We start from the raw sequence: 57671 nt of genomic DNA, 5'->3' as shown, positions 1-57671 counted from the left end.
CCTCTTTTTAACTTCTTCAAAATGCCTGGGTACAAGCTCAGTTATCGCATATTCGGCAGCCATATTCTCAATGTCATTTTTCAGCCAGCCGGCCTGTTCAGGTATTTTGCCGGCTTTCTCTTTTTCTTCCTCCTTAAGACTTCTATAGTCGAGATATGGAGCATAACCGGCATTTCTTTTATTGCCATTGCTGTCTATCTCAACAAAATGAACCTGCTTTGATACTATCCTCCTCTTTCCGTTTACATCTGTACAAGCATCCTGTATGGAGTTTTCAATATAGAACAACACTCTCAATTCATTACTGCTACCTGTCTCATCTACAAGTATAGCCCCTCGCTTCAATACATCCGCGTTTCTTTCTCTTATTAAATCTATTACTGACTCAAGCAATGGATGGCCGGGACAAATAAAAGCTGCAAGCGGTTTCCCCTGTACATTGATAAGCTCTTTTTCAAAACATACTCTCTCATACCTGGGTAACACCGGCTCTCCCAGACCTATAACCCTGTCACGGTTTCGAATCACGGCAGGCACATGAGTAATTTCATATCTTCTGGGTTCTCTTTCCCTGATAGTCCCGCCCAGATACCTAAATGCACTAATAAAGAACGATTCGATAAAATGAGGCTGCAGTCTTCTTGCTTCAATCCTCTCCATTTCCTCCCGGATTTCCATAACCTTTCTTGCATCCATACTGTTTTTTGCAAGAGCTCTTTCTTCAAAAAGCTTTTTTAACTGCTCCCTGTCAAAAGAATTGTCCAACACTTTATAAAGCCGTGCTTTTACATCCGGTCTGTCCCCATAGCGGATAGCTTCAATAAGAAGCTCCCTTAGCGGCTTGTTATCAAATGTTATCTTGCCAAGAATATCAAAAACCCGTCCGCCCAAGGCTCTTCGTTCTTCTTCCAATTTTTTTAGAAGACGCTGGAATACTTCTCCTTCACGGGTCTCATCTGCAACTAAATTCCAACAATGACAAACTTCTGTCTGCCCAATTCTGTGAATACGTCCAAATCGTTGTTCCAGTCTGTTAGGATTCCAGGGAAGATCATAATTAATCATCAGATGTGCACGCTGAAGATTTATACCCTCTCCGGCAGCATCGGTAGCCACCATGATGCGTACTTCTTTGTCCTGGGTAAACTTTTCCTGAGCTTTCCTCCGTTCTTCCCTCAACATCCCGCCCTGTATGGTCACTACCGCTTCCTGTTTGCCTAACAGTGCCCGGATTTTATCCGCAAGATAGTTAAGGGTATCCTTATGCTCTGTGAATATAATAAGCTTTTCCCGGTTTTTTTCTGCGTCAAACATTCTCCGGTCATCCTGCAAAAGTTTAGACAATTCATCCCATTTCCTGTCCCTGCCGCTATTTCTTACTTTATATGCCATAGCCTCAAGGACCTTTAATTTCTCAATTTCCGCCTCAAGTTCTGCAATAGTGCGTGCTGCTGTCGCCTGATCAATAACAGTTTCTTCTATTTCTTCAATTTCATTGCCAGGTGCGTCTTCAAGTTCCTCAATATCTTCATTTGACAGCACAGGATAATCAAAAATCCGATTTGCGGCATCCAGTCCCCTTTTTTTAAGTTTTTCCTCGTTAAGCCTTTTTTCCAGTCTCTCGCGCCTTCTTTTGAGAGATTGATAAATCGCTTCAGGAGAAGATGCCAGCCTTCTTTGCAGGATGGTTAATGCGAATCCGACAGTACCTTTTCGGCCTTCGTTTTCGAGATTGTCCGCCCTGTTAAACTCTTCACGCACATATTCCGTAACTTCTTTATAAAGCAATGCTTCCTCATCTGAGAGCTTGTAATTAACTGTATACGCAATCCTTTCGGGAAACAGGGGCGTTCCATCAAATTTTAGAAGCTCTTCCTTAACCATCCTGCGCATGATGTCCGATACATCTGTTACATGATAGCCCTCCCGGAACTTTCCTTCAAACCTGTCACCATCAATAAGGGACATAAAAAGCTGGAAATCTTCCTCTTTACCGTTATGCGGCGTCGCTGTAAGCAAGAGAAAGTGTCTTGTAATGCTTGATAAAAGCTGTCCGAGCCTATACCTCTTTGTGTATTTCACTTCTCCGCCAAAAAACGAAGCAGACATTTTATGGGCCTCATCGCATACAATCAAATCCCAATCAGTCATTCTAAGCTTCGCCTGTATATCCTCATTTCGTGCAAGTTTATCAAGCCTGGCTATGCATAGAGGTATTTCCATAAAAACATTACCTGTTCTTGCAGATTCAATTCTGTCATTAGTTATAATTACAAAAGGCAGTCCGAAACGCCTGTCCAGCTCGTCCTGCCACTGCTCCGAAAGGTTGCCGGGAGTCACAATTAAACACCGTTTAAGGTCGCCTCTTATAAGGAGTTCCTTTATTAATAAACCTGTCATAATTGTTTTACCGGCACCTGGATCATCGGCCAGCAGGAAACGCAGAGGCTGCCTTGTCAGCATTTCACCATATACAGCTGTAATCTGGTGCGGCAGGGGCTCTACCATTGAAGTATGTACAGCCAAGTATGGGTCAAATAAATGAGCCAACTTAATCCTGTATGCTTCAGAAGCAAGTCTAAGCATCTCCCCATCAGCCGTAAAGCTCCAGGGCAGACCGGCTTGAACAATCTCAATCATGGGTTCTTTATCTCTATATATCAATTCGTTGTTTACATTGCCTGAATTATCTTTATATGTCAGTTCAATTGCAACATTACCTATCCATTTCGCATCAATAACAGTAACATTACCATTAGGCAAAATACCTTTCACAACTGTTCCGGCCTTTAAATTCTCAAGCCGTACCATGTTTTCACCCCTTTATTCCTTTGAAAAGAATCATGTTCTTCTATTCATTTTCAACCTTGCATCACTGGGTTTTTGGGCATCCTTTGGAATCGCCCAAACATTTCCAAGCCGCATTGCCCCTTGAATCCTCCCCTGCGTACAAAGTACCTGCACGCGGCGGACGGTGATATTCCATTTTTGGGCAGCTTCTTTTGCGGTCATATACTCCATTATTTCACACCTCTATAGTGTATAATTACCCAAAAATATTATATTCGTAAATGCGAATAATTTCAAGTAATAATTGCCCTTTTATTTCCATTAATTCGGCAGAATGCCAGGCAGCAGAAGATAAATATTGCATATGTTTTCTCCCCTCGCCCACGGAAACATATCCATTTCCTCCCAAAAGCTCATAAAGCCTTGCACCGCAAGGCTTTATGGGTTGTGTTTTCTTTTGAGCGATACTATGCACTCCACGTGCTTGGGACTATAAAAAGCAAGCAAAAGAAAACACTTGATATGTTACCACAGTCAATTCCAGTGTATTCGGCATCTTGCATTATTTCAATCATTTCATTGCCAATCCTTTATTTATTGCTTCCTGAACCATCTTATGGCAGTAAACTCCCATTGGATTCTTTCTAGAACCTAAAAAATTAAAGGAAAAGTAAATGTAACAAAAGCTGCCCAAAGTCCGTAGACCGGCAAATACTTAGTAACAGCATCTTGGATCGTTGAAAGTCCGGTTTTATTTTTCAGAAAACGCATATAGGAGATCATAATCCAAATTAGATTGGCCCAGATAAGTATGTTTACGCCCAAAACAGCAAGTCTGTTGGGCGAAATCCCATAAGAAGAAAGCCTGAACACTATAGCTGATAAAGCCACACTGTCAATGGCAAGAGCAAGAACAATCAGGGCAAAATTTATATAATCAGAAATGTTCCTGGTCTCGTCTGCGCCGCTTTCGATAATGGAGAATATGATTATGGCCAATACACTAAGGAGTATGCCGTTGAAGGCTAGGAGGAAATTGCGGTCCAATAATGGATTTTTTCCGACCCAAATAACCGTTATAAGATAGACCAGCAATGTAGCCAGCACAAGAGGACTAAAAATTTTGGCTATATATGGTGCAATATTTTTAGCAAGTTTAAGGTTCCTTGATACCAGGTATGAAGCCACAACAGCGAGAGCCGCAGCACCAAATACAACGACATTTTTAAAATAGAATTGCTCTATATCCATGCCGACAAATCTAAATAACTGCATGGTTAATGCTGTCAGCAGCATCCCGCTGATTGCCATGCTGGCATACAGGATGCAAAATTCCCCATTAAATTTAAGATAGGCTAATCTTGTGCTGCCTTTTGGATATTCATTTCCTGTAAATGCAAGCCCTAATAATACCCATAAGAAAATGGGAAGGTGTAAATAAGCCAGGATAATACTGTCTTTATGCTCCAGGGGCAGCATATTAAGATAAAATCCGGAGATTAGGAATAACGATGCAAGGGCGTAAAGAATATTTTTTTTGGGGGTATTATTGTATAAAAAATAGGCAGCAATAAAGGGAATTATGCCAAAAACAAGGTTAATAGGGGCTATTGCCTGCTGTTCGGCAAAGTGCAAAAGTATTCTGGTGCTTACTCCGGCCAAAATCGCTAAAAGGCCCATGATTAAGAAATCTTTCCGGAGCCAGGGAGCTTTATTTGTACCTGCCGTCTCTTGGAAATACAATCTTTCATGCCAAACGGCAAGAACCTGCGAATCGGGGTTTTGTCTCCAAGCGTCTGAGAATGCCTTTTTAAAACCTTCGGGGTCCTTTCTAAACATTCGCTCCAGCTCACGGGGGTTAGCCATATTTTCAATAATCGGATTGCCGATATCCATGGTTATACCTCCCTTTCTTCCTGATTGTCTTCGTCACTTTTGTATTCCAAAATATCTCCGGGCTGACATTGCAGAGCCTTGCAAATCCCCTCCAGTGTGGAAAACCGAATCGCTCTTGCCTTGCCGTTTTTCAATATGGAAAGATTAGCCATCGTTATGCCAACCCTCTCCGAAAGTTCCGTGACGCTCATTTTCCTTTTGGCCAGCATCACATCAATATTGATAATAATCGCCATGTAATTCACCTCAGATCGTCAAATCGTTTTCTGACTTTATATCTATGGCATTTTTTAACAGCTTTTGAAGAACAGCGGCAAAAACTGCAATCACCATTGAAGCAAAGATAGGGACTATTCCGACTATTACGAGACCTGGTGCATCGTCTAGGTCTGCTAGAAGAAAAACAAATGGCATAATTACCACATACAAGCTACAGATTATCATTGCACAGTATTTTATATTCTTTAAAGCCTTCACAGATAATTCCGAGAATGCTTCGTTCCTGTCAATATAGCTTAAAAGTTTAAAAGCCTGATACAATGCAGCGAAAAACGGTATCGATGATACATACATACCCGCTACAATGGGATATAGCAAATGCGCATAGGCTGGATTTGCCGGGTTATCAGCTAACCAAGGCAGCCCAAATATACCCAAAGCAAGCACCGGGATTGCGATAACAATCACGGCTATCTTTAAAAAGAGTGTTTCTTGTTTCACAAACAGCACCTCGTTTATTAATTATTGATTTAATTTTAATATATATTTTATCGTTTATCAATAAATTATTATCAAATTTTAATTGTTTTTTATTGCCTATAAATATTTGGTCAAAAAAAAGAACCCTCCCGAAGAATTGCTTTCTCGAGTGGGTCAATTTTCAATCGGCCTTGACACGCAGTCAATCGTTAATCGCCTCGATGCCGAGCCGTTTAAGTTCGTCAAGGTGATCCCGCATTTTCTGGAGTTCCTCCGGAGAATGTCCCTCCCATTCCAAGACTTCGCCCACTACTCGCAGCGGGTGCTTGGTGCGGTAAGACCTTGTCGGATTTCCTGGGAATTTCTTATCAGTCAAATTAGGATCATTCTCGAAGTTACCGGTGGGCTCCACTTGATAGATCCGACCTTTTTTGTCACCTACCGCAAGCTCTGCTCCCCATATAGCCGCATCCATGGTTGCAGTAAAATAAACGAATTTGGCCTTCTTTCGCTCACCATAGTTAGAGCAAAAGCCAGGCACCAGCAAGTCTCCGGGCTTTAAGTCGGCTTTAGTGCCGTGATAGAAAGGCCCGGCGTCCAATGGTCTGGACGGCGTCTGTTCGTTCTTTATATGCACTTCCTATCCCTTCCTTTCATGAGGAATGCTGTTGCCATTATCTGTTCCTCGAGCATTAATAAATAGCTTGTTTAGCCTTTGAAGCAAGCCACTTCTGACCATTATTTATACAATATTTTAGTGGAAGGGTAAAAAAATAAACAGTCTATTTCTTCCATTAAATGCATGCTATAATTGAATTAGGGAGAGGGTTCTTCCCATAGGTAAAAATTGTTAATTTATTGCACGTTATATATAATTATACAAAACTGTCCATAACATCACACCAAATCATTTTAACATCAAATGTCACGGCCTCCGATGGCCCATACTCAGCATTTCCAGTCAATGGACCTATGTCAATATGGTAGACACAAAAACACGACTTTACTATGTTGATTTTTTAGCCATATCTTCACATTGCTGAGGGGTAATATACCCAATGCTGCTATGTATTCTCTTCCTGTTATACCATGATTCTATGTATTCAAATATTGACATAGGTCCACTATTGAGCTTGAAAAGAAATCCGGGTCTTGGGCTCCTACCAGCAAAAAAAGGCTGGTGGTACCACAGAAAAATTAAGTCCTCTTGATGAAATCGTTCAAAAAATCAATGAAGCCTACTTCGGTGATTTTACGGAGGCGGATAAGGTTATTGTAGATGATCTATATAAAAGAATGCGCAAGGACGAGAATGTGCGAAAGGCCGCACAGACAGATGATCGTCAGGTATATGAGCGGAACATTTTCCCTGGAATTTTCGACGAAACTGCCCAGAAGTCTTATATGGAGAATACGGAAGCTTATAGACAGTTATTCCTCGATGCCGATAAATATTGTTCCGTATGTATGGCGTTAGCTGATATGCTCTACAAAGAATTGCACGACAAGAAATCTGTCGAGTAAATTACTCTAGGGAGAAAGTAACATGCGGACGACATGTAGTTTTCGGAGATAGGTGTTTGTAGGTGTATGTAAGAAGTACTTGAATAAATTAATGGTGACGAATACATACCCACTTATCACATCTAATCTGTCAACTCAACCTCTATGAAAAAGCCCGTTATCCAACCTGTCAACTCAACCCTATCATTTTTAAGGCAGTTGATATGTTACCGCAAACAATAAAAATTAGGGTTCCCTGACATTATCTCTTCCGGCAAAGTAACCGTGAGAAAAACCTAATGTCTGGAAACCCTTTATTTATCAGTGTTTTGAATACTCCTATTTCTCAACCCTTGACATCAATACTACGCACTCGACGTGGCTCGTCCAAGGGAACATGTCAACCGGCTGCACTTGCAGGGTACGGTACCCCAAGTTATCCAGAATCCCCAGGTCTCGGGCCAGGGTGGCCGGGTCGCAGGAAACATAAATCACCCTGGGCACTCCGGCCCGGCTGACAGCCTCCAGCACTTCCCCGGCGCAACCTTTACGGGGCGGGTCAAGCACCACCAGGTCTGGCTGCAACCCACCGGCAACCATCTGGGGTAACAGTTTTTCTACCGCACCCAACTTAAATTCAGTGTTGTTCAAACCGTTTGCCAGTGCGTTGGCTTTTGCATCTGCCACCGCTGACGGTACAATTTCCATGCCCAGCACCCGGCGGGCATGGGGAGCCAGGCAGTTGGCAATGGTGCCGATCCCGCAATAGGCATCCACCACCGTTTCCTGCCCCTGCAGGTTGGCAAACTCTAAAACCTTATTATACAGCACTTCTGTTTGGCGGGGATTTACCTGATAAAAGGAGGTGGCAGAAATTTTAAACTGCAATCCCATGAGGTAATCGGTAATATACTCCCTGCCTGCCAGCAACAGGTTTTTTTCACCCAGGATAACCCGCTCAGGGCTGTTATTGATATTGCGAATAACGGATACCACAGCCGGGTGCCTGGCAGCAACGGCTTTGGCAAACTCTCCGGCAGCAGGCCAGGGTGCGCCGGATGTTACCAGTACCACCATAATTTCCCCGGTATGAAAACCCCGACGAAAGATCACATGGCGCAATAAACCGGTTTGTTTCTGCCAGTGATAGGGCGGCAGGCGATGCTGGTTGACCAGTTCCTCAAGAACAGCCGCCACCTGGTTAATTTGTTTATCCACCAGCAGGCAGGCTTGCTGGGCAGGCCCGGCTGCCAACCGGTAGCTTCCCTCAGCATAAAAACCCAGTTTTACCCGGCCTGCCTCCTGCATTACCTGCAGGTGAATTTTATTGCGATAATGCCAGGGGTCTGCCATACCCAGGGTAGGGTTAACTTCAACTCCGCCCAGTCCACCCAGCCTGGTCAAAGCTGCCTGAACCATCTCCCTTTTTTGTGCCAGTTGAGCCTGGTAGTTAAGGTGCTGCAGTTGACAGCCGCCACATTGGTGGGAAGCCGGACATTGAGGAACCACCCGGTAAGGTGCCGGATGTAAAATTTCTTTTACTTTGCCCCTGGCATAGGTTTTCTTAACCTGAGTAATGCTGATGCGGACCCTTTCGCCAGGCAAAACGTCCGGTACAAAAACGGCCAGGTTCTCATGCCTGCCCACTCCTTCCCCGGCGTGTCCCAAACCATGTATTGTCAATTCCAGAATTTCACCGACTTCAATATGCTTTGCCAATTCCTAACACCTCATCTTAATACTACATAACTGTTTATATGGATTATGTCACACCGACAGCACAGCCCACATATGGTGATAACAGGAAACTATTCCCTACGGAGTGGCTGATATGGCAAAGTATAAAGTAGTTAACAAAAAACGTCAACTTCAGACACCCGACCCCTGTCACTGTTATCAAAATGATCATGTGGATCTGGTGGTAGAAGGAGCCGGGATTCGCTTGTTCCGCTTGTCCAGCCTCAGCGTGCCTGCCGAGGTATCCGCCTTTATACCCAGGGTGGAGATTCGCCGGCGGCACTACGAAAACGGACAGCTGGTTTGTGAAGACGAACGGATTTATAACAGCATTACCGTGGTGCACGCTCCCCGGCACCCGCCGGAAAATCCGCCCTTTGCGCAGTTCCCGGCTCCGTTGCCGCCGGCCGCAGGCAGTACGCCGGAACCGCTTTCTGATGACCAATTATTTGTACCCCAGCCCACGCTGCCGGGTCAGCAGCCCTCGGCCCCCGCTGCGCCTCCCGGACCGGAACAGCCAGAGGCGCCGGCACCGCCCGTAATACCTTCAGAGCCGGAACCTCACCCTCCGCCGGTATCGCCCCTGGCCGGCAATCTTAACTTGCCAAAAAAATCGCTGCGTCAAACAAAACGGGACCATACCCCGCTGGTCACTATTAATAAACGTCCCATCGGATAAAAATTCCCTGGGATTTCTTTTTTGGGCAATTAGAGTTATAGTATATAAGTGATGCTAACGCTTACTCCCGGCGTTTCTCCTTAATCTACAAATAATCTCAGCAAAAAAGCGGTGATGGGTACAAATGAACAGAAAAAATCTGGTGCTGGCCGCTGTGGCCGCGGCAGTTTGTTTGGATACCTTAATTTACGGCATTATCATCCCCATACTGCCGGCTTATAGTGCATCACTGGGTGCTTCTCCCTGGCAAATCGGGGTTATTTTTGCCGCTTATTCTGCCGCTCTGCTGGCTGGCACAATCCCGCTGGGCATTTTGTCCGACCGCTACGGCAGAAAAAAAATTATGTTTTGCGGCCTGTTGTCGCTCTCCCTCAGTACGATTGGTTTTGCTCTGGCCAACTCAATCATGCTGCTGGTTGTTACCCGCCTGATGCAAGGGCTGGCGGCGGCTGCCACCTGGACAGCCGGGCCGGCCTTGGTGGCTGATCTTTTTTCGCCCGAAGAACGGGGGGCCAAAATGGGAGTGTTAAGCGCCGCCAACGGCTTTGGGTTTCTGGTGGGCCCGGCCGCCGGGGGAGTCCTCTATCAGTGGGGCGGCTACAGCTTGCCCTTCGTATTATGTACCGTGCTAGCTGTGTTGATCGGCCTGCTTGTGCTTATGGTCATACCCGGACACCCATCAGCCGTCGGCAGGGTTGCCAACGGCCAATCCCTGCGGCAGGTGCTGGGCAACAGGGGTGTTTTAACCGGCTCGGCCGTAATTTTGCTTGGTTCTATCGGTTTTGGTTTTATTGATCCTCTGCTGCCCGGCTATTTTACGCAAAAGTTTAACATTACTCCCAGCACCATTGGCTTTTTGTTTGCTGTTATTTCGCTCTGCCATATTGCAGCCGCTCCCCTGGTGGGCAGGCTGTCAGACCGGGTGGGCCGGCTGAAACTCATTCGTCTGGGACTGATAGCAACCGCCCTGGCTGTCCCCTTGCTGGCGCCGGCCGGCAACCTGCTTCTTACCGCTGCGGTTATGGGACTGCTGGGTATTACCTTTAGTTTGCTGCTAACCCCATCCATGCCGCTGATGGCCGATGCAGTTATGCCGACAGAAGATAACAGCCATGACGCCGGCTATGGGGCAGCCTTCGGCATTTACAATACCGCCTTTTCCCTGGGCTATCTGATCGGTCCCTTGGCGGGCGGCGGTTGGCTGGAGTTTTTTTCGCTGCCCAGCCTGTTGGTTGCTTATAGCGTATTCCTTTTGCTGGTGGGCCTGCCGGCGTTAACCGCTGGCAGTCGCAGTTTGCAAGCTGATTAGCAGCTTTGTGATATTATTCATAATAGTGTAACTATTTTTGCTAGTGTTTTTTTAAGGCAACTTCTTGCGGTACTCTCCTCTGTATGTTAGCCTTGATGCAACAGCTGTTGGCCAGCGAGAGGGTGGTATGGTATGTCTGATAACGTGAAAAATGGCACTAGCTTGTTTCGCTTATACGAACTGGTTGTGTTGCAAAAAATCCAAAGCGGTAAACCTAAGAAAAAACAGCCGGAGCAATCCTTTACTTGCCAACCGGAAATTATATGTGACGGCTTTGGCCAAATGATTTACAACGACACCGTAAAACCAGACAGAAAGTAGTTAATATGCAAAAACCCAGGCTAACCTGGGTTTTTTGTTCTTGCGGGCGATTTTCGGCAAAGCAGGGGAGAAAATTTATCTGTTTATATCTTAAATTGCACCACCAGGCCTTGCAGTTCCTCGGCCAGTTTGTTGAGGGTGGCGGCTGAACCGCTGACTTCTTCCATGGCAGCCGTTTGTTGTTCGGTGGAAGCCGCCACATTTTGCACACCCGCTGTCATCTGTTCGGCAGCAGCTGCTACGTCTTGAATTTGAGCGGAAAGACTCTGAACCGAATTAATAATTTGTTGGAACTTCTGACCCACTTCCTGAATCACAACACTGCCGGCTACCACTTCCTGGCTGCCCTCCTCCATCCGGTCCACCGCTTTCCTGGTTTCGGCTTGGATGGCATTAATCAGGTTGGCAATGTCTTTGGCCGCCAGGGCAGATTGCTCGGCCAGTTTTCTTACCTCCTCCGCCACCACCGCAAAGCCCCGTCCTTGTTCGCCGGCCCGGGCAGCCTCAATGGCAGCGTTAAGAGCCAGCAGGTTGGTTTGCTCGGCAATGCCAGTAATAACATCGGTGATTTGGCTGATGGCCCGGGACTTTTCGTTTAGTTCGTGGATAACCGCCGAAGTTTCTTGTGTCACCCGGGTGATGGTTTGTATTTGCCGGGTTACGTTTTGCAAGTCCTGGCTGCCTGCATCCGCATGCTGTGAGGTTGTTTCAGAAACATGAGAAATATCCTGCACATTGGCGCTTACCTGCTCAACCGTGGAGGCAATTTCATTCATGGTGGAAGCTGTTTCAGTGGCGCCGGCGGCGGTCTGCTGGGCCTGACCGGCCAGTTCGCCCGCTACCCTGGATAATTGTTGGGCGGTGACCGCCAGTTGCTGCAGCACCGTCTGAAAGTTTTTCTTCATGGTGTTAAAGGAGTCAGCCAGGCTGCCTATTTCATCACTGTTTTTTACCACAAGATCGTCAACAGAAAAGTCACCGCCGGCCAGCCGGTTGGCAGCTGCTTCTATCTCTTTAAGGGGTTTGGTAATACTGCGGCTGATGAAATAGGCCGCCGTTGCCGCCAGTAGGGCTGCTATAATGATGGCTACGGTCAGCAGCGAAGTGGATTTTTGGAAAAGATTGTTGGTTTCATTGCTTATTCTTTTAACATGATGTTGATTATATTTCACCAGTTGCTGCGAAGCTTCCCTGGCAGCATTATAAAGAGTTAAAGATTCTCCGTAAATTACCTGTAATGCCTCATCTTTTTGACCTGCCCGGCTGAGAGCAATGACTTTTTCGTTAACTTTTAGGTAATTTTGCCAGTCTGCTTTCAGCTTATTAAAAAGGTCTCTATCCTGCTGCTCTTCGATGGTTTTTTCATAACTGTCAAGATGTTCAGTTATCTTTTTCTGGTTGGCAACCATATCTGTTTCCATTTTGTCTTGATCCGCAGCAGAAATAACATGCCTGTATTCTCTTACTCGAAAATCTGCTATTAAACCGTTAATTTCTTCTACATCTTGAATGGCTGGCAACCAATCCCCTGTTATTTCACTGGTTATCCGATCCAACTTTTGCAACATTACACTGGCATACAAACCCAGGGCTATCACAATCCCAATCAATAGCCCAAAGGCTATAATCAGCCTCGCTCTTACCGTAAACTTCATGCTATTGCCTCCTATTCTGACTTTTTATGGCTTATATAGTTTTTTCGACTAATAGAAACTTTTTCCTCTAAAAATTACCTTAGAAAACACTGAAAAGATGCTTAAAAACAAAGTGCTAAAAGACAGCAAAACAGTCTTTTAGCACTTTGTTTTTTTCTTACTTCTTTTGCCAAACTAAAAAGGTTGCACCAAAATTAGGCTGTTGGCACAACCCCAGGGGAAATCGCACCAAATTAACCCAAGCAGCCACAGTCAGGACAAGCGGTATCCCGCTGTACCGCCACCTCTAAAAAGGTCATGGAAAGGGCATCCAGGGTCAGTAACCGACCCACCAGCAGATCACCCTGATTAAGCAGGTATTTAACCGCTTCAGTGGCTTGAATGGAACCAATTATGCCGGCCACCGCACCTAATATCCCCACCTCGGCAGTGGATTTGACCGCTTTGCCGGCGGGTGGTTGGCGGAAAATGCAGCGAAAGCAAGGCCCCCGGCCGGGCAATACCGTTAACACCTGACCCACCAGGGAAAGCACGCCGCCGTAAATAAAGGGTTTACCGGCCTCCAGGCAAGCGCGGTTTAATAAATAGCGGCTGTCCAGGTTGTCTGTGGCATCCACGACGATGTCGTACCGGTTAACCAGTGCTGCCACATTGTCCTGGCTGATCCGCTCCGGGTATATTTCCACCCGGATATCCGGGTTGACGGCTGTCAGTTTATCCCGGGCTGAGGCCACTTTTAACCGGCCTACATCCAGGTTGGTATGCAAAATCTGCCGTTGCAGGTTGGAAAAATCCACCGTGTCCGCATCTGCCAGGCCCAGGCGGCCAATGCCGGCTGCCGCCAGGTAATAGGCGATGGGCGAACCCAGGCCGCCCGCCCCCACCACCAGGGCGGAGGATTGCAGCAGCTTCAGTTGCCCCTGTTCTCCCACACCGGGCAGCATAATGTTGCGGTGGTAGCGTTTTTTCTGTTGCCGGCTCAGTGACCGGCTGACTGCTTCATGGGCTCCTTTGATAAATCTTGCCTCAATCATGTCTGCCACACCCGCAATATCTTCCAGGCCAAAACAAGGAATACCCAGTTGCAGCGGCAGGTCGCTGACCACCGCCAGCAATTCATCCGGTGTACAAACCGGCTGTTGGCTGATTTCGCTGCGCACCAGCTCAATCTTGGGCTGGGGGCCCTGTTTAAATCCTTCCAGCAAGACAATGTCCACGCCGCTCATATAATTTATTATCTCAGGCAGCGACAGTTCGGAAGCCAGCCGTCTTACCAAACCAAACCCCGTCGGCGTGGCCAGGGCCACCCGGTCGGCCCCGGCCCGGGCATGGCGCCAGGTATCCTTGCCGGCTATATCAAAGGCAAACTCCCCCCGGTGGTGTTTAACCGTACCCACCAGGTAGCCCCTGGTTTTGAGCAGCCTGACCAGTTTTTCCAAAAAGGTGGTTTTGCCGCTGTTGGAACAGCCCACCAGGGAAACAACAGGCGGCTGGGAAGGTTTAAGGCTGCAGGATGTCAATAGTATCCCCCACCTTTACCGGCCCCCCCTGCAGCACCCGGATAAAAATGCCTTCCCGGGGCATTACACAGTCGCCGGCCAAGTGATAAATGGCGCAACGGCTATGGCATTCTTTGCCAATTTGTGTTACTTCACCCAGGGCGCTTTCGCCTATCTTTAGTTTGGTGCCAACGGGCAGAGAAATCAGGTCGATACCCTCAGTGGTTAAATTCTCCGCAAAGTCGCCGGGCCCCACCTTTAATCCCATCTGGCGCATTTTTTCAATGCTTTCCAGGGCCAGCAAGCTTACCTGCCGATGCCAGTCACCCACGTGGGCATCTCCCTGCAGGCCATGCTCCACCACTAACGTGCCTTCGCCAACATTTTTTTTGCGCATGCCCTTTTTAGGGCTGGTGCATACAGCTACTATTTTTCCCATCTTGTTTCTCCCTCCCGTACATAATCACCGCTTTTGCCACCGCTTTTATGTACCAACCGGATGTTTTGAATAACCATCGATTTATCTACCGCTTTACACATGTCATAAATGGTTAACGCAGCTGCGCTGACGGCGGTCAGGGCTTCCATCTCAACACCGGTTTTCCCTTCAGTCTTTACAATGCCCCGGATCTCAACCAAATTGGGGGGCACCGGCCGGAAATCTATGTTTACCCCGGTAATCATAATGGGATGAGCCATGGGAATTAACGCCGGGGTTTGTTTGGCCGCCATAATGCCGGCCACCCGTGCCACCCCCAGCACATCGCCCTTGGCCAAACCACCCTGTTCAATTAACTGCAGGGTTGCCGGCGCCATTACCACCTCACCCCGCGCTTCCGCCACCCGGTGGGTTTCCTTTTTGGCAGTAATATCCACCATCCGGGCATTACCCCGGTCATCAAAATGTGTTAGCTGGGACAATAAATTTAACCTCCTATCTGGCTCATTACCCGGTGATCCCGCCAGCCATCATGCATATGGTGCCGGTCTGGCTTATGCCGGATAGCTTCCTCGATTAAAGCTGCCAGTTCCTGCCTGGTGGCTCCCTTTCTTAAGGGGGTCTTTAAATCAAATTCCTGGTTGCTGTATAAACATGGGCGCAGCCGGCCGTTGGCAGTCAGGCGCAGGCGATTGCAGCTGCTGCAAAAATGTTCGCTCATGGCGGTAATGAACCCAATGGTTCCCTTGGCGCCAGGCAACCGGTAATAGCGGGCCGGCCCGTTGCCGGTTACTTTAATCTGGGTTTCCAGCGGGCCAAACTCCTGCTGCAAGCGCTGGATAATTTCCTGGGCAGCAATGAAGTTGTCCACTGCCCAAGGGTTGCATTCCCCGATGGGCATTAATTCAATAAACCTAATGTGCAACGGCAGCTCTCTGCTTAAGCGGGCAAAATCTGCAAACTCATGGTCATTTACTCCCCGCACCGCCACCACATTCAGTTTAACCGGGTGCAGCTGCAGTTCCAAAGCTTTGTCAATACCACGCCAGACATCAGAAAATTTGCCTATCCGGGTAATATGCTTAAAGTTCTCCGGTTCCAGGCTGTCTAAACTGAAATTAACCCGTTTTAACCCGGCCTTTTTTAAATCATTGGCCATGTCGGCAAATAATATCCCATTGGTGGTAAGTGAAAGATCATCTATGGCGGGATTGTCAGCTATGGCCTGAAACAGCCGTAAGATATTCTTGCGCACCAGTGGCTCTCCGCCGGTGATGCGAATTTTGCGAATACCGATGTCTGAGGCAGCTTCCACTACCCGGTTGATTTCTTCCAGGCTTAGGATCTCCCGGTGCGGGGTGTGTTTTACCCCCGCCGGGGGCATGCAATAGACACAGCGCAAATTACACCGATCGGTCACGGAAATACGAAGGTAATTTATGTTTCTTTGAAAATCATCCTTCATAAAAAATGCCCCCTTTAGGGAGTGAATTGTTGACTTGTTAATTAGCCAACTCCATTATGTATGTATAAGCATAACGACCCTCTGTGCAAGGGCAGAGCAAATAGCCCCTGCCCTCATCAGATTATTTGGTTTAGCCGCCGCCCACCGGCGGAAAAAGGGCGACCCGGTCACCGTCCTGCAATATTGTGTCAAAGGGCTTGTGCAAACCGTTGATTAAGGCGCTGAAAACTTCCTCCTCCGGAATGTTATATTGCTTAATAACATCCCGCACGGTGGTTCCCTCGGCCAATTGCAGGTTTATTAATTCGCCGTAACGTGTTTTAGTATATTTTTCCAGGCCTGTATATACCCTTAACTCAATCAACATGTCCAGGTCACCTCAGGACTATTATACTACAAGCCGTTAATAATTTATCTAGAAATTGAATACAGAATCCAATTCTTCATCGGTAATATCGAAAACGGTGTTATGGGGTGCCAATTTATCGGTATAGAAGAACTCCGGCAGGCGGTCATCCGCATTGGTGAAGCCGGCCCGGGCGTTGAATTCACGCTCGTTCTTCAGAATGCTCTGGCCCAGCTCTACCACGTTGTCAACGGTCAGCTGCAGACCGTACTGGGCATTGAGCATCTCCACGATGGTGGGTAAGCCCTCGGGGTTATCCAGGACTGCAAAGGCCACAAACAGGCATAAACCGGTGGCATCCACTGCTGCGGTGGCAATTTGCAGGTTTCTGGACAGTTCTACCTGACCTTCCGGCTTGGTAGGATCGACATAACCGCCCACTTTCAGGATATTGGCCGTAACCGCATAACCGGCGGTGTGGTCGCCGCCCATGGGAGAGGTGGCGTAGGTAACACCGTTACCTTTGCAAGATCTGGGATCATAAGCCGGGATGCCCTGTCCTTTAACTGCCGGGATCCTGGTGACGCCATAGGCTTTACCGGCAAATACGGCACCGTTGCCCAGGATACGACCCGCCGGGGTGCCTTTGCCCACTTCTTCCAGTGCTTTAATGGCGGCTTCACCGTCGCCAAAGGGAATTACACCGGCTTCCATTAACACGCCCAGGGCCACACCCATTTCAATGGTGTCAAGACCAAGATCATTGCACAGGTAGTTCAGCTTGGCAACCACGTCCAGATCGCTGATTTCCAGGTTGGGTCCGAAGCACCAGGCGGTTTCATACTCGATAGGGGCGCATACTTTGCCGTCCGGCATGGGATACACGTTAGAGCAGCGCATGACGCAGCCGGGGTGGCAGGCGTGGGTAGCTTTACCGCCGCGGGCTTTGGCTGCTTCTGCCAGGGTTTCGCCGCCCACGTTATTGGCCTTATCAAAACGACCCACATTACTGAAGTTGCGTACAGGTAAGGTGCCGGCTTCGTTAATAATGTTCATCAGTACGTTGGTGCCGAAGTTGGGCAGGCCTTCGCCGGTAACCGGGTGATCCGTCAGCATCTTGGCAAATTTCTTGGCAGCTGCTGAGAAACGCTCTTTATCCTTTACGGGCACATCAAAGGTCTTGGGCGCATCCACCACAATGGCTTTAATGCCCTTGGAACCCATAACCGCACCCAAGCCGCCGCGGCCGGCATAACGGCTGGAATTGCCGTCGCTGTCGTTGTTGGTAACACCGGCGCCCAGCAGCATCATTTCGCCGGCCGGACCGATGCAAATAACACCAACTTTACTGCCGTAACGTTCCCGCAGAATGGCAGTAACTTCGTAGGTGCCCTTCATGGCCAGATCATCGGCCGGCAGCAGTTCTGCCCCGTCCGGAGATATTTTAACCATCCAGGTACCTTTTTCGGCCGGTTTGCCTTCAATAATCACAGCTTTTATATCCAGGTTGGCCAGTTTTTGCGAGCAAATTCCGCCGGCGTTGGCCTCCTTGATGCCGCCGGTCAGGGGACTTTTGCCACCCACCGACAGCCGGCCGGACGAAGGAGCATTGGTACCTGATAACAAACCGGGGGCAATGATTAATTTGTTAAACTCTCCCAGCGGGTGGCAGGTGGGAGGAACTTCATCCAACACCAGCTGCGAGGTCAGCGCCCTGCCGCCCAGCCCCAGATACTTTTCCGGGCAAGCTTCCCATTTAATTTGTTTTTGGCTCATATCAATGCGCAAAAATTTTGGCACAGCATTTCCCTCCTTAAAGATAATTAACTAGCTTTGCACTGCTGCTATAATTACAATTACTTCGATTCGTGTTCGATTTTTCCTTCTTTTGTTTAAATTCAAAATATTTATCAAAAACTCACCTCCCTTTCCGCTGGTGTTTCTGGATTCTATAGCTAATGCAAAGAATGTACCAGCCGTTTTATATTTCATAAATATTAAAAAAATTATCAAAATAGCGCAGTGTTCCGTTCCACAGTGAAACACCTGTGCCATAATATTACAACAATTTAAAACTTTTTTATTATATAATGGGAAAAGAACTTGCTAGTATCATTGAAAAAGACCGGAAACAGGAGGCGTTGTCTATGGGTACCATTGAGTTAAGGGGCTTTGCCAAACTGCAAGGGGTAATGAGGGAAAAGGGCTTGGGTTTTCCGGCCATCTATGAAGTGGGGGAAGGTTTAACGGGTTATCAGTTGCTGGCGCAACTGGCCATCCCGCCGGCTGACGTAGAGGCTATTATGATTAACGGTTCCGTTTGCAGCCTATCTGCCTATATCAAACCGGGTGACCGGGTTGCTGTGTTGCCGCCGGGAACCCCGGGGCCTTACAGGGTAATTTTAGGCATTGTGGGAAAAAAAGAACAGTAAGGGATGAAAGCGCCCGGGCCGGCACCCACCGCAATGTGTATGCCAGCCCGCTTTATCCTTTTATTAAAATATTTTGACCTAGCCCGTAATGGGAATGTTATATTCTTTAGCCTTACGGTATAAAGTGTTGCGGCCTATACCCAGGGCCCTGGCTGTCATGCTGACATTTCCGTTGAAAAACTCCAGTGTTTCTGCAATGGCCCGGGCTTCCATTTCCTGCATGGACACAGGAAAAACAGATGTCATGCCCCTTTTTCCCATGACCCGGTGTAAAGACCGGTAAAGGGTCTGTACTTTTTGGTATAAAGCCAGCAAGCTGTCTTCGTCCAACTTTTCCAGTTGCGCCGGTTCCACCGGCAAGACCGGCCAGCTGTCTGCAGCGGCCCCGGGCCGTTCCCTTGGTTCAATTTTAGCCACCTGCAACAGCTGGCCGTTGATTTTGCCGGACAGGTGTTCCGGCAGCACCAGGCCGCCGTCGCACAGGGCCAGGGCTTGCTCAACCGCATTGGCCAGTTCACGAATATTGCCAGGCCAGTGGTAATTTAGCAGGGCTTCCAAGCATGAGGGGGCAAAAGCAGGCGCCGGGCCGGCCTGTTTATCCCAGAATCGTTCGATAAAATGTTCCACAAACTGCGGGATGTCCTCTTTTCTTTCCCGCAAGGGCGGCAATTCTAACCGCACCACATCCAGCCGGTAAAACAAATCTTCCCGAAATTGTTTTTGGCTGACCGCTTCTTCTAAATCAACGTTAGTGGCAGCAATAATGCGCACGTTTGTTTTGACCGGCTTTTCCCCGCCAACCCGGAGAAATTCACCGGTTTCCAGCACCCGCAATAGCTTAACCTGGATAGCCAGACTGGCTTCCCCTATTTCATCCAAAAATAAGGTGCCGTTGTTAGCCAGTTCAAAAATACCTTTTCGTTGCACGCTGGCACCTGTAAAGGATCCTCTTTCGTGTCCGAATAACTCGCTTTCCAGCAGGTTTTCCGGCAGGGCACCGCAGTTAATGGCTAAAAAGGGTTTATCCCGCCGCTGGCTGGCAGCATGGATAAACCGGGCCAACACTTCCTTGCCGGTGCCGGTTTCGCCGTTAATCAATACGTTTATATCCTTAGCAGCAATGCGTTCTGCAATATTTACCAATTTAATCATCTGGGGGGTTTTCCCGACCTGAAAACCGATCTGCTCCGCCACCTGGCTCCAGCTGTAGTTGGTTCTCTCCGGGTGTCCGGCAGTTTTGCCAAACAGGATAGCCTTTTCAATCAACTGCTCAACCAGCGAAATATCATCAAAGGGTTTTTCTATATAATCAAAGGCACCAAACTGAATGGCTTTTACCGCCGTCCGGGTGGTGCTGTAGCCGGTCATGATAATTACTTCACACTGGGGCTGTACCGTTTTAATGTGTTGCAGCAGGTTTAACCCGTCGGCATCCGGCAATTTTAAGTCCACCAGGGCCACATCATAATTTTCACGGGCAATGAGTTCATGGGCCTGGGCGCCTGAAACAGCTACCCCGATGCGGTATCCTTTGCTGCGCAGCAGCCTGGTAAAAAACTTGCCCACCGGTTGTTCGTCATCAATTATCAGGATACCGGGTACGCTGACCATCAAATCTCACCCCCGCTTTCATTTTTTAAAGGAATTAAGAAACGAAAAGTACTGCCTTCACCCGGCCGGCTTTCCACTTTGATGGTACCGCCATGGGATTGGGCAATGCCCAAACTGACCGACAGGCCCAGGCCGGTGCCTTTGCTGGCCTCCTTGCTGGTATAAAAGGGGTTAAATATTTTATTCAGGTTGTCCGGCTCGATGCCGCAACCGTTATCACTAACGGCAATCACCGCCCAGGTTTTATTCTCTTCCGAGACAACCCCGGTGCTGATGGAAATGCGTTTTTCCCCGGTGGTTTCTTCCAGGGCATCCCTGGCATTCAGCAGCAGGTTAATCAACACCTGCTGCAATTGGTGCCCGTTGGCCAGTACATCGGGAATGCCGGGATCCAAGTCCTTAACAATTTCAATGTTGTTACGGTTAATCTGGTAATGAATAAGACTTAATACTTTTTCCACCTGTTCATTAATGTTCGTGGCAGTAAAGGAAAACTGCCCCTGGCGGGAGAACGACAGCAGGTTTTGAATAATTTTTTTGCACCGCATGCCACAGCTGATTATGTCATCCAGCCATTCTGCCCGGGGGTCATCGCTGCCCATGTCCCGCTGCATCATCTGGGCGGTGCCGATAATTACCGTCATGGGGCTGTTTAATTCGTGGGCCACACCGGCGGCCATTTCGCCAATGGCCACCATTTTAGCTGAGTGTACCAGCTGAGCCTCCATTTTTACTTTTTCAGTTACATCCTTAACATGTACAATAACTGCGTAGGTTTCACCGCTCGAATCCACCATGGGGTAATAAAAGGCATCAAAAATAGCCCCGTCATTTTGCAGTTGCCGGTAAACACCTTTACCGGTACGGTGGACTTCTTCCAGGCTGCAGTTTTCACAGGGAGCAGTTCTTTTCCACAGGACGCTGTAACACTTGGGTTTTTCTTCCTGGTCAGTCATCTCCGGTACATTATGACTGTTGCGGTGGTTATGGCGCAATACGTTATACTGTCTGTCAATTAAAAAGATGGGGTCGGGCACCGCCCGGAAGGTGGCCTCCCATTCTTGTTTGCCTTTAGATACCTCTTTATACAGCCGGGCGTTTTCAATACAAATGGCCAGTTGATCGGCCAGCTGTTCAATAAAGGCCAGTTCGGAGCAACCGTAGGTAAAGTCCTGGTAATCGCCCACCACAAAAACCCCGATAACCTGGTTTCTCACCTGCAGCGGCACGATGGCTGCCGATTTCAGGCCCCAGCTGGCCATGGGATCCTGCTCATCGCCCGCCGGGCAGGCAGGCTGCCCGTCCCGGTTCTGATTATAAAACAGCCGCCGGCGCGTGGTATAGCACTGCCAGAGCAGCGAGGTTTTCGGCACTGCTTGACCCGGCTGCCGATGGTCCGGCATGGCAGCCGTCACCACCAAGCGGTCTCCTTTGGCCAGCGCCAGACCTAAAAAACAACAGGGCACTGCCTGGGGAAGCTTGTTGTAAACCCTTTCCAGAATATCTGCCAGGGACATGTCGATATTAATGTCCTTAATTAACTGGTGCAACAGCTCCAAGCGGTTGATTTGGATTTTAATTTTTTCGTTGGAACGTTGCACTTCCAGGTAATAATTTAGTTTGGAAGAGTTGACCCCTGTTAAATTTTGAATGATTGATATTTTGTCGTCAAACATCAGGCACTCCTCCCCTTACAGGGCCCTCCTGTATAATTCTTCAATCTCTTTAGCACTGCAATCCCGGGGGTTGGTCACCAAACAAGCGTCTTTCAGAGCGTTTATACTCAACTGCCGGATGTGCTCCTCTTTCATACCCACCTGGGACAGCCTTTCCGGTATACCGATATCCTTAAACAACCGGCGTATCGCCGCAATGCCGCGGGCAGCCGCCTTCCACTTGCCCAGTCCTTCGGTTTGCACCCCCATGGCTGCTGCAATATTTACAAACTTCTCGCCGCAGGAAATCATGTTGAATTCCATAACATAGGGCAGCAATATGCCGTTGGTTTCACCGTGGTGCAGATCCAGCAGGCCGTCCACCTGGTGGGTCATGGCATGGGTGGCACCCAGAATAGCATTGGAAAAAGCCAAGCCCGCCTGCAGGCTGGCCATGGCCATGGCAGATTTAGCTGCCAGGTTGGTCCGGCAGGCAACAGACTCCCGCAAGTTAGCCGCAATGAGACGAATGGCCGCCAGGGCATGCACATCTGTTAAAGGTGTAGCGGCCAGAGAAACATAGGCCTCGATGGCATGGCTCAAAGCATCCACGCCGGTGGCGGCGGTTAGCCTGGCACTTTTGGTTTGCAGCAGCGAGGGATCCACTATGGCAATATCAGGAATCAGCGACTTGGAAATTATAGCCATCTTAACCTGTCTTTGTTTTTCCACAATCATGGAAAACTGGGATACTTCCGCTCCCGACCCGCCGGTGCTGGACACCATCACCATAGGCGGCAGCGGCGAGGATATTTTATTAACTCCTTCATAGTCTTTAATTTGACCGCCGTTGGTTGCCAGAATAGCAATGGCTTTAGCCACATCAATAGGGCTGCCGCCGCCCACCGCCACAATGCCGTCACAGCCGCTGGCCAGGTAATGTTCGGCGCCTGCCGCCACCTCATAATCCTTCGGGTTGGTGGTTAAACCGTGCCAGACATGGGCGGTGATGCCTGCTTCATTCAGAAAATACAAGGCTTTGTCTACCCAGCCGGCCTCCATGACCCCCTCATCGCTGACCAAAAAAGCCTTTTTAATACCCAACCGGACAGCACTTTCCCCCACCTGACTCAAAGCACCCAGACCGAAGATTACCTCGGGGGCAACAAATTTACTGATGTTAAGCAAATTATTACTTGGCATGGCTATCCCTCCGGAACATAACAACTTCCACGCCATCTCAAATCCCTGATTAACATATTCTCCAAAAATGCTTTCATCCCTGCCCTATAGAAAAAAACAGGTGGCAAACCACCCACCTGTTAAAAAATATATATGTTATAGGGTTTTATGATGGCAAAACTTACATAGCCGCTTTGAAAATACCGATAACGTCTTCCAGGGTAGCGGTTCTCGGGTTGGTAAAGCTGCAGGCATCCTTCATGGCATTTTCGGCCATAATCTTGAGGTCTTCTTCCTTAACGCCCAGTTCAGCTAAACCACCGGGAATACCAATATCGGCAGACAGTTTCTTGATGGCCGCCAGGGCTTTGTCGGCCGCTTCACGCACAGACAGTCCTTCAACATTTTCACCCATGGCCACAGCAATGTCTACAAAACGCTCGGGGCAGGCAATCAGGTTAAAGGCTTCTACATGGGGCAGCAGGATGGCGTTGCAAACGCCGTGGGGCAGGTTGTAAAAGCCGCCCAACTGGTGCGCCATGGCATGCACATAACCCAAAGAAGCATTGTTAAAGGCCATCCCGGCCAGAAACTCGGCGTAGGCCATTTTATCCCGGGCCTCCATATTCTTACCGTTGGCTACTGCCTGACGCAGGTTTTGTGAAATCAATTTAATGGCCATGAGGGCGGCTGAATCGGTTACCGGCGTGGCAATGGTGGATACATAGGCTTCGACGGCGTGGGTCAGGGCATCCATACCGGTGGCAGCGGTCAGCGCCGGCGGCATGCCTACCATCAGCAGCGGGTCGTTGATGGCCACGTTGGGTGTGCAGCGCCAGTCGACAATAGCCATTTTTACTTTGTTGCTGGTGTTGGTAATAATGCAGAAGCGGGTCATTTCAGAAGCGGTGCCGGCGGTAGTGTTGACAGCAATAAAGGGAGGCATCGGCTTGCTGCTCTTGTCAATGCCTTCAAAGTCACGGATGTGACCGCCGTTGCTGGCTACCAGGCCGATACCTTTGGCACAGTCGTGGGAGCTGCCGCCACCCAGCGAGAGAATCATATCAGCACCGCATTCCTGGTATACCTTTAAACCGTCGTGCACGTTAATATCGGTGGGGTTAGGTTCAGCGCCGGCGTAAACTGTAACCTTAATGCCGGCTGCTTCCAGCATAGCTTTAATATCATCAGCCATGCCGCCAGGACGCCCCAAAAATGCGTCCGTAACAATCAGTACGTTGCTGCCGCCCAGGGTTTTGACCTGGTTGGGGATCTCCTTGTGAGCCCCGATGCCCATCAGGTTGACGGTGGGAATGTAATAACCGTAAACTTGTTCGCCTAAAGCCATGAAAAAATTCCTCCTTATATTTTTTTAGGGGTACCGGCCCCTTTGTTTTAACTGACCAACTATTAAGCAAAGAGTGTGCCAAACTATTCATTATAGATTTAATTTTCAAACTTTACTGTATATGGCGCCGCTAAACCCTTGTCAAAAACAAACCTTTACCTTTGGCCGGCTGTTGTGCATATTCAGGACAAAACCCCCGTACCAAAACAGAACAGTGATCTATGCTTGAACATTTTTCCTGCGGCAGGACATTCACATGCGGTGGCGAATATGGCATTAAAATACAGGAAGTGACTTTTTCATGTTTAAAAAAACATTATTGTTAATTTTTATCTTTTGCTTAACCGGCTGCGGCACAGGCAGTAAGCAGCCTGAGCCGGCTGCCCCGCCGGCGCCCGCTGCCGCACAATCCCAGGTGGTTACCATTACCGCGGCAGGAGATTTCCTGATGCACATGCCGGTAGTGCAGTCTGCCAGGCAGCCGGACGGTTCATATGACTTTAAGCCTATTTTTTCAAACGTCAAAAACCTGTTGGCAGACCCGGATTTAACCATTGTCAACCTGGAAACCAGGCTGGCCGGGCCGGCTTATGGTTTTTCGGGCTATCCCGCATTTAATACTCCGACTGAGCTGGCCTATGACATGAAGGAGCTGGGTATAGATGTGGTGCTGACAGCCAATAATCATAGCCTCGATCGCGGCTGGCCAGGTATTGTTAATACCCTGCACAACCTGGAAGCGGCCGGTTTGCTTCCCGTCGGTACTTACCGCAGCCGGGAAGAGGCCGGCAAAGCTTTGATCATCGAAGTTAAAAACATAAAAATCGGCCTGCTCAATTATACTGAAAGCACCAATGGCCTTCCTTTACCCAGGGGTAAAGAATTTGCGGTCAATCTCATGCATAAAGACAAAATCTATGCGGACATTGAAAATTTAAAGGCAGCCGGGGCGGAAGTCATCGTGGCCTGCCTGCACTTTGGTGCTGAGTACACCCGTTACCCCAACCGGCAACAAGTTGCGCTGGTAGAAGAACTGCTGCAGCGCGGCGTTGACATTGTGCTGGGCAACCATGTGCATGTTATTCAACCAATGGATTGGCCCAAAATTAATGCCGGCAGCAGCACCAAGCAGTGCTTTGTAGCCTATTCGCTGGGTAATTTTATTTCTAATCAACAATGGCGCTACTCCGATTGCGGCGTGCTGGTAAATATAGAGATAGCAAAAGAGAATCATCAAGTGGCTGTCAAAGGTGTTGATTATGTACCGGTTTGGGTGGATACCTATGTACAAAACGGCCGCACAAAATACCGGGTTTTACCGGTAGAAAAAGCCATGGCGGATTATCTGGCCCACTCAGACCCTTTACTAACAGCGGAGGATTATAAAAAGCTGGTGCAAGTATGGCAGGACACAACCTCCCTCATTTCGGGCGCCTGCCCGGTGATCGCGCCCCGGCAGTTGACCGGGAGTAAAGTATAAACTGTTAAATATAAAGGAGTCCGGCAACTTTAGACCGGACTCCTTTGTTTTGCCTCACACTTGACAATAGTTTACATATTATGGATAAAAAGGTGAGGTGATTGTTGATGGGCATAACAGAAAATACTTTAGAAAAACTTCGTATGACCAACCTGGGGCTAAAGATTTTATTAATCACATTGATCTGCAGCTGCTTTTTTATGGCAGTGGCATGGCTTGGTTATAATACCGTTTACCAGGCGGAGGTTTTTTTGCCTATCCATACTAATATAGAATTTTTTTGTGTTTTCGTAGCTCTGAGTACCTTCACTGTGACCTGGTATTCTTACTTGAATAATTGTTCTTATTACAGTTATTTTATCGGTCTCGGCCTGCTGGCTGTGGGTTTAATTGATTTGTTTCATTTTTATTCCTACGAGGGAATGCCGCACATTTTTAGCCAGGCCTGTGCCAACAAGGCCATGTTGTTTCATCTGTGGGGCAGGCTGCTGCTTTCCGTTACCTTTCTGGCCAGTGTGTTTTTGTACCAAAAACAGCTTTGTTTTATCAAACGTTTTCGCATCAGCATGCTGGCTGTGGCCTTACTGGTTGTCGGAATAGTTTTTGCCACTGTAACCTGGTTTCCCCACCTCTACCCGCCAATGCTGAGCAGCGGACAAAACCACACTCACTACAAAACAATAGCCGAGTATTTAATTATTGTTGTATTGCTGGGGGCTGTCTGGGGTCACCTCCGGCTGTACAAAAAACACATGGACGGCTACCTGCAACTTATCATTGCCATTTTGGTTATTCTGGTCTTTAGTGAGTTGTGCTTTGCTGCCGAGTACAGTTCATATGATACCCTCAATTTATTGGGTCATATCTTCCGTTTTGCCTCGTATATCCTAATTTATGCGGCAATTTTCATAAATAATGTCAAACGACCTTATTTGCAACTGGTTGCTGCCAGAGAAGAATTGGCCCGATCTAACAGCCTGTTGGAAGAAAAGGTGCAGGAACGAACCAAAGATTTGCAGCAGGCCAATGAAAAATTAACCTGGGCAGCCAGCCACGATTTCCTCACCGGCGCCATAAACCGCCTGGAATTTTCCGGTCGCCTGAAAATTTTACTGGAGAATTCTCAACCGCAGGATGTTCACTGTGTAATTGCCATTGATTTTGACAGCTTTAAAAAGATCAATGACACTTACGGCCATGCAGTGGGAGATGAATGCCTGAAAACCTTTGTCAGGGCTGCCCGGGAAGTGCTGCGTCCGAGTGACTCGGTGGCCCGCTTCGGCGGGGATGAATTTGTGCTGCTGTTGCCTTACACTCCCAGGGCAGGCGCCCGGGTGGCCGGCGAAAAAGTGCGCGCCCACCTGGCTAAAATTGCCGCTCCGCCTTTTACCATCTCCATGGGCATTGCGGCATGGCCCGCTGACGGGCGCAAGGAAAAGGAATTGTTAAACAGTGCGGATCAGGCCCTCTACCTGGCTAAAGAAAAGGGTAAAAACCGAGTTGAGTAATGGACTTGACAAAACATTCTGTGTTATGCTGGTAAAAACCGCAGAGCGAGGTTATGGTATGACAACCTGTTTTAAATTAGCTCTCTGTCAATTGCAAGTAACTGCTGATAAAAAACTAAATCTCCGGCACGCCCGGGCTGCTGTGCAGGAGGCCGCCGGCCGGGGCTGCCGGCTGGCGGCTCTGCCGGAAATGTTTAACTGCCCTTACGGCAACCGGTATTTCCCTGCCTATGCGGAAGAATTTCCTGACGGCGAAACAATCCGCTGCCTTGCCGGCCTGGCCAAAGAATACGGCATTTATCTGGTGGGCGGGTCAATTCCGGAGAGGTCTGCCGGCCGCCTTTACAACACCTCCTTTGTATTTGGCCCGGACGGCAACCTGTTAGCCCGTCACCGAAAAATACATTTGTTTGATATTGATATACCGGGCGGCATTAGTTTTAAAGAATCAGCCACCCTTGCCGCCGGAAATTCTCTCACCCTATTCACCACCCCCTTCTGCCGGATTGGCGTAGCCATTTGTTATGACATCCGTTTTCCTGAGCTAACCCGTGCTATGGCCCTGCAGGGTATCCACCTCCTGGTTTTGCCCGCTGCCTTTAACATGACCACCGGCCCGGCTCACTGGGAACTGACCATGCGGGCCCGGGCCCTGGATAACCAGATTTTTGTGGCGGCTGTTTCCCCGGCCAGAGACAATCAAGCAGAATATGTGGCGTACGGCCATTCAATGGTAACTTCTCCCTGGGGGGAGGTTCTGGTGCAAGCGGCTGACGGCCCCGCTGTACTGACAGCAGACATCGACCTTGCTCAGCTGCACCGCATCAGGGAGCAATTGCCACTGCTCAAACATCGCCGGGAAGATGTGTATTTTAGCATAGGCAGTACCTCTTAGCAATATCATCACAGGGAAAGGGGGTATACAATGGCTAAAAAACTGGTTGTTTTAGATCCGGGGCACGGCGGCAAGGATCCGGGTGCCGTGGGTAACAGCTTGTTGGAAAAGGAAATTACTTTGATGCTGGCCCGCCGGGTGGCCAAAAGGTTGGGATTTTATGACGTAGCGGTAAAACTTACACGAGATGATGATACCTATCTTTCTTTAGAAGCACGGGCGCAAATTGCTAATAACCTAAAGGCAGATTATTTCCTTTCCATTCATGTGAACGCCGGCGGCGGTACGGGTTTTGAAAGTTACATCTACAACGGTCCGGTCAGCACCCTTTCTGTTTCCTATCGTTCTATTATACACAGCCGTATCGCAACCTTTTTAAAAAATTACGGAGTAACCGACCGGGGTGAAAAAACAGCCAATTTTCAAGTCCTCAGACAAACAACTATGCCCGCCGCCTTAATTGAAAATCTTTTTATTGACTCCGCCAAAGATGCGGCTTTATTAAAAGATGAGGAATTTGTTAAAGGGTTATGCGACAGCATTACCGCCGGCATCGTACAGGCGCTTAAACTATCGCCGCTGCCTGCTGAGCCCGCCCCGGGCCCACAGCCCACTGCGTCTCCGTCTCCGACTTGGGACCCCCAGCAGGAAGTGGAAAAATTAAAGCAGGCAGGCTTGCTGGCTAACGACCATCCGGCATCTGCTGCTGTCACCTGGGGGGAATTAGCCACTGTGCTTAACCGTTTACTGAAGCTAATACCAAAAAATTAACCATTGCCCGTAACAGCACTTATCTGCGTAATTGTGATGGTTTTGCAATTCTCTGAAATGCTATAATATACTTGGTGATTAATTATGAACTTAGCCACACTGCAAACCTTTATCATTGTTGCCGAAAAGAAAAATTTATCCCTGGCCGCCCAGGAAATTCATATTACCCAGCCTGCCATCAGCAAACAGTTAAGTGCCCTGGAGTCCCACTTTGGGGCTGCTTTGGTAGAGCGAAAGGGCAGAGGTATCAGCCTGACACCGGCAGGCGAAGTGTTTTACAGGCATGCCCGGGAGATTGTAGATTTAATAAACAGGGCGGAACGTGATATTCGACAGATGTCAGGCGAGATTCGCGGCCGCATGATTGTTTGGGCCAGCACAATTCCCGGCCATTACATTTTGCCTCCCATTATCGGTGCCTTTAAGAAAGAATACCCGGATGTACAATTGGTACTGCAGATAGGTGACTCCAAAGAAGCCATCCGCAAGCTGCTGGAAGAATCTGCCCACCTGGCTGCAGTTGGCATGATGCCTAATAACAAGCGTGTTGAAGGAGTCAAATTTTTTTCAGATGAACTGGTGGTGATTGTTCCCCCGGAGCACCCCCTGGCAGCAAGGCCGGAAATTTATTTGCAGGAATTGGCTAAGTACCCGCTGGTCTGGCGGGAAACGGGCTCGGGTACCCGCTCGGTGGTGGAGTCTTACTTAGCCCGGGGCGGCTTAACACCTGATAAGCTAAATATTGCCCTGGAACTGGGCAGTACCGGCGCGGTCATTACTGCGGTGGAAGCCGGCGCTGGCCTTTCGGTAGTTTCTCGCTGGGCCGTTTTAAAAGAACAGGCCTTAAGAAAGATTGTCACAATAAAGATTAAGGACTATCCTATGCAGCGAGATTTGTACCTGGTTTACCCCCGCCGGAAAAATAAAAGCCCTCTGGTAGAAGCCTTTATTCAGTTTGCCCTCAAGCAAACCCCCCCTGCTTAGCAGGGGGGTGCTTTTATACCGATACAACTTCCCTAACTTCCGGCACAGCCTGCTTGAGCGACCGCTCAATCCCGTTTTTCAGGGTATAAACAGCACCGGGTCAGCCACCGCAAGCGCCTTTTAACTTTACTTTAACAACGCCGGAGGTTTCATCTACATCTACTAATTCAACGTCACCGCCGTCTCTTTGCAGAAACGGACGCACCTTTTCCAGGGCCTCTTGCACCTTTTCACGCATTATTTCACCCCCTTGTGACCGGTCATAGTCTAAATATCTCCAGAACCGCTGTTCTTTAGTACAGAAAAAGAAAAAACCACAGCACCCTTAACCGCTGTGGTTCTCAGTGATTAGTCAGTCTACACGCACAACTTCTTTAACTTCCGGAATCTGCTGCTTTAAAGCCCGCTCAATACCGTTTTTCAATGTATACAGAGCGCCGGGGCAGCTACCGCAAGCGCCTCTCAGCTTTACTTTCACCACACCGTTTTCGTCGCAATCAACAAATTCCACATCGCCGCCGTCTCTTTGCAGGAAGGGGCGAACTTGCTCCAAGACCTCTTTAACTTTTTCTTTCATTGTGTTTAGCCTCCTTTATTAGGACAAACTGCTGCTCGTGGGTCTATCCCTTTTGTCATAAAATTATTGTAACCATTTTTATACAGCCTGACAAGCAGTATTTGGTTATTTTATGAAAATGTGGTTGCGGCACCGATAACCGGCACCGTTGCCTTTAAGCAGTAAAACTTTTTCCGCTACTTTGCCATTCGCTTGGGAGATGTAAAAGACATCTGCTGGCTGATTTTCTCTTTCAAGGCCTGCCTGGCTCGACTTAATCGGGATTTGACAGTTCCCAGAGAACAGCCCAGTATATCAGCAATTTCCTCATATGATAACTCCTGAATCTCTCTCATGACCAGAATGGTACGGTAATCATCCGATAAAGCGTTGAGGCATTGCTGAATCATCGCCTGGGTTTCACTGCGGTCCAGCATCTCCTCCGGACCAGGCGCGACACTGCGGATTTCGTATGTATTGTTATTGCCGTCAGCCGCCGGTTCATCCAGCGAAACAGTTGGCCTTCTTTGCCTTTTCCGCAGTTCATCCCGGCAAACGTTAACGGTAATGTGATATATCCAGGTACTAAAACTGGAATCTCCCCGAAAATTCGGCAACGCCTGGTAAATTTTAATAAAAGCCTCTTGGGCCAGGTCTGCTGCATCCGCATGATTGCCCATTAACCTGTAAGCAATGGTATATACTTTATTTTCATATAACTGAACAAGATGTTCAAAGGCCTCGCGGTCACCCTTTTTGCTGCGTTCCACTAATAATTGATCTTCCAGGGGCAATGTTTCCCCTCCTTCTCACCACTGGCTTAATGCTTTGTTTGTATATCTTCCAGAATATTAAAAAGCCGGCAGAATGTTACTGGTTGGTTAATCAATTTGATATGGGTAAGGTCTTATAAATACCCAAAATAAGATGTTCTACATCTCCCCGCCGATTCCTTTAGCTAAAATAAACCATGTCTGGCAGCCGTTGCACCCAAAAAAGCAGATAACTTCAATTATAAGACGTTAACTGCAATATTTTGTAACAAAAAAATATTATATTTTCAATGATTTTCTTGCAAGATAATCGAGAAAAATTAGTTTGTAGCTCTTGCAACTTTCATAATCTTTTCGTATAATAAACAAGCAGTCAATTTTATGCCGAAGTGGCGGAACTGGCAGACGCACCGGACTCAAAATCCGGCGGGCCTTAAACCCGTGTGGGTTCGACTCCCACCTTCGGCACCATTTAAATTAAGGGTTTGCAAAACAACCCCGCCAAAATTAGGCGGGGTTGTTTTTTTTTGACCGTTGCGCCGCCCAACTTAACACAAAACTATTGCATTTTAACCAAAGTGATAAAGGTTAACAGGAAAAATTAAATCGGGACGGTTCTTTGACTTCTAGTTAAAGAACCGTCCCTGTCTTGTCTTCTTTGAACGGCTTAAGCATAGTTACGGCCGATGCTGGCCATGGCGGCACCGATGTTGAGAAGCTGATCGTAGGTGGCAACAATTTGCTCCAGGGAACTGGTAACCACCTTGATGGCCTTTTCCTGCTCCATAATCATAAAGCTGTCTTCCCGCAACTGGGTTAACACACTGGCAATGTCTTCAAAGGCTTTGGTGGCCTTTTCCGACTGGTGTTTGCTCTGGGCAGCGATTTTCCTTATTTCTTCAATATCAGACGCTGACAGCGGCGTTTGCACAGGTGTTTGACCGGCCTGTGGAGCAGAATACTGTGAAATCATAGCCAAAACCTTGTTAGCCAACTCCAGGGTGTCTCTGGCAATAATATTGGTTTCTTTAATTAACGATTCCAGCTGCTGGTTGCGGCTGTTAATTTTAGAAGTAGTGCCCTTTAGGGTAAGGGTAGAAAAATTAATGGATTCCATCGAAAGCATTAATTTGCTGCTCATGTCCATCAGGCTGCTGGTCAGGGCAGGAACCTGCCTTAATAAAAAGGGCAAACACATCTCCTTTTCAGCCATGCCCTGCAGGCAGGCCACCGCCTTTTCCCAGCAGGTATCATAACCACAGGCGCTGCAGTTGATGAGATCTCGCATGCTGTGCTTGCCTGTTTCTTTTAAGGTTTGCCAAACCTGCTCCTCGGTAAAAGTTGCCTTGGCAACCGGCTTGGCTGTAAACTTTCTCCTAAAATCAAGCCCGGCTAAAACCGGCTGCAATTCCTGCTGACTGACGGCATGATGGTTTTGCTGAAGGGTTGCTGCCACCTGGCGGGCCCGCACCACATAGGGTTTATCGCTTACCACGCCCGGCCCCATAACACACCCTTCGCAAACCAGCATATCAACAAACCTGGGAACAAAATTGCCGCTTTCAATTGCCCGCAGCACTTCGATGCAGCGCCGGGCCCCCTCCACCACCACCACATCCATGTGAGCAATATCTTCATACATACCGGCAGTTTTCAACAGACCACCGCTAATGGGGAAGGTGCGGGCCAAATGCGGCTGCGGGTTATCCCAGGGCAATTCGGCCAGCCGCTCGGTAGCAACCTGTGCTCTGTTAAACCACCGCTCGGCCTGCCGAAAGGTTATGACCGCATCTATATAGCCCGCTGTGTGGGAATCGACGGACTCGTATTTTTTGGCCAGACAGGGACCGATAAAAACAATTTTGGCCTCCGGCTGAACAGCCTTCATAATTTTGGCTTGGATTAACATGGGCGAATCAATCGGTGCAAGATTGCCGATCAGGTTGGGAAAATGTTTTTCCACCAGTTGCACCACGGCCGGGCAAGCGGTTGAAATTAACGGCTTTTCTATCCGGCCGCCAAGGTATTTTGCATATTCCCGGGCGCAAATTCCTGCCCCATAGGCTACTTCATAAACACCGGCAAAGCCCAAACTGCGCAGCACAGCCACCAGCATGCCGCCGCTGAAGGGAAAAGAAGCCGGGTATGACGGCGCTACCATAGCCAATACCCTGGTTCCCTCAGACAACCATTGCTCCAGCAAAGGTGTGTCATCCCGCACTGTTTTGGCCCCGATGGAACAAGCCAACACACACTGGCCGCAGCCCAAACAACCTGCTTCCACAATCTCCGGCAGGCCGTTTTTAATGGCAATGGTCTTAACCGGGCAGGCCCTGACGCAGGCGTAACATTTACGGCAATTATCGTGATCTGTAGTTATCAGCGCCATCATCATCACCCCCTGAACAAGGAGTTATACAATCAGAATTCGACAGTATGTTGGCAACTCCTCTTATAAAATACCGAAACATTTATTTCAAAAGGATTTTTGTAACTGATGAGAAAATGATAAAAACTTGTACAAATAACTTTACAAAATGTTACACGCAAATTTAATGCCACGGCCTGTCTGCCCGGGCTGCCGGTTATCTTGTTCTTAAATGAAACAATCTGGTCATACCGGATGAAAAGCCGTTTCTTTTTGCCACATCATGTTATAATAAAATTTTAGCAGACACAAAGGAGGGGCTGCCCATGGGCCTATATTTAGATATTGATTTAGACTACTTTGTTTCACCTATTATTAAGGAATCCGTCAGCAACCACCGGCCTGCTGCCACAAACTTTGAAATTAAGGAACCAGACACCCTATTCAATATTTTAAAGCAAAAGGAAATATTTTTGGGAAACAAGCGATATCTCTTCACCAACCATATGCAGAGCCATCTGAGATGGTGGATGCATGGCCGGCTGCAGAATACAGTAATCCATATTGATGCACACAGTGATTTATACGGCCACCGCAGCCCCAGTTTGGCCAACCTGAAAATGCTGGGGTGCCAGAATTATTTATGGCATGCCATCCGGGAAGGCCTGGTGGCGGAGATTTACTGGGTGTTTCCTGACGGCGCCCTTGATCTCAAAAAACCCGGCTTGCTTTTGTCCATGTTTGCCCCTTCCCAATTGGGTGAATTTTTTCTCCAGGACAATGTGCTGCATGCGGAGCTGCTTTGTGAGCTGCCCGGCGGGCGGCCGCACAAGGTAAATTACCACTTGCTGCAGGCAGACTCCCTGCCGGTTTTCCGTACCACCGCAGAGATTATTACAGTGGCTACCTCACCGGATTTTATCCCCCGGCAGGCGGACCGGTTAATCAGTTCAGTGGGACAACTGCTGGGTATAGATGAAAAAGTGATTGACAATATTTTAAAACAACATGCCGGTATGAAAACCGTGGCCGTTTAAGGTTTTATGCAGTCCCATACCCGTTCAGAACAAGATATTAACAGCTAATTACCGATAAATTACGATAACCTGGCATAATGGCCGCTGATAAGTCAAAATAATGCCGTTTTATCCATAAGTGTTGACAGTTGGCCTTGCATATTTTATATTTAATAGTAAGTGAATAGTTTTTTCTTCGTTAGGTGAGGCTTCTACATAGACAGATGCCACTGCCCGGAAATGTCGAGAGACTCTAACGGGTTAACAGGTATTACCGGCTTAAGGTTTTACCTAATGTGGCTGGGCGCATGTCCCTAGCTATGTATGTGCTAAAGCTTGTACGAGAGGAGAAGGCCTGAGAGCCCTTAACGGGTGTTTTATGACCTTCTGTTTAACAGTAAGGTTTTTTTATTTTTGCCGGTGAGGAGGTGGTAAGAATGGATGATCCGTATCCTGGGCATTTACTAAAAATACTGTTCTTTCATTCTTACCAATGCGACATCTTTGGCCGATGACAGCGCTCACTGGAGGTGATTGCCATGATTAAGACTTACCTGTATGACCATGCCATCAAAAAAATGCGCCATGACATCAGTCTGGATAACTTTCACCAGGTGCTGGCCCATAAGGAAAATTTGCTGTGGGTCGACCTGTATAACTTCTCTGAACAAGAATTGAGAGATGTGGCTAATGCCTTTGATTTTCACGAACTGGCTGTGGAGGACTGCCTGCATTACAGTCCCCGGGCTAAGCTGGATAAATACGACGATTATCACTTTCTGGTCATCCATGCTATCCGCTATAACGAAGAACGTGATGAAGAAATCATGCTGGTGCAGCTTAATATCTTTTTGGGTGACAACTATGTCGTAACCGTGCACAAAAACACCCTGCCCAGCCTGGGCAGAATGGCTAAAATATGCCTGACTGATACCAAGTTGTCTAATAAAGGCAAAGACTTCTTCCTGTATTCCATAATTGACGGTCTGGTGGATGAATACTTCCCGGTTCTGGATCGCATCGGCGACCGCATTGAGGACCTGGAGGATGAAATTTACGAAAAGCCCAGCCGGGAAACCACCGATGAATTTTTAGCCCTGAAAAGAACCATTCTAACCATGCGCCGGGCCATCGCCCCGCAGCGCCGGATATTTTATAACATCAGCAGCAGTTCCTTTGCCATCAGTGAGGAAAACCAGCCCTACTACCTGGATTTAAAGGACCACCTGGAACGGATTACCGATACCATAGACAGTTACCGCGACCTGGTAGACGGCGCTTTGGATACCTATTCCTCCATTATCAGTGCCCGCACCAACGAAACCATGCGGGTGCTGACGGTGATTTCTACCATTTTTATGCCTTTAACCTTTGTGACCGGTTTTTTTGGCATGAATGTTCCTTTGCCCAACCAGGAATCTGTCTGGGCTACCGTAAGCATTACGGTGGGACTAATCTTGGTTTCGGTTTGGATGATTATCATTTTTCGCCAAAAAAAATGGATGTAAAAGAAAAGCCTCTCCCAATAGCTGGCAGAGGCTTTTCTGCTTTATTAACACTTAATCTTCTTTTGCTCTGGCTTTACTGTTTGCTTTACCAGGGGGCGTTTCTTTGCCCAGGTCCGGTGGCCGGCTTATCCGTTCCTTTTCCGGCCCCTTTTCTTTGACCGGTTGAGGCTGTTGAGGCTGCCTGTCAGAAGTTCGACCGGCCGGTTGCTGTTCTCCCTTACGGGTTTCGGCTTTTTGGGGCTGCTCCGGCCGGTTGTCAGATTCCCGGACTGCCGGCTGTCTTTTATCTTTTGGGTGAGCCGGTTTATTAACCGTGTCGGCCTGGTGTGCAGACGGTTGCTGCTGCAAAACCTGCTGCTCAGCCCTTTGGGCATGGGGCAGCAAACGCTGCAGTTCAATGCCCGTTTCTTTTTCTAATTGACCCAGCCCTTTCTTTTTAACCTGCTCCAGAGATAGCCGGAGGCCTTGCCGGTGGCTGTTTCGGTGAATTAAGTAGCGACCTACCGATATTCCTTTTTTAGCAGCCAGTTGATGTTCTTCCACCGTGGCACGTTCGGAAATTACTTTAACCCCCGGGGTTTCCACCGCAGCAACCTGCTGAACGGTTGCTGCCAGTTTTGCTTCATCCACCACGCCGGTATTTTCCCTGAGCGGGGTTACCGTGACCAGCACAATATTATTGGTGTGATTTATATAGTTATGCCGGGCCGCTTCCGATACCAGCAGTTGTACCGCCTGGTACACTGACAGTTGCCCGAAATCAACCTTTTTTACCAGTTGCCGTCCTTCTTCGTCCAGCCCGCTACCTTTGATCACCTTACCCTCAGGGTTAACCGCCAGTTCCAAACTGGGATTTATATCCAGGGTTACATAGGCTGCTGCTGCCGGCCGGCTTGGGTTCCACAAGCTGAGAAAACAAACCAGCAGCAAAACTGCCGCCGCTGCGCCCCAGGGCAGCCCGGCAGGAATTTTCACTTCCATGCCTGTAACCTCCTGACCCAGTTCGCGCCGGTGTTTGCTTAAGATAACCCGCACAAACCTCCCTTCCGGAGTCATCACCACCCCCAGAGGCCCTTTGGCTTGCACCAATATACCTTTAACCACAGCTACTTGCCCCCCTCATCCCGGGACCAACCGGTTAATTTTAAATAAGAATACAAATAAATAAAGCGCTCCTTGTGGTGCAATAACAGCGCCATGGCAATAATATAGCGCCGCCCCTTTTCAATGGTTTTGCGGTGAAGCCCGGAACTTAGAGCCAATTCCTTAACAGGTAAGCGCTTGGTGCGCATTAAGTGCGCCAGCAAAGCAGGCTGCTCCGCCACTTGTTTAGCCACAGCCAGCAGATTTTCGCGGGTATCCCTGTGTTTGGGCGATGCTTCAACCAGTTCATTGATGGTAATGCCAAATAAAGATAACTCTTTTTGAAAGTCCAATACTTCTTCCTGACGTTCCCTGGCCTCAGCTGCCTGCCAGTAATCTTCCCAGGCCTGGGTTGTTTCCAAACAGACCGGCAGCTCAGCAGTTGCCTGGTATTCCAAAGGCCGGTGCCTGTGCCTGGCTTCCCGACGAAAATGGTCGGCCAGCCGGCTTTTAATTACCAGTCTGGCAAAACCCCAAAAAGGCATGTTCCTTTTTTCGGTAAACCGGTCAATAGCTTCGTTAAATGCCATCAGACCGACACTTAATTCATCATCTCTTCCCCATGCCAGCAGCCGTCCGCATACTTTACTGCAGGTGGTTTGGATATAGGGTTTGGCTTCAGCTATTAATTGTTCTCTGGCTTGATGATCTCCCTGTCTGGCCCGGTCCAGGTACTGTGCCGCTGCTTGCTCTAGTATCAAAACCTGGTCACTCCCCCTGACCCGACTGCCCCGTATGATGGGTTATAATACATTACGAAACAAACAACGTTTTATAAGGGGTGTCGGCAGAAAAAAACCCTGCGCTGGTAAATCGGCAGGGCATTTTTATTTATTATTTTACCTGAAATGACAATATCAAACAACCAGGTCTATATTATCCATTGCTGGTAATTTATGTTTTATTGACGGCTTCTTTCAGTGATCTGACCAAACCTGTCACTGCCGGAATTCCGGCGGTTCCCTGTTCTTCCACCAGCCGCACCAGGGCGCTGCCCACTACTACACCGTCACAGCAGCCGGCCACAGCTGCCGCCTGTTCGGCTGTGGCAATGCCGAAGCCGGCCAGGATGGGTAAATCCGTAAACTCCCTGATGCGCTTGGCTAAGCCGGCAATTTCTGCTGTCACGTTCTGACCGGTACCGGTAATGCCTGTAACTGTGACAGCGTAAATAAAACCCCGGGCAACCGCAGCAATCTTAGCAAAACGGCGCCGGTGGCCGGTAGGCGCCGCCAGCGGAATAATTGCCAAACCGGCTTTGTCTGCTTCGCCCAGCAAAGGCTCCGCTTCCTCCGGCGGCAGGTCAGGTATTATCAAACCAGCCACCCCGGCCCCGGCAGCCTGTAGGCAAAAATCCTTCAGGCCGTACTGCAGGACGGGATTGTAGTAAGACATTAACACTAAAGGCGCCCGGACCGTTTTATTTAGTTTTGCCGCCAGCCGGAGAATGTCGGCCGGTGTGGTCTGGCGAGCCAGGGCCCGGGCAGCAGCCCGCTGAATGACCGGCCCGTCGGCAGACGGATCGGAAAAGGGTACGCCCAATTCTATGATATCCGCACCGGCCCTGTCCATGGCTGAAACTAACTTTTCCGTGGCGGCCAAATCGGGATCGCCGGCGGTAATATAGGTTACCAAGGCCTTTTGCCGCCGCTTTTTTAACGCCTCAAAGGTGGCAGCCAACCGTTCAACACCGTTCATCCTAACTGCACCCCCATTTCCCTGGCTACCGTATGCACGTCTTTGTCACCCCGGCCGGATAAACAAACCAGCAGGTTTTGCTGCTCGGCCATCTGCGGCGCCAGCTTGATTGCCTCGGCCAGGGCATGGGCGCTTTCCAGGGCAGGCAGGATGCCCTCGGTACGGCAAAGCAGGTGAAAAGCCGCCAGAGCTTCCTGGTCGGTGGCCACCGCATAACTTACTCTTCCTGTATCCTTTAAGTAACTGTGTTCCGGCCCGACACCCGGGTAATCCAGCCCTGCAGAAACAGAATGAACCGGCACAACCTGACCGTAAGGATCCTGCACCAGATAGCTGTAAGAACCATGCAGCACCCCGGGCCGGCCGGCATTTAAGGTGGCCGCATGTTGTCCGCTGGCCAGCCCCAGTCCACCGGCTTCCACCCCTACCAGCCTTACTGCCTCATCCTCCAGGAAGGCATGAAAAATACCCATGGCATTACTGCCGCCGCCTACACAGGCCACTACGCAGTGAGGCAGGGCGCCGGTTTGTTCCAGCATTTGCTGTTTGGCTTCCTGTCCTATGACAGACTGCAGATCCCTTACCAGCATTGGATAAGGATGGGGCCCGGCGGCCGAACCAATGGCGTAAAAGGTATGCCGCACATTGGTTACCCAGTCGCGCATGGCCTCGTTCATAGCATCTTTTAAAGTACCGCTGCCTGTGTTGACCTCCACCACCTCAGCCCCCAGCAGGCGCATGCGGAACACATTCAATGACTGCCGGCGGATGTCTTGGGATCCCATATATACTACACACTGCATTCCCAGCATGGCTGCCACCGTAGCGGTAGCCACCCCGTGCTGGCCGGCGCCGGTTTCCGCCACAATGCGCCGTTTTCCCATCCGGCGGGCCAGCAGCAATTGCCCGACGGTATTGTTAATCTTGTGCGCCCCGGTATGGTTCAGGTCTTCCCTCTTAAGATAGATGCGGGCACCTCCTGTTTGTTGGCTGAGAGCAGCGGCGTAATAAACCGGGGAGGGGCGTCCCACGTAATGGCGCAGGTAATAGGCCATTTCTTTTTGAAAAGCATCGTCCTGCCGGGCCGCCTGATAGGCTTCCGCCAGTTCTTCCAGGGCAGGCATGAGAATTTCCGGCACATAGGCCCCGCCGTAGGGTCCAAAATATCCTCTGTTATCCGGCTGCATGGTAAGACACCTCCTTGGCCCGTTTAATAAATGTTTTTATCAATTGCAAATCCTTTTGCCCGTTAACCTCTACCCCGCTGGAAACATCCACCCCGTAAGGACGCAGCAGCGCCACCGCCCGGCCTACATTGCCGGGATGCAGCCCACCGGCTAAAATGAAAGGCAGTTTTAACGGCAGGTTTTCCAGCAGCCGCCAATCAAAGGGCTGACCGGTACCGCCCACCCGTCCCGGCAGGTAAGTATCCACCAGCAGAGCGGCCACAGGGTAATTGTCTGCTTGTTCCAAGGCTTGCCGGCTGCGGGCGGCCACCCCCTTGAGGCAGCGCAGCCCCAGGGAGCGGCAGTAGGCCGGGCTTTCCCGGCCGTGCAGCTGTACCAAATCAAAGCCGCAGTAACAGGCAATCTGGCGCACTTCATCGGCCGGCGCATCCACAAAAACGCCCACCCGCGCCACCAGCGGCGGCATAGCTTGACATATGGCCCGGGCCTGTTCGGGGGATACCTGGCGCCGGCCCGGCGCCAACACCATGCCAACGGCATCTGCCCCGGCCAGGGCAGCCGCCTCGGCCGTAAAGGGGTCTTGCACGCCGCAAATTTTTATGCGCACGCTATACATCTGTAAGCCGCCTCCCACCTTCCAGCAATTCTTTTATTTTGCAGCCGGTATCCGCTGCGGTTACCAGGGCCTCACCCACCAGGGCCGCATGCACGCCCCGGCGCCTGAGAAATTGCATATGTTCCCGGCTGCTGATGCCGCTTGCGCTGACAACCGTAATATCCGGCCGGTTAAGCAAGGACAGCAACCGGTCGGTGGTATTCAGGTCGGTAACAAAGGTTTGCAGGCAACGGTTATTAATGCCGATGACAGCAGCCCCTGCCCGGAGCGCCCGCTCTAGCTCAGCCGGTGTATGCACCTCCACCAGGGCTTGCAGGTTCAGCCGGGCAGCCAGGCTTAGCAATTGCCTCAGTTTGTGGTCTGACAGAACAGCGGCAATCAGCAGCACCGCATCTGCACCGGCCAGCCTGCTCTGGTAAAGCTGCAGCGTATCTATAATAAAATCCTTGCGCAGCAAAGGCAGGTCGCAGGCCTGACGTACTTCTTCCAGGTAAGACAGCCGGCCGCCAAAAAACTCCGTTTCAGTTAAGATCGAAATGGCCGCCGCCCCGTGCCGGCTGTAACTGCCGGCCAGCTCAAGGTGGTTAAAATTACGGCTAAGGTTTCCTTTAACCGGAGAGGCTTGTTTAATTTCCGCAATCAGGCTGACACAACCGGGCAACCGGATGGCGGCTTGAAAATTCCTGGTCGGCGGCAGCCGTTTAATTTGCCTGGCCATATCACACACATCCAGGGTCTGCTGCAAAATTTTAAGCTCCTGTTTTTTATGCTGTATGATCTTGGATAAAATCAAAGGGCTGCCGTCCTTTCCCTGACCAGAGATTGCGAAAACTCTATCAGTTGCTTTAATTTTTGCCTGGCCCTGCCCGAGTCAATTACTTCCTGGGCCAGTTTAACGGCAGCGGCAAGATCCCCGGTCAATCCGCCGGCAACCAGCCCCAGGGCGGCGTTAATGATTACCGCATCCCGCTGGGGACCGGGTGCGCCTGCCAGAACGTTTTGCAAAATTCTGGCGTTTTTCTTAACGTCACCGCCGGCCAAAGCCGCAACCGGAGCCCGGGCCAGACCAAAATCAAGGGGGTCAAGGGTAAACTGCCTAACCTGGTTGGCTTCTGTTTCGTACACCAGCGCCGGGCCGGCCAGGGATATTTCATCCAAACCGCCGCTGCCGTGAATGACAAAGGATTTAGCGGTGCCTAAGTTGGCCAACACCCGGGCCATTACCGGAGCCAGTTGTGCACTATATACCCCCAGCACTTGATGCCGGGCAAAGGCCGGGTTAGTTAACGGTCCTAAAATATTAAACACAGTGCGTATGCCCATTTCTTGCCGGGGCCCCGCTGCATACTTCATGGCGGTATGCAGCAAAGGCGCATAAAGAAAGGCTATGCCCACTTCATCTAAACACAAGCCGGCTTCCGCGGGGGTCAGGTTAACGGCCACCCCCAGGTATTCCAATACATCAGCGCTGCCGCAGCGGCTGGAAACTGACCGGTTGCCGTGTTTGGCTACCGGCAAGCCGGCCCCTGCCAGAACCAGGGCACTGGCTGTCGAAATATTAAAGGTATGGGCGCCATCCCCGCCGGTGCCGCAGGTATCTACCAGGCCCTTGCGGCCGGTTTTCACCGGCGTCAGCTTTTCCCGCATAGTCCGGGCAAAACCGGTAATCTCAGCCGCTGTTTCTCCTTTCAGGTGTAAAGCTGTTAAAAAACAAGCAATTTGCGCCGGGGAAGCCTCACCTGTCATAATTTCCTGCATGACGCCCCGGGCAACCGGTTCGGACAAGTCCTCTCCCTTTACTACCTGCTTAATTGCCTCCGTTATCACTCTGCTCTCCTCCTTCTCATCTCAGCTCATGGCCATGCACTGCCGTAAAAAATTTATCAACATAGCCTTACCATGGGTGGTAGCAATAGATTCCGGATGAAACTGCACCCCCTCCACCGGGTAAAGCAAATGGCGGATTCCCATCACCTCCCCTGCTGTGGTCCGGGCCGTTACTTTCAAACAGGACGGCAAAGTTTTTTCATCCACGGCCAGTGAATGGTAACGGGCCGCTGTGAAGGAAGGCGGCAAATCTTTGTAAATCCCGTCGCCGTCATGCCAAATGACAGAAGTTTTGCCATGCATCAGGCGGCCGGCCGGGACAATGGCGCCGCCCAAGGCCCGGGCAATAGCTTGATGACCTAAGCAAACTCCCAGGATGGGGATTTTATCGTACAACTGCCGGACAACTGCCAGGCAGATACCCGCCTGCTCCGGCCGGCCCGGCCCCGGCGACAATAGCAAGCCGCGGACGCCTGAAGCCAGCAGTTGTTCGGGCGTCGTGGCATCGTTGCGGTAAACCAAAACTTCTTGCCCCAACTCCCTCACCAGTTGAACAAGGTTATAAGTAAAAGAATCATAGTTATCTATTACCGCCAGCAAGACCATACCCCCTTTCCCCGGCTGTCGCTGCCAGCAAGGCCGCTGCCATTGCCCGGGCTTTATGCAGGCACTCCTGGTACTCCCTGGCCGGCTGAGAATCGGCCACAATGCCTGCCCCGGCCTGCAGGTAGGCCTTGCCGCCATGCAGTACGGCGGTACGAATGGTGATGGCTGTGTCCAGTTGACCGGCAAAGTCCAAATAACCCACTGCCCCGGCATAAAGCCCCCGGCTTACCGGCTCCAGTTCATCAATTATTTCCATAGCTCTGATCTTGGGCGCCCCGCTGACCGTTCCCGCCGGAAAACAAGCTGCCAGTGCATCCAGGCCGGTCCGGCCTGCCTCCAGCAGACCGGTAACCTCCGAAACCAGGTGCATAACATGGGAATACCGTTCTACCTGCATAAAAGACGGTACCTGTACCGTGCCCGGCCGGCATACCCGGCCCAGGTCATTGCGTCCCAGGTCCACCAGCATCAGGTGTTCAGCCCGTTCCTTTTCATCCGCCAATAATTCAGCTGCCAGTCGGTCATCCTCGGCGGCATGGCTGCCCCGGGGCCTGGTGCCGGCAATGGGGTGCGTCGTCACCTTGGGCCCGGTCACCCGTACCAGCATTTCCGGAGAACAACCCACCACTGTTAAAGCTCCGAAATTCAAATAAAAATGATAGGGCGAAGGATTTAACAGCCGCAGCCAGCGGTAAAAATCAAAGGGGTTGCCGTCAAAGGGCAGGTCAAATCGCTGGGACAGAACTACCTGAAAAATTTCCCCCGCCCGGATGTAGTCTAACGCCCGGCTGACAGCAGCTTCAAACCGGCTGCGGCCAAACACGGCTCCCTCCGCTAAATAACGATCCAACAGGCTTTGGGAATAAGCCGGCGCACCTCTTAAGGGACAGCTTACCGGTGATTGACCGCTCGCGAAGATTTGCTTTGCCACCCGGTCAATCTTGGCCACCGCTGCCTGGTAGGTGTCTGCCGGCCGACCGGTGACAGGCAGGTTGGCCACCACCAGTAAGGTGCGGCGGAGGTGGTCAAAAGCCAGCACCACACCGGGAAACATCAACCGGCACAGGGGCAACGCCGGATCATTTTGTTTAGAGGGCGGCAGGGATTCGAAAAAACGCACCAGATCGTAGCCAAAGTAGCCCACACCACCCGAAATGAAAGGGGGCAGGTTGGGCAGTGCGGGAGTTTGGTACCTGCTGACCAGTTCCCGCAGGGCTGCCAGAGGATCGCCAGGCAGCCTGGCCCGGCCTTCCGCGCCCCAATATTCCGCCCCAGCGGAATATCGAAAGTTTAAAAAACAAGCCATCCCGATAAAAGAGTAGCGGGCCTGCGTGGTGCCGCCGGCTACGCTTTCCAGCAGAAAGCAGGGGGGCGCCGGCGACAGCTTGTGGTAGACGGATACCGGAGTTTCGGTATCGGCCGGGTACTCACGGTAAACCGGAACCAGGTTATAAGTTTCCGCCAGCTTACAATATTCTGCCAGGGCAGGATAATACAAAAGCAATCACCTCCCGGTTAATTTAGCCAAATAAAAAACCGGCAGCTCAAAAGGAGCGCCGGTTGACGGACAGACCTATCCCGTTCACTCTTCTCAGCTCATCTCAACTCTGCTCTGCTCAACTCAATTGCTTAACTAAACTCAGAAACCATACTCTGCTAATTTCGAATAATAATATCACATTAAGTTTTGTTTGGTCAATAATTTTTTGAAATTTTAAACCAATAAGATTAAGAAGGAATTAGCAGCACGCTTGCCTAAAATATAAACCAAATACTGCTGGAACATGAGAAAGGTGGCTAGTTACTTTGTCAGGCAAAAATTTACCGGTAAAGCTTTTTGAACCATATCCTGTGGGCGACCTGGTGGTCTATGTGACCGGCCCGGATCGTGGTGCGGTGGTGGAAGCGGACTGCCGCTGGGAATTAACCACCACGCTGGACAGCTGCGATTGCTGTACCTTTCGCTGGCGTTCCCGCCGGGACCCCTCCTTTAAGTGCCGCCATATTACAGCCCTGCGGCAGGTTTTAGGGGTGGACTAACAAAGGAAAGCAACCCCCCGTGGCGACCGTAGCGAATCATCTTGCTGTCGGTGCGTAAACCTGAGCTAAAGGGGGTCATAAACCACAGTTAACGTTTGTCGAAACTCTGACCCGTATCACCGAAAAGGTGGTACGGGTTTACTGTGTAAAATGCAAGCGGCCCTTTAACCGGTTGACCACCGCATCCGCCAACATCCGATAACCCTGCCGGGTAGGGTGACCGCCGTCCAGCAAATACTTGGTATCTGCCTGGCCGGTGCCGTTATCCAGCAATGGCGTGTAAAAATCAATAGTCAGCAGTCCCCTGGCGGCGGCATAGCGGCCAAGCCACCGCCGGATTTGCTCTAACCGATGGCAATAAGCGACGGCTGCCCGCCGGCTGCCCGGATAATGCCGCAGCATCTGTTCCAGATGAAGCGGCGAGGGCAACACCAGCAGGGGACAAATGCCATGCTCGAAGGATTGATCAACTAAACTGCTGATATTGGCTGCAACTTCTGACAAGGGTACACCCAGCCATCCGTCGTTATGGCCGCCGGCTAAAATAACATAGGCCGGCGTCTCTTCCGCCACATCCCGGGCAAAGCGGGCCAGCATTTGGCCGGTGGTGTCACCGTTAACGCCCCGGTTAATGAACCGGTAGCCGGTGGCCGCTGCCGCCAGGTTAACCCAGGAACTGTCCGGCCCTTCCGGATAGCCGTAGGTAATGCTATCCCCCAGGCAGACAATTTTTTGCCGGCCGGCTGCCTGCTGAAAGGCTTCTAACCAGCGCTGATCCGGCAATACAAAAGTTACCTCAGCCAGCCGGGAACCCAGGGATAAATATCTTCTCACTTCCGATACCAGCAGTGGGGCCACCGTTGCCGCTGCTGTTTCCTGCTTTCGGGTATTGATTACCGGCAGCAGCAGCGATGTGAAACCGCCGGCCTCGGCAGCCGCACAGGCCGCCGCCGCAACTTGGCGAATATGGCTGAGGTTGTCCAATCCGGCTGTCAAAGGACGGGCATCCATTACCGGCTGACCCTTCAACCGTGCCAGGTCCGCCGGCGTCATAGCCGTTTGTATAACCTTTAGCAAAAGGCCTCCTCTCCTTCCTATAGCGGAAAACCACCTGAGCCATCAGTTTGCGCAGGTGGTTTGTGAAAACTTTTGAACTTTATCAGTTGCACGCTTTACAGCACTCTGGCCACGCCACCGTAAATCAAGCCCCGCTGGCCGTCCACCGTAATAATTTCACCCTCCGGCAAGATTTCAGCGGCGTTCTCCACACCCACAATAACCGGGATCCCAAATTCCAATCCGACAATGGCAGCATGGGAGGTTAAGCCTCCCTCCTCGGTAATAACCGCCGCAGCCTTTTCCATGGCCGGCACAAAATCGCGGTCGGTGGCCAGAGTAACCAGAATATCCCCGGGCTGTACCTGCTCCAAAGCTGCCTGTGCCGTGCGGCAAATCCGCACCTTGCCGGTGACAGCCCGCCGGCCGATGCCTGTACCCCTGGCCAGCAGCGTGCCGACGGTATGCACCTTCATCATATTGGTGGTACCGTGCACACCCACCGGCACCCCGGCGGTAATAACCACCAGGTCACCGGCGGCAACCAGACCGGATGCCAGGGCGGCTTCCACCGAGCCGGCAATCATTTCGTCCGTTCCTGTTACATCACCGATTAACAATGGTTCCACACCCCAAACCAGGGCCAGTTTTCTTAGCACTTTGGCCCTTGGCGTAACAGCCACCACCAGTACCTGGGGACGATACTTGGCAATCATCCTGGCGGTATGACCGCTGGCGGTGGCCGTTATAATGGCGCTAACCCCCAGTTCCCTGGCGATGGTGCAGACTGCGTGGCTGATGCCGTCTGTTACCGTTCGCTGCATGGCCGCCCCCCGGGCCACCGGCAGATCATCAAAATTTACGGCCAGTTCCGCCCGGCGGGCAATGCGGGCCATGGTTTCTACCGCCTGAACCGGGTACTTGCCGGCAGCGGTTTCCCCTGAGAGCATAATGGCATCTGTGCCGTCAAAAATGGCATTGGCTACATCGCTGGCTTCCGCCCGGGTGGGCCGGGGGTTCTGGGTCATGGATTCCAGCATTTGGGTGGCGGTGATTACCGGTTTGCCCGCCAGGTTGCACATTTCAATCATGGTTTTTTGCAAAACCGGCACCTCTTCGGCCGGAATTTCCACGCCCAGGTCGCCCCGGGCCACCATAATGCCGTCGGCCACGTTAATAATTTCCGCCAGGTTGTCTACCCCCTGACGGCTTTCAATTTTAGCGATAATATCCACATCTGCGCCGTACTGTTCCACAATTTGCCGGATGGCAATAACATCGGCAGGCTTGCGGATAAAGGAAGCGGCAATAAAATCTATGCCCTGAGACAGACCAAAATGAATATCGGCAATGTCCTTTTCCGTAATGGCCGGCAGGTTAACATTAACACCGGGCAGGTTAACCCCTTTCTGGTCAGACAGCTGCCCGCCGTTAACCACCCGGCAATGAACATCCTGTCCCGCCACCTCCTCCACTGTCAGCTCAATTAAACCGTCAGCTATGGCCACCTTGCTGCCCGGCCGTACATCCCGGGGCAAATCCTGATAGGTTACCGCCACAATGGTATTGTCCCCCAACACTTCCCGGGTGGTCAGGGTAAAACGCTGCCCCGGCTCCAGGGTAACGGGGGGATTGGCAAATTTTTTCAGGCGAATCTCCGGGCCTTTGGTATCCAGCATAATGGCAATATTCTTGCCCACTTCAGCAGCTGCCTGGCGAATAGCGGCAATTCTCCGGCCGTGATCTGCATGGGTACCGTGGGAAAAGTTCAACCTCGCAACATTCATACCGGCCAGCATCATTTTTTTTAGGGTTTCTACATTTTCGCTGGCGGGGCCGATGGTACAAACAATTTTGGTGCGTCGCATGAGCAAATCCCTCCTGTTCGGCAGGACGTTTAGATAGATAGTATTCTTGCCAGATGGTACATATCTTTATTGATGGGGCTTGGTTTGCCCAGCACTTCTGTTAAATCGGTAGCGACAATTTCACCTGCCCGGATGCCCACCATTTTATGGGTTTCGCCGGCCATCAACAGTTCCACTGCCCGGGCACCCAACCGGGCTGCTAAAATACGGTCAAAGGCTGTAGGGATACCGCCCCGCTGCAAATGACCCAAAATGGTAACTTTTGTATCAAAACCGGTCAGTGCTTTTATCTGTTGGCCGATTTCCAGGCCGCTGGCCGCCCCTTCCGCCACCAAAATAACCGAATGCAGTTTTCCCCGCTTAATGCCGTTTAACAGTTTTTTGCAAATATCTTCTACATTAAAGGGTATCTCGGGAATTAAAATGGATTCCGCCCCGCCGGCCAATCCTGCGGCCAGGGCAATGTTGCCCGAGTTGCGACCCATTACTTCAATTACAAAGGTGCGTTCGTGTGAAGTTGCCGTATCACGAATTTTGTTGATGGCATCCACCACGTTGTTAACCGCAGTATCAAAACCAATGGTATAATCGGTGCCGGCAATATCGTTATCTATGGTGCCCGGCACACAAATGACCGGCACCCCGTGTTCTTGTGAAAATATACTGGCACCGGTAAAGGAGCCATCCCCGCCAATGACCACCAAGCCCTGAATACCGAACCGCTCCACATTTTCCATGGCCAGGGCCCGGCCTTCCTTGGTCTTAAACCGCTCGGACCTGGCTGTATGTAAGATCGTACCGCCCCGGCTGATAATGTCTGCCACCGAACCCAGATTCATGGGGCCCATATCGGCATCTATAAAGCCGCTGTAACCGCGGCGGATGCCGATTACCTCCAGGCCGTGGTAAATGGCTTTCCGCACCACCGCCCGGATGCAGGAGTTCATTCCCGAAGCATCACCGCCGCTGGTTAAAACGCCAATTCTTTGCATATCCCTCGCCTCCCAAAAAACCTGATGATATACCTATAGCCTGCCGCAGGACGGCAGGCTTATCCTTGTCAATTTTTTTGATTTCTAACCAGTTTGCCCCATCGCCCGGAACTTGGCATATCTGGCCTGGGCCAGTTCCTCCGGTGACTGGCTTAACAGCTCCGTCAGGTGACGGTGCAGTGCCTGATCCAAAAGCCGGCAGGCAGCCGTCAGATCACTGTGGGCGCCGCCCAGCGGTTCCGGCACAATTTCATCAATAACACCCAGCCTGAGTAAATCCTGGGCTGTAAGGCACAGGGCCGCCGCCGCCTCCCTGGCTTTGCTGCCGTCTTTCCACAGGATGCTGGCGGCAGCTTCCGGTGAGCTGACTGAGAAAATTGCATGCTCCTGCATGAGAATCCGGTTTGCCACACCCAGGGCCAGGGCGCCGCCGCTGCCGCCCTCCCCGATTACTGTTGCCAGCACAGGCGTTTTTAAGGCGGACATAACCATTAAGTTTCTGGCAATGGCTTCACCTTGCCCCCGTTCCTCTGCTCCCATGCCGCAGTAAGCACCGGCGGTATCGATAAAACAAATAACCGGGCGGCCGAATTTTTCAGCCTGTTTCATTAACCGCAAGGCTTTGCGAAAACCTTCCGGGTGCGCCATACCAAAATTGCGCTGGACATTTTCTTTGGTATCATGCCCCTTTAAATGGCCCAGGACGGTTACGGGAATACCCTTGTAGCGGGCCAGCCCGCCAAGCACCGCCGGGTCATCGCCGTAAAGCCGGTCCCCGTGCAGTTCCAGAAAATCTGTAAACAATGCTTTGATATAGTCAAGGGTATTGGGCCTTGCAGCATGCCTGGCGATCTGTACCTTTTGCCAGGGGGTAAGATGGCTGTAGATATTTTCTTTCATGTCCCGGGATTTTTTCTCCAGCAAAGCTATCTCGTCCGAGAAATCAATCCCTTTTTCATTGGTAAACCGCTTCAGTTCTTCTATTTTAGCCTCCAGCTCCAGCAAAGGCCTTTCAAAATCAAGCGCCATACCGGCCTCCTTTTACCTGCTGTGCAGTGATAAAATTTTTGCCAGTGTTTCTTTCAACTCCGGGCGGTTGACAATCATATCCACCATACCGTGCTGGCGCATAAATTCCGCCCTTTGGAAACCTTCCGGCAGTTTTTGTCGAATGGTTTGTTCAATTACCCGGGGCCCGGTAAAACCAATTAAGGCACCGGGTTCTGCGATAATAATATCGCCCAGGGAAGCAAAACTGGCTGTCACACCGCCGGTGGTGGGGTCTGTCAGCACCGAAACGAACAACAGCCCGGCTTCATCCAGTTTAGCCAGGGCAGCGGCCGTCTTGGCCATTTGCATCAATGACAGTATCCCTTCCTGCATGCGGGCACCGCCGGAGGTGCTGAAGATAATCACCGGTAATTTTTTTTCTATGGCCCGTTCTACCGCCCGGGCAATTTTTTCTCCCACCACCGAACCCATGCTGCCCATGATAAAGTGTGAATCCATAATGCCCACCACCACCGGCAAGCCGTTGATGGTACCCTGGCCGGTCACCACTGCTTCGTTAAGACCGGTGGCTGCCTGGGCAGCTGCCAGTTTCTCGGGATAGTTTGGAAATTGCAGCGGGTTTACAGTAGTTAACTCATTGTCATATTCCTGAAAGGAACCGTTATCCAGGGTAATAGCTATTCTTTCTGTCGCACTCAGGCGAAAATGATAGTTGCATTTCTGACATACTTTAAAATTTTTTTCCAGTTCTCTGGTATATAGTATTTCGCTGCAACGGCTGCATTTCACCCATAACCCTTCCGGGATATCTCTTTTTTCCGTATTCTGAGCAGTATCCGGTCGTACGGTTACATATTTAGTCTTGCGAAAAATCTCTAAAACCAAGACTCACCTCTCCCTTAGCTGTCATCCATTATACAGTGTTAATTATTTCCAATGCTTCGTCAACCTCAGATTCAGGTACCAGGATTTCTACCGCTCCGTTATCATTGCCGCTCGGCAGTCCGATATTGCGTAATTTTACCAGCAAGCCCTCTTGCTGTAGCATTTGTTGTAATCGTTCGGCTTGTTTTTTATTTGGCGCAATATATACCACCGTCCACACTTGTTACTGGCCCCCTTGAATTACATAATAAATTATAAGCAAATGAGTCCATTTTGTTGGTTTGTAGTTATAGATGTTTCTATTCCTGGAGCAGGTATTCCTCTTTTTCCCCACAAAAATAAGTATATCCAGAGAACTGTCTCTGGATACGGCGGCTATCTAAGAATCAACCTCTGTGCGGATTTTGCCGTGCTTGGTTAACAACTCCGCCCGCCCCCGAATCTTGATAGCCGAGGTATGTTCGGTGAACTGGGCAATCATAATTTCACCTTTGTCAAGTTTTTCTGTGTGGTGAAATTTTGTGACGCCCCCCCTGGTTAAGCCAATAATGGTCACGCCGTTTTCCAGCGCCTTGACCACCACATAATCACCCGTTATATCAGATCTGTCCGTCATCGGATTCACCCCGTCCAATTTCCTCTTTTTGTCAGACCAATCATATCATATTTAATAATCTTTGACAAGTTTGATCAATAATTGCCTGGGTCAGCGGTAACAGTCCGAACACAGCAACAGGTGAATGTTCTGCATGTTGCCATAGACAATCAGCTTGTCACCTGCTTGCAGCACCTGGCTGCCCCTGGGCGAATGTATAAAGGCATCCGACCGTTCGATGGCCAGGATAAAAATATCCTGATCCCTGATTTTACTGGCGGCAATGGTTTGGCCCACCAGATGACTGCCGGCCTGCAATCTCACCTCCGCCACCCCGTAATGCCGGTCTAACTTCAAAACCTCTTCCACCGATTTTTTTTGCAGCAACCGGTGGCGCGATAACTGCCTTTCAATGCCCCGGTCCAGGTGCACGCGCAACCGGCGGCTGGATACTAAACTAAAGGCCAGCAACACAATGACAAGGGCCGTGCCCACCTGCAGCAGCGTCAGGGGGTGTCGCATAATATTAATCAGGGCGGTGACAATGGTAGCGGTTCCCAGGTAACCCAGCACCATCAGCACCATGATGATGCGCCGCCGCACATGGTGTTTTACCACTTCTTCCGAATCCGAAGTGGTGTAGCCTACCGTAACCAGGGCTGAAAGGGCCTGAAACCGCGCCACATGCAGCTCCATGCCGGTCAACTTTAAGGCAATGGCAGAAATTTCTACGATAATCACCAGCACCAGCAGAAAGCATACCAGGAAAACCAGGCTCATGGTTCAACCTCCCTCGACTTGGTGAGATGATTATACCAGCCGGACAAGGATTGACACAAGTTAACCGCCCCTGCAAACAGGCCAAAGACCGGACCTCAAGGGTCCGGTCTTTGGCGGTTACAAATCAAGCAAACTGTTCGGTACAGGATAAAAGTCCGGTTGAAAAGAACTGTCAGAGGGTGAGCCGGCAGGCCGGGTAACCGGGGGGGCCGGTTCACCGGGTGCCTGTATTGATCCGGCAGGAGTTTCCCGCAGCCGGTAATCCCTGGCGGCAGCTACCGGCAGGCGGCCCGGCAGCTGGCAGCGCAGCCGCACATTATCCTGCCCTACCAGATTAACCAGGGCCCCTTTGAGTTCTGCTTGCGGGGTGACCCACAGCCGCTTTTCCAACGGATGGGCCCTTTGCTGCTCCGGATCATACAGGAAAACCGGTGTGTTGCCCGTATAACCGGTTAATAACGTCACCAGCTGTTGCCGGGTGGCGGTGTCGGTTTCCTTTATTTTCAGCCATAACTGGCATTCCAATTGCTCGATGGCTATTATTTCTTCGGCCAGCCCTTTAACTTCCTCCCCGTTATTGCTGACCCGGCCCTTCAGTAAAAGGGGTTGTTTGCTCTCGAGAACTTTGCCGTAGCGGCGGTAAACTTCCGGAAATACCACCACTTCGCAATTGCCGGTCAAATCCTCCAGGTTAATAAAAGCCATGGGTTCACCCTTACGGGAAGTAATTCTTTTTACGGCTGCGGTCAGGCCAGCCAGCAGCAGCGGGCTGCCGTCCGGCATTTCAGGCAACTGGGCCACCCGCTGCACATCCAAAGCCTCTAACAGCCAACTGTACTCTGACAATGGATGGCCGGACAGATACAAGCCCAGGGCTTCTTTCTCAAACTCCAGCTGCTGCTTGGGGCTTAACTTGGGCACCTCGGGCAGCTGCAGTTCAGCCCCCTGAACCGGCACATCCGGCATTAAGTCAAATAAATTAACCTGGCCCTGCTGCCGATCCCGCTGGATGCGGGCGGCATATTCCATACCGGCATCCAGCGCCGCTAACAGCTGTGAGCGATGCCCCAGGGCATCCAGGGCACCGGCTTTGATCAAACTTTCCAGTACGCGCCGGTTAGCCAACCGGCTGTCAACCCGGCTGCAAAAATCAGCAAAGGAGGTAAAGGGACCGTCCTTTTGCCGGGTCTGTATAATGGATTGCACCGCACCTAAACCTACATTTTTCACTGCTGCCAGGCCAAACCGAATCGCCCCCTGCAGGGCTGTAAAATTTTCGCCGCTGTGGTTAATATCAGGCGGCAGCACTTGAATGCCCATGCGGCGGCATTCCTCAATGTACAGCACCACTTTGTCGGTGTTGTCCCGCACCGAGGTTAACAGGGCGGTCATATACTCCACCGGGTAGTTGGCCTTTAAATAGGCCGTCTGGTAAGATACCAGGGCATAGGCTGCCGAGTGGGACTTGTTAAAACCATACCCGGCAAAGTATTCCATAAGGTCAAACATTTTTTCCGCCAGCCGGCGGTCATAGCCCCTGGCCACCGCTCCCGGAATGGCATTGGCCAGCGGCCGGCCCTTCTCGTCTGTAGTTGTGCCGTCAATAAACCATTGCCGGTGCATGGCCATCATTTGGGGAATTTTTTTGCCCATGGCCTTCCGCAGAGAATCTGCCTGACCCAGGGTGTAACCCGCCATCACCCTGGCTATCATCATAACCTGTTCCTGGTATAGAATAACCCCGTAGGTCTCCCGCAGGATGGGTGCCAAATCCGGGTGAAAGTAATCTACCCGGGTTTGCCCGTGCTTGCGCTGAATAAAATCCTCCACCATGCCGCTGCCCAGGGGGCCGGGCCGGTATAAAGCCACCAGGGCCACAATATCTTCAAAGGCATTGGGTTTTAGTTCCCTTAGAATGCTGCGCATGCCGCTGCTTTCCAACTGAAAAACACCGACCCCTTCGCCCCGGGCCAGCATGTCATAGGTGACCCGGTCATCCAGCGGCAGCCGGTTGATGTCCGGCTGCTTGCCCCGGAGTTGCTTAATCAAATTGACAGCTTCACTGATTACTGTCAGGTTGCGCAGCCCTAATAAATCCATTTTAAGCAGGCCCAGCTCCTCCACGGTGGTCATAGGAAACTGGGTGGTGACCAACCCGTCGGAAGTTTTGCTGAGGGGCAGATATTCCACCAAGGGCTCCCTGGCAATCACCACGCCTGCCGCATGGGTGGAAGCATGCCGGGGCATGCCCTCCAGTTCCATGGCTGTATCAATAAGCCGCTTTACCTCCGGGTTCTGTTCATAAATTGCTTTCAAATCCGGTGACCCAGCCAACGCTTTAGCGATGGTCATATTCAGTTCCATGGGTACCAGTTTGGCTACCTTGTCCACATCTCCATAGGGCATGTCCAGGGCCCGTCCCACATCACGGATGGCAGCCCGGGCCGCCATGGTGCCAAAGGTAATAATCTGGGCTACCCGGTCAGCTCCGTATTTTTGCACAATATACTCAATAACTTCACCCCGGCGCTCATAATCAAAATCAATATCTATATCGGGCATCGAAATGCGCTCCGGGTTTAAGAAACGTTCAAACAGCAAACCGTACTGCAGCGGGTCAATGTTCGTTATTTCCAATACATAAGCCACTATACTGCCGGCAGCGGAGCCGCGTCCCGGGCCTACAGCAATGCCCTGCTGCCGGGCATAACGGATAAAATCCCACACAATGAGGAAATATTCGTCATAACCCATCTGGCCGATTACTTTTAGCTCATATTCCAGCCTCTCCTGCACTGCCCCGGTACAGTGACCGTACCGTTTTACCGCTCCGGCCAAACACTGCTGTCTTAGGTAGGCGGCCGGCGTAAAGCCGTCCGGAACAGTGAAATAAGGCAAGTGCAGGCGGCCAAACTCAATTTCCACCTGACAGCGGTCGGCAATAGCAACCGTGTTCTGCAGAGCTGCCGGCACTTCCCCAAATAACAGGTTCATCTCATGGGGGGTTTTTAAATACAATTCCCGGGAATCAAATTTCATCCGCCCGGGTGTGTTAATACTTTTACCTGTTTGAATACACAGCAAAACATCCTGGATCTCTGCATGCTCCGGTTTTAAATAATGCACATCGTTGGTGGCCACCAGGGGAATATCCAACTGCCCGGCCATCTGCAAAAGCTCCCGGTTGACCAGGCGCTGTTCCTGGTAACCGTGATCCTGCAGTTCTAAGAAAAAGCGGTCCGGTCCGAAAATTTCCCGGTATTCGCCGGCAGCCCGGCGGGCCTGATCCGGCTGCCCGTTTAAAATTTTATCCGCCACTTCTCCTGCCAGGCAGCCGCTCAGGGCAATTAAGCCTTCCTGGTAGCGGGCCAATAATTCCTTATCTATTCTCGGCTTATAATAAAACCCCTCGGTATAACCAAGGGAAACCAATTTCAGCAGGTTTTTGTATCCCTTTTGATTTTCCGCCAGCAAAACCAGGTGATAGAGCCGGTCATCCAGCTTAGGCACCCGGTCGGTACGCCGGCGGGGGGCCACATAAACTTCGCACCCCAGGATTGGTTTAATGCCTTCTTTATGGCAGGCTTTATAAAAATCAATTGCCCCGTACATGCAGCCGTGGTCAGTGATGGCCAGGGCGTTCATGCCGCATTCCCTGGCCAACCTGGCAGCCTGGCTGATGCGGGCGGCCCCGTCCAACAAACTGTATTCGGTGTGCAGGTGCAGGTGAACAAATTGCGTAGCCAGTTTCCCTCACCGCCTTGAGCAACTGCTTTGTTGTCTAGCCCTGTTGTTTAATTTCCTCCCGGATGTCTTGCCAGCGGGCACGGGACATGCGGGCAAAAACCGGGTAACTGTCCGCTGCCGGGTGCTGGGTAACTGCCTGAAACCATTTTACCGCTTCTTTTAAATCGCCGCTGCGGTAAGATAAATCCCCGATTAAGTACATCATGCGCAGTTCCTTTTTAACTTCCGAGGAGGACTCCCTTTCATAAGCCCGCTTTAAAAATTCCAGGGCTCGCTGCAAAGCCTTGGCTTCATCGGCTTGCTTACCCTGGTAACGGTACAGCCAGCCCAACCGGAGGTACAGGGACCCTTTTACAGAATCTTTAGCATTGCGCAATTCCTGGCAAAGGATAGCCAAATTGTAGGCCTTAACGGCCTGCTCCAGTGTCCTTAAACCGCCGTACCGGGAACCGTCGGTGTGCCAGCCGGACAGCAAAGTGTTGATGGCTGCTTTTTCCGGTTCCTTTAAAGGCAGGTTGGTTTCTTTAGTAAAAGCGTAGCCGCAATGCTTACAGACCATTACATCGTAAAAGATGGGATTAATGCTGCTGTAGTAAGCGCAGAAATCACTGTCTTGTTTTTCCACAGCAATATATTTGGTTTTTACTTCCGGGTGTAAAAATTCTTGGCCGCAGTTGGGGCAGATTACCTTAATATGAAAGATCATTTCTTCGCTAACTTGCATGTCTGATGCACCTACCAATGAAGTTATCAACCTTATTATACCAAAACATCAGCCCGGCGTGGTAAAATAACAGACAACCTGGCTTAATTTTACAAATACCGCCTGGCCCCCAGGTAACGGCTGGCAAAAAAACCGTCAGACAGGGAAGAAACCGTTACCCCTTCTTTGGTCCGGGCGTTGAGAAATAAACCGTTTTCTAAATAAAGACCAACATGCGAGGGGCCGGGAACAATGGTGGAAAAAAACACCAGATCACCCATGATTAAATCTGTAACCGGTACCCCCGCTTTATATTGATCCTGGGCATCCCTGGGCAATTGAATGCCGTTGGCATAATAAGCCATATAAGTCAGACCTGAACAGTCTATCCCTTGTACGGTCATGCCGCCCCAGAGATAAGAAGCACCCAAATAAAGCCCGGCGGTCGAAACAATTTGCTGTTGGTCAACCGGTTGGTCAGCATAAAAAACA

Annotated in this window: 56 protein-coding genes, 1 tRNA gene, 1 pseudogene and 1 riboswitch (2 of these 59 cut by a window edge); of the genes and pseudogenes, 14 read left to right on the top strand and 44 right to left on the bottom strand. The window is 50.4% G+C overall.

The features are described from left to right. From DESHY_RS12500 to DESHY_RS13935, 8 genes and pseudogenes are all read right to left on the bottom strand, one after another. Window positions 1–2811, bottom strand: the 5' portion of a protein-coding gene (locus DESHY_RS12500; protein ID WP_008413288.1) for a helicase-related protein. Its footprint begins 717 nt before the window's first position; 2811 of the gene's 3528 nt are visible here — the first part of the coding sequence; the start codon lies at window positions 2809–2811; its stop codon lies off the left edge, out of view. 30 nt (window positions 2812–2841) lie between these two features. Continuing rightward, window positions 2842–3021 (bottom strand): helix-turn-helix domain-containing protein, encoded by a 180-nt coding sequence (locus DESHY_RS12495; RefSeq protein WP_048818150.1) that lies wholly within the window; start codon window positions 3019–3021, stop codon window positions 2842–2844. Between the two features lie 25 nt (window positions 3022–3046). Then, window positions 3047–3265: a hypothetical protein gene (locus DESHY_RS13940; protein WP_143147801.1), complete on the bottom strand. Its 219-nt coding sequence runs from the start codon at window positions 3263–3265 to the stop codon at window positions 3047–3049. A 176-nt stretch (window positions 3266–3441) separates the two neighbouring features. Further along, a complete protein-coding gene (locus DESHY_RS12490) occupies window positions 3442–4686 on the bottom strand; it encodes a DUF4153 domain-containing protein (protein ID WP_008413286.1) in 1245 nt (414 codons plus the stop codon). A 2-nt stretch (window positions 4687–4688) separates the two neighbouring features. After that, window positions 4689–4922: a helix-turn-helix domain-containing protein gene (locus DESHY_RS12485; RefSeq protein ID WP_008413285.1), complete on the bottom strand. Its 234-nt coding sequence runs from the start codon at window positions 4920–4922 to the stop codon at window positions 4689–4691. 10 nt (window positions 4923–4932) lie between these two features. Beyond that, complete coding sequence (locus tag DESHY_RS12480; protein ID WP_008413284.1) at window positions 4933–5406, bottom strand: DUF2975 domain-containing protein; 474 nt, start codon at window positions 5404–5406, stop codon at window positions 4933–4935. A gap of 181 nt (window positions 5407–5587) precedes the next feature. Next, on the bottom strand, window positions 5588–6022 hold the full coding sequence (gene arr / locus DESHY_RS12475; RefSeq protein ID WP_008413283.1) for an NAD(+)--rifampin ADP-ribosyltransferase: 435 nt from the start codon (window positions 6020–6022) through the stop codon (window positions 5588–5590). A gap of 369 nt (window positions 6023–6391) precedes the next feature. Continuing rightward, window positions 6392–6496: pseudogene (locus DESHY_RS13935) on the bottom strand (IS3 family transposase); the annotation flags it as partial. Window positions 6497–6537: 41 nt separating this feature from the next. Here DESHY_RS13935 and DESHY_RS12470 point away from each other — a divergent pair. Further along, window positions 6538–6909 (top strand): hypothetical protein, encoded by a 372-nt coding sequence (locus tag DESHY_RS12470; protein ID WP_008413282.1) that lies wholly within the window; start codon window positions 6538–6540, stop codon window positions 6907–6909. A 318-nt stretch (window positions 6910–7227) separates the two neighbouring features. Here the strand turns inward: DESHY_RS12470 and rlmD are convergent, their stop codons facing one another. Continuing rightward, window positions 7228–8607: a 23S rRNA (uracil(1939)-C(5))-methyltransferase RlmD gene (rlmD, locus tag DESHY_RS12465; RefSeq protein ID WP_008413281.1), complete on the bottom strand. Its 1380-nt coding sequence runs from the start codon at window positions 8605–8607 to the stop codon at window positions 7228–7230. A gap of 112 nt (window positions 8608–8719) precedes the next feature. Here rlmD and DESHY_RS12460 point away from each other — a divergent pair, with 112 nt between their 5' ends. The 3 genes from DESHY_RS12460 to DESHY_RS12450 all read left to right on the top strand — a co-directional run bounded on the left by DESHY_RS12460 (window position 8720) and on the right by DESHY_RS12450 (window position 10934). Continuing rightward, window positions 8720–9304 carry a hypothetical protein gene (locus tag DESHY_RS12460; protein ID WP_008413280.1) on the top strand — a complete coding sequence of 195 codons (585 nt, stop codon included), beginning with the start codon at window positions 8720–8722 and terminating at the stop codon, window positions 9302–9304. 124 nt (window positions 9305–9428) lie between these two features. After that, the gene (locus tag DESHY_RS12455; protein WP_008413279.1) at window positions 9429–10613 is read left to right on the top strand and encodes an MFS transporter; all 1185 of its coding nucleotides are present in this window, start codon (window positions 9429–9431) and stop codon (window positions 10611–10613) included. A gap of 132 nt (window positions 10614–10745) precedes the next feature. Then, window positions 10746–10934: a hypothetical protein gene (locus DESHY_RS12450; protein WP_008413277.1), complete on the top strand. Its 189-nt coding sequence runs from the start codon at window positions 10746–10748 to the stop codon at window positions 10932–10934. Between the two features lie 83 nt (window positions 10935–11017). Here DESHY_RS12450 and DESHY_RS12445 read toward each other — a convergent pair whose 3' ends face one another. The 7 genes from DESHY_RS12445 to DESHY_RS12415 form a co-directional block, all read right to left on the bottom strand. Next, entirely contained in the window at window positions 11018–12589 is a 1572-nt protein-coding gene (locus DESHY_RS12445) for a methyl-accepting chemotaxis protein (RefSeq protein ID WP_008413275.1), read from the bottom strand. A 233-nt stretch (window positions 12590–12822) separates the two neighbouring features. After that, complete coding sequence (mobB, locus tag DESHY_RS12440; protein WP_008413274.1) at window positions 12823–14109, bottom strand: molybdopterin-guanine dinucleotide biosynthesis protein B; 1287 nt, start codon at window positions 14107–14109, stop codon at window positions 12823–12825. Next, window positions 14090–14527 carry an MOSC domain-containing protein gene (locus DESHY_RS12435; RefSeq protein ID WP_008413272.1) on the bottom strand — a complete coding sequence of 146 codons (438 nt, stop codon included), beginning with the start codon at window positions 14525–14527 and terminating at the stop codon, window positions 14090–14092. The genes mobB and DESHY_RS12435 overlap by 20 nt, the downstream gene beginning before the upstream one ends. Beyond that, a complete protein-coding gene (gene moaC / locus DESHY_RS12430; protein WP_008413271.1) occupies window positions 14515–15009 on the bottom strand; it encodes a cyclic pyranopterin monophosphate synthase MoaC in 495 nt (164 codons plus the stop codon). Before moaC ends, DESHY_RS12435 begins: the two co-directional genes overlap by 13 nt. 5 nt (window positions 15010–15014) lie before the next feature. Continuing rightward, the gene (moaA, locus tag DESHY_RS12425) at window positions 15015–15992 is read right to left on the bottom strand and encodes a GTP 3',8-cyclase MoaA (protein WP_008413268.1); all 978 of its coding nucleotides are present in this window, start codon (window positions 15990–15992) and stop codon (window positions 15015–15017) included. Between the two features lie 130 nt (window positions 15993–16122). Further along, complete coding sequence (locus DESHY_RS12420) at window positions 16123–16359, bottom strand: MoaD/ThiS family protein (RefSeq protein ID WP_008413267.1); 237 nt, start codon at window positions 16357–16359, stop codon at window positions 16123–16125. Window positions 16360–16407: 48 nt separating this feature from the next. Beyond that, on the bottom strand, window positions 16408–18138 hold the full coding sequence (locus tag DESHY_RS12415) for an aldehyde ferredoxin oxidoreductase family protein (RefSeq protein WP_008413265.1): 1731 nt from the start codon (window positions 18136–18138) through the stop codon (window positions 16408–16410). Between the two features lie 347 nt (window positions 18139–18485). Between DESHY_RS12415 and DESHY_RS12410 the strand changes: the two genes are divergently transcribed. After that, on the top strand, window positions 18486–18770 hold the full coding sequence (locus DESHY_RS12410; RefSeq protein ID WP_008413263.1) for a MoaD/ThiS family protein: 285 nt from the start codon (window positions 18486–18488) through the stop codon (window positions 18768–18770). Between the two features lie 78 nt (window positions 18771–18848). Here the strand turns inward: DESHY_RS12410 and DESHY_RS12405 are convergent, their stop codons facing one another. The 4 genes from DESHY_RS12405 to DESHY_RS12390 form a co-directional block, all read right to left on the bottom strand. Then, window positions 18849–20381 (bottom strand): sigma-54-dependent transcriptional regulator, encoded by a 1533-nt coding sequence (locus tag DESHY_RS12405; RefSeq protein WP_008413261.1) that lies wholly within the window; start codon window positions 20379–20381, stop codon window positions 18849–18851. Next, window positions 20381–22057, bottom strand: coding sequence for a GAF domain-containing sensor histidine kinase (locus tag DESHY_RS12400; RefSeq protein ID WP_008413259.1), 1677 nt, complete (start codon window positions 22055–22057; stop codon window positions 20381–20383). The genes DESHY_RS12405 and DESHY_RS12400 overlap by 1 nt, the downstream gene beginning before the upstream one ends. 15 nt (window positions 22058–22072) lie before the next feature. Then, window positions 22073–23239, bottom strand: a complete 1167-nt coding sequence (locus DESHY_RS12395; RefSeq protein ID WP_008413258.1) for an iron-containing alcohol dehydrogenase — start codon at window positions 23237–23239, stop codon at window positions 22073–22075. 160 nt (window positions 23240–23399) lie between these two features. Continuing rightward, window positions 23400–24566, bottom strand: a complete 1167-nt coding sequence (locus DESHY_RS12390; protein WP_008413256.1) for an iron-containing alcohol dehydrogenase — start codon at window positions 24564–24566, stop codon at window positions 23400–23402. Between the two features lie 301 nt (window positions 24567–24867). Here DESHY_RS12390 and DESHY_RS12385 point away from each other — a divergent pair, with 301 nt between their 5' ends. From DESHY_RS12385 to DESHY_RS12365, 5 genes are all read left to right on the top strand, one after another. Next, a complete protein-coding gene (locus tag DESHY_RS12385) occupies window positions 24868–26046 on the top strand; it encodes a CapA family protein (protein ID WP_008413254.1) in 1179 nt (392 codons plus the stop codon). Between the two features lie 107 nt (window positions 26047–26153). Then, a complete protein-coding gene (locus DESHY_RS12380; RefSeq protein ID WP_008413252.1) occupies window positions 26154–27554 on the top strand; it encodes a sensor domain-containing diguanylate cyclase in 1401 nt (466 codons plus the stop codon). Between the two features lie 58 nt (window positions 27555–27612). Next, window positions 27613–28449 (top strand): carbon-nitrogen hydrolase family protein, encoded by an 837-nt coding sequence (locus tag DESHY_RS12375; protein ID WP_008413251.1) that lies wholly within the window; start codon window positions 27613–27615, stop codon window positions 28447–28449. A 30-nt stretch (window positions 28450–28479) separates the two neighbouring features. Continuing rightward, window positions 28480–29220 carry an N-acetylmuramoyl-L-alanine amidase family protein gene (locus DESHY_RS12370; protein WP_008413250.1) on the top strand — a complete coding sequence of 247 codons (741 nt, stop codon included), beginning with the start codon at window positions 28480–28482 and terminating at the stop codon, window positions 29218–29220. 84 nt (window positions 29221–29304) lie between these two features. Next, complete coding sequence (locus DESHY_RS12365) at window positions 29305–30204, top strand: selenium metabolism-associated LysR family transcriptional regulator (protein WP_008413249.1); 900 nt, start codon at window positions 29305–29307, stop codon at window positions 30202–30204. A 13-nt stretch (window positions 30205–30217) separates the two neighbouring features. Here the strand turns inward: DESHY_RS12365 and DESHY_RS13930 are convergent, their stop codons facing one another. From DESHY_RS13930 to DESHY_RS12350, 3 genes are all read right to left on the bottom strand, one after another. Further along, complete coding sequence (locus DESHY_RS13930; RefSeq protein WP_152412018.1) at window positions 30218–30442, bottom strand: NifU family protein; 225 nt, start codon at window positions 30440–30442, stop codon at window positions 30218–30220. A 114-nt stretch (window positions 30443–30556) separates the two neighbouring features. Continuing rightward, on the bottom strand, window positions 30557–30781 hold the full coding sequence (locus tag DESHY_RS12355) for a NifU family protein (protein ID WP_008413247.1): 225 nt from the start codon (window positions 30779–30781) through the stop codon (window positions 30557–30559). 176 nt (window positions 30782–30957) lie between these two features. Beyond that, on the bottom strand, window positions 30958–31554 hold the full coding sequence (locus DESHY_RS12350) for an RNA polymerase sigma factor (protein ID WP_008413246.1): 597 nt from the start codon (window positions 31552–31554) through the stop codon (window positions 30958–30960). A gap of 362 nt (window positions 31555–31916) precedes the next feature. On the opposite strand from DESHY_RS12350, the gene DESHY_RS12345 reads away from it, so the two are divergent. After that, window positions 31917–32004: transfer RNA gene (locus DESHY_RS12345), tRNA-Leu, on the top strand. A 196-nt stretch (window positions 32005–32200) separates the two neighbouring features. On the opposite strand, the gene DESHY_RS12340 is transcribed toward DESHY_RS12345, so the two are convergent. Beyond that, window positions 32201–33922 (bottom strand): [Fe-Fe] hydrogenase large subunit C-terminal domain-containing protein, encoded by a 1722-nt coding sequence (locus DESHY_RS12340; RefSeq protein WP_048818149.1) that lies wholly within the window; start codon window positions 33920–33922, stop codon window positions 32201–32203. Window positions 33923–34227: 305 nt separating this feature from the next. Between DESHY_RS12340 and DESHY_RS12335 the strand changes: the two genes are divergently transcribed. Together DESHY_RS12335 and corA are read left to right on the top strand one after the other, a co-directional pair. Then, the gene (locus DESHY_RS12335; protein ID WP_008413243.1) at window positions 34228–34938 is read left to right on the top strand and encodes a hypothetical protein; all 711 of its coding nucleotides are present in this window, start codon (window positions 34228–34230) and stop codon (window positions 34936–34938) included. 167 nt (window positions 34939–35105) lie between these two features. Beyond that, a riboswitch (M-box (ykoK) riboswitch) is annotated at window positions 35106–35273 on the top strand. Between the two features lie 183 nt (window positions 35274–35456). After that, entirely contained in the window at window positions 35457–36425 is a 969-nt protein-coding gene (gene corA / locus DESHY_RS12330) for a magnesium/cobalt transporter CorA (protein WP_008413242.1), read from the top strand. A gap of 51 nt (window positions 36426–36476) precedes the next feature. Here corA and DESHY_RS12325 read toward each other — a convergent pair whose 3' ends face one another. The 9 genes from DESHY_RS12325 to trpE all read right to left on the bottom strand — a co-directional run bounded on the left by DESHY_RS12325 (window position 36477) and on the right by trpE (window position 45000). Continuing rightward, window positions 36477–37529 carry an anti-sigma-I factor RsgI family protein gene (locus DESHY_RS12325; RefSeq protein ID WP_008413241.1) on the bottom strand — a complete coding sequence of 351 codons (1053 nt, stop codon included), beginning with the start codon at window positions 37527–37529 and terminating at the stop codon, window positions 36477–36479. Window positions 37530–37531: 2 nt separating this feature from the next. Beyond that, window positions 37532–38269, bottom strand: coding sequence for an RNA polymerase sigma-I factor (gene sigI / locus DESHY_RS12320; protein WP_008413240.1), 738 nt, complete (start codon window positions 38267–38269; stop codon window positions 37532–37534). A gap of 193 nt (window positions 38270–38462) precedes the next feature. Further along, window positions 38463–39266 (bottom strand): tryptophan synthase subunit alpha, encoded by an 804-nt coding sequence (gene trpA, locus DESHY_RS12315; RefSeq protein ID WP_008413239.1) that lies wholly within the window; start codon window positions 39264–39266, stop codon window positions 38463–38465. Further along, window positions 39263–40453, bottom strand: coding sequence for a tryptophan synthase subunit beta (gene trpB / locus DESHY_RS12310; protein ID WP_008413238.1), 1191 nt, complete (start codon window positions 40451–40453; stop codon window positions 39263–39265). The genes trpA and trpB overlap by 4 nt, the downstream gene beginning before the upstream one ends. Next, window positions 40440–41069, bottom strand: coding sequence for a phosphoribosylanthranilate isomerase (locus DESHY_RS12305; protein WP_008413237.1), 630 nt, complete (start codon window positions 41067–41069; stop codon window positions 40440–40442). The genes trpB and DESHY_RS12305 overlap by 14 nt, the downstream gene beginning before the upstream one ends. Further along, the gene (gene trpC, locus DESHY_RS12300) at window positions 41062–41862 is read right to left on the bottom strand and encodes an indole-3-glycerol phosphate synthase TrpC (RefSeq protein WP_008413236.1); all 801 of its coding nucleotides are present in this window, start codon (window positions 41860–41862) and stop codon (window positions 41062–41064) included. The genes DESHY_RS12305 and trpC overlap by 8 nt, the downstream gene beginning before the upstream one ends. After that, a complete protein-coding gene (trpD, locus tag DESHY_RS12295; protein WP_008413233.1) occupies window positions 41859–42896 on the bottom strand; it encodes an anthranilate phosphoribosyltransferase in 1038 nt (345 codons plus the stop codon). Before trpD ends, trpC begins: the two co-directional genes overlap by 4 nt. A gap of 21 nt (window positions 42897–42917) precedes the next feature. Continuing rightward, window positions 42918–43496, bottom strand: coding sequence for an anthranilate synthase component II (locus DESHY_RS12290; protein ID WP_048818147.1), 579 nt, complete (start codon window positions 43494–43496; stop codon window positions 42918–42920). Continuing rightward, the gene (gene trpE / locus DESHY_RS12285; protein WP_008413231.1) at window positions 43477–45000 is read right to left on the bottom strand and encodes an anthranilate synthase component I; all 1524 of its coding nucleotides are present in this window, start codon (window positions 44998–45000) and stop codon (window positions 43477–43479) included. Before trpE ends, DESHY_RS12290 begins: the two co-directional genes overlap by 20 nt. Window positions 45001–45308: 308 nt before the next feature. Here trpE and DESHY_RS12280 point away from each other — a divergent pair, with 308 nt between their 5' ends. Next, the gene (locus tag DESHY_RS12280) at window positions 45309–45542 is read left to right on the top strand and encodes a hypothetical protein (protein WP_008413230.1); all 234 of its coding nucleotides are present in this window, start codon (window positions 45309–45311) and stop codon (window positions 45540–45542) included. A gap of 138 nt (window positions 45543–45680) precedes the next feature. Here the strand turns inward: DESHY_RS12280 and DESHY_RS12275 are convergent, their stop codons facing one another. The 11 genes from DESHY_RS12275 to DESHY_RS12225 all read right to left on the bottom strand — a co-directional run. After that, a complete protein-coding gene (locus DESHY_RS12275; protein ID WP_008413229.1) occupies window positions 45681–46619 on the bottom strand; it encodes an SGNH/GDSL hydrolase family protein in 939 nt (312 codons plus the stop codon). 95 nt (window positions 46620–46714) lie between these two features. After that, window positions 46715–48466 (bottom strand): pyruvate kinase, encoded by a 1752-nt coding sequence (gene pyk, locus DESHY_RS12270; protein WP_008413228.1) that lies wholly within the window; start codon window positions 48464–48466, stop codon window positions 46715–46717. A gap of 29 nt (window positions 48467–48495) precedes the next feature. Beyond that, the gene (pfkA, locus tag DESHY_RS12265) at window positions 48496–49458 is read right to left on the bottom strand and encodes a 6-phosphofructokinase (RefSeq protein ID WP_008413227.1); all 963 of its coding nucleotides are present in this window, start codon (window positions 49456–49458) and stop codon (window positions 48496–48498) included. 84 nt (window positions 49459–49542) lie between these two features. Further along, window positions 49543–50487: an acetyl-CoA carboxylase carboxyltransferase subunit alpha gene (locus DESHY_RS12260; protein ID WP_008413226.1), complete on the bottom strand. Its 945-nt coding sequence runs from the start codon at window positions 50485–50487 to the stop codon at window positions 49543–49545. Window positions 50488–50499: 12 nt separating this feature from the next. After that, window positions 50500–51354 carry an acetyl-CoA carboxylase, carboxyltransferase subunit beta gene (accD, locus tag DESHY_RS12255; RefSeq protein WP_008413225.1) on the bottom strand — a complete coding sequence of 285 codons (855 nt, stop codon included), beginning with the start codon at window positions 51352–51354 and terminating at the stop codon, window positions 50500–50502. 28 nt (window positions 51355–51382) lie between these two features. After that, window positions 51383–51574, bottom strand: coding sequence for a putative signal transducing protein (locus DESHY_RS12250; RefSeq protein WP_008413224.1), 192 nt, complete (start codon window positions 51572–51574; stop codon window positions 51383–51385). Between the two features lie 159 nt (window positions 51575–51733). Next, a complete protein-coding gene (mtrB, locus tag DESHY_RS12245) occupies window positions 51734–51970 on the bottom strand; it encodes a trp RNA-binding attenuation protein MtrB (RefSeq protein ID WP_048818146.1) in 237 nt (78 codons plus the stop codon). A gap of 90 nt (window positions 51971–52060) precedes the next feature. Beyond that, on the bottom strand, window positions 52061–52729 hold the full coding sequence (locus DESHY_RS12240) for a TrkA C-terminal domain-containing protein (protein WP_008413222.1): 669 nt from the start codon (window positions 52727–52729) through the stop codon (window positions 52061–52063). A 117-nt stretch (window positions 52730–52846) separates the two neighbouring features. Further along, window positions 52847–56476, bottom strand: coding sequence for a DNA polymerase III subunit alpha (locus DESHY_RS12235; RefSeq protein WP_072866181.1), 3630 nt, complete (start codon window positions 56474–56476; stop codon window positions 52847–52849). A gap of 34 nt (window positions 56477–56510) precedes the next feature. Beyond that, entirely contained in the window at window positions 56511–57200 is a 690-nt protein-coding gene (locus DESHY_RS12230) for a DUF2225 domain-containing protein (protein WP_008413218.1), read from the bottom strand. 89 nt (window positions 57201–57289) lie between these two features. Next, window positions 57290–57671 carry the 3' end of a C40 family peptidase gene (locus tag DESHY_RS12225; protein WP_008413217.1) on the bottom strand. The gene runs 413 nt beyond the window's last position, so the window shows 382 of its 795 coding nt (coding positions 414–795); its start codon lies off the right edge, out of view; its stop codon occupies window positions 57290–57292.

This window comes from Desulforamulus hydrothermalis Lam5 = DSM 18033, assembly GCF_000315365.1.
Taxonomy (GTDB): Bacteria; Bacillota; Desulfotomaculia; order Desulfotomaculales; family Desulfotomaculaceae; genus Desulfotomaculum; species Desulfotomaculum hydrothermale.
The sequence above is the reverse complement of the archived record's forward strand: the minus strand, read 5'-3'. Positions and strand labels throughout refer to the sequence as shown.

Bases quoted from the DNA above. Each gene is read 5' to 3' on its own strand.
- trpB (WP_008413238.1), bottom strand. From the start codon at position 40,453: ATGCAGCCGGATAACAGAGGATATTTTGGACCCTACGGCGGGGCCTAT.
- DESHY_RS12230 (WP_008413218.1), bottom strand. From the start codon at position 57,200: ATGCAAGTTAGCGAAGAAATGATCTTTCATATTAAGGTAATCTGCCCC.
- corA (WP_008413242.1), top strand. From the start codon at position 35,457: ATGATTAAGACTTACCTGTATGACCATGCCATCAAAAAAATGCGCCAT.
- DESHY_RS12405 (WP_008413261.1), bottom strand. From the start codon at position 20,381: ATGGTCAGCGTACCCGGTATCCTGATAATTGATGACGAACAACCGGTG.
- DESHY_RS12340 (WP_048818149.1), bottom strand. From the start codon at position 33,922: ATGGCGCTGATAACTACAGATCACGATAATTGCCGTAAATGTTACGCC.
- DESHY_RS12450 (WP_008413277.1), top strand. From the start codon at position 10,746: ATGTCTGATAACGTGAAAAATGGCACTAGCTTGTTTCGCTTATACGAA.
- DESHY_RS12485 (WP_008413285.1), bottom strand. From the start codon at position 4,922: ATGGCGATTATTATCAATATTGATGTGATGCTGGCCAAAAGGAAAATG.
- DESHY_RS12455 (WP_008413279.1), top strand. From the start codon at position 9,429: ATGAACAGAAAAAATCTGGTGCTGGCCGCTGTGGCCGCGGCAGTTTGT.
- DESHY_RS12355 (WP_008413247.1), bottom strand. From the start codon at position 30,781: ATGAAAGAAAAAGTTAAAGAGGTCTTGGAGCAAGTTCGCCCCTTCCTG.
- DESHY_RS12495 (WP_048818150.1), bottom strand. From the start codon at position 3,021: ATGGAGTATATGACCGCAAAAGAAGCTGCCCAAAAATGGAATATCACC.
- DESHY_RS12400 (WP_008413259.1), bottom strand. From the start codon at position 22,057: ATGTTTGACGACAAAATATCAATCATTCAAAATTTAACAGGGGTCAAC.
- pfkA (WP_008413227.1), bottom strand. From the start codon at position 49,458: ATGCAAAGAATTGGCGTTTTAACCAGCGGCGGTGATGCTTCGGGAATG.
- DESHY_RS12385 (WP_008413254.1), top strand. From the start codon at position 24,868: ATGTTTAAAAAAACATTATTGTTAATTTTTATCTTTTGCTTAACCGGC.
- moaA (WP_008413268.1), bottom strand. From the start codon at position 15,992: ATGAAGGATGATTTTCAAAGAAACATAAATTACCTTCGTATTTCCGTG.
- DESHY_RS12420 (WP_008413267.1), bottom strand. From the start codon at position 16,359: ATGTTGATTGAGTTAAGGGTATATACAGGCCTGGAAAAATATACTAAA.
- DESHY_RS12490 (WP_008413286.1), bottom strand. From the start codon at position 4,686: ATGGATATCGGCAATCCGATTATTGAAAATATGGCTAACCCCCGTGAG.
- DESHY_RS12240 (WP_008413222.1), bottom strand. From the start codon at position 52,729: ATGAGCCTGGTTTTCCTGGTATGCTTTCTGCTGGTGCTGGTGATTATC.
- DESHY_RS12380 (WP_008413252.1), top strand. From the start codon at position 26,154: ATGGGCATAACAGAAAATACTTTAGAAAAACTTCGTATGACCAACCTG.
- DESHY_RS12305 (WP_008413237.1), bottom strand. From the start codon at position 41,069: ATGTATAGCGTGCGCATAAAAATTTGCGGCGTGCAAGACCCCTTTACG.
- DESHY_RS12390 (WP_008413256.1), bottom strand. From the start codon at position 24,566: ATGGCTTTAGGCGAACAAGTTTACGGTTATTACATTCCCACCGTCAAC.
- trpA (WP_008413239.1), bottom strand. From the start codon at position 39,266: ATGAACGGTGTTGAACGGTTGGCTGCCACCTTTGAGGCGTTAAAAAAG.
- DESHY_RS12375 (WP_008413251.1), top strand. From the start codon at position 27,613: ATGACAACCTGTTTTAAATTAGCTCTCTGTCAATTGCAAGTAACTGCT.
- DESHY_RS12260 (WP_008413226.1), bottom strand. From the start codon at position 50,487: ATGGCGCTTGATTTTGAAAGGCCTTTGCTGGAGCTGGAGGCTAAAATA.
- DESHY_RS12365 (WP_008413249.1), top strand. From the start codon at position 29,305: ATGAACTTAGCCACACTGCAAACCTTTATCATTGTTGCCGAAAAGAAA.
- mtrB (WP_048818146.1), bottom strand. From the start codon at position 51,970: ATGACGGACAGATCTGATATAACGGGTGATTATGTGGTGGTCAAGGCG.
- DESHY_RS12370 (WP_008413250.1), top strand. From the start codon at position 28,480: ATGGCTAAAAAACTGGTTGTTTTAGATCCGGGGCACGGCGGCAAGGAT.
- DESHY_RS12395 (WP_008413258.1), bottom strand. From the start codon at position 23,239: ATGCCAAGTAATAATTTGCTTAACATCAGTAAATTTGTTGCCCCCGAG.
- DESHY_RS12410 (WP_008413263.1), top strand. From the start codon at position 18,486: ATGGGTACCATTGAGTTAAGGGGCTTTGCCAAACTGCAAGGGGTAATG.
- DESHY_RS12445 (WP_008413275.1), bottom strand. From the start codon at position 12,589: ATGAAGTTTACGGTAAGAGCGAGGCTGATTATAGCCTTTGGGCTATTG.
- DESHY_RS12335 (WP_008413243.1), top strand. From the start codon at position 34,228: ATGGGCCTATATTTAGATATTGATTTAGACTACTTTGTTTCACCTATT.
- DESHY_RS12460 (WP_008413280.1), top strand. From the start codon at position 8,720: ATGGCAAAGTATAAAGTAGTTAACAAAAAACGTCAACTTCAGACACCC.
- pyk (WP_008413228.1), bottom strand. From the start codon at position 48,466: ATGCGACGCACCAAAATTGTTTGTACCATCGGCCCCGCCAGCGAAAAT.
- DESHY_RS12435 (WP_008413272.1), bottom strand. From the start codon at position 14,527: ATGGGAAAAATAGTAGCTGTATGCACCAGCCCTAAAAAGGGCATGCGC.